Consider the following 56,504-nt stretch of genomic DNA (forward strand, 5'->3'; position numbering starts at 1 on the left):
TCGAGGTGGGGCTTGGCGGCCGTTTGGACGCGACGAACATCATCCCCGCCCCCGTGGTGTGCGGGATCGCACAACTGGGTGTCGATCATCAGGCATTTCTGGGCGAAACCGAGGTAGAGATCGCGGGCGAGAAAGCCGGCATCGCCAAGCCCGGCGTCCCGCTCGTCACCATGGCCTATAGCGCGCCGCTGACCGAACGGATCGCTGAAGTAGCGGACAGCGCCGGCGCCCCGGTGTTTCGCCGTGGCCTGACCTGGGACGCGACGATCTACGCAAACCGGCTGCATTACCGCGACGACAAGGGCAAGTTCGATGCTCCCCTCCCGCGTCTGCCCGGCGAACATCAGGTTACCAATGCCGGGCTCGCCTTTGCAATGCTGCGCCATCAGAACGCCGTCGCGATCCCCGAAACCGCGCTGAAGGCGGCAACCGGCTGGGCGCAGTGGCCTGCGCGTCTCCACCATCTTTCGCCAGGCCCACTGACCGCGCTGCTGCCCGAGGGCACCGAATTGTGGCTCGACGGAGGGCACAACCCGGCGGCGGGTGAATCGATCTCCGGCTATTTCCGCGAGCATCTGAAGGGGCGGACGCTCCACATCGTGCTCGGCATGCTGGAGAATAAGGACCCGATGGGGCTGCTCGCCCATTTCGGGGGGCTTGCCGCAACGGTGCACAGCGTGCCCGTGCCGGATCATGCGCACCACAACCCCGAAACACTGGCTGCGATGGCCGCGCGGATCGGGGCGCAGGGGATTGCCGCGCGCGATGTGCGCGATGCTCTGATGCAGATTTCCGAGCAGTTGGACCCGATCGAGCCGGCAGCCGTGCTGATCCTCGGATCTCTCTATTTGGCGGGTGAAGTCCTGACCGCCAACGACCAGTTGCCCGAATAACCCGACTTTACGGAAAGCTGGTCCGCACGCGCGGATTCATCCGGCCTACCCAGGCCCAGAACGCATCGCTGAGAATCGCCAGCATGTCCGCAACCGCCGGTGAATGGATCGACAGGCGGATATCGGCGACCTTGCGCAGGAACAGCTTCGCGCTCGCCGCCGTGACAGGCAACCGCGGCATTGCACTTTCACGCACCTGATACAGGTAGATGTTGGGCGATGCGCCCAGCGCCTCCGTACAGCGCCGACGGTACAGGGCACGCAGTTCGCCTTCGGGGTCGATGCGATTAATCTGCCGGTTCAATATCCAGCGTGAAAGCCAGCGATCCGGCTCGGTCGTCGTTGCGTTGACGATGCCGACATGAACGGACCAGAGCACGAACGCCGCGCATTCGCGCTGAAGCGACGGCGTCGGGGCAATGCCGTGGGCATCAAGGCACGCAGCAACCCTGCCCTGCAATTGCGCCATGCTGCCCGGGATCAGCGGCGCATAGTGCCGGCCGCTCCGGCTGAGGTCGAACCAGCCCATGGCAAGCCCGCTCAGAAACGCGGCAGGCCGGCCACGTCGTCGGTTTTGGCGAGCTTGTAATATCCCCGCCGGGACCAAAGCCCCGCACCGACCGTGAAGCGCCCGCTTGCCGCCTCGAGCATCACGAATTCGCCCGGGCGGCCAAAGGCATCGGCAATGGCTTCACGCGCGGCGCGCACCGCGCCCTCCATGTCGGGCGCTTCGAGCGCAACCGATTCATTCGGGTCGTTTTCTTGCATGCGGATGTCGAGACGAAAGACGGTCAAGTCATGCTCCGAAAAAGGAAGCTGGCGGAATTTAATCAACAATTGTTGATTAATCATCCCCCCTGTGGCAGTCAACGGGCCAATGAAAGTCTGGCCATGAAAAATTCGGACGATCCGGGCCGCCGCAAAAGAGGGCGTCCGAAGCGTGAGCTGGCACCACCGCCAGGCGCTATCCTGAACGCCGCCCTGCGCGCCTTCGCACATGACGGTTTCGAGGGATCGAGCCTGAGGAGCATAGCCGCCGACGCAGGAGTCGACGTGGCGCTCGCCTCCCGCCAATTTGGCTCCAAGCTCGACCTTTGGAAAGCGACGGTCGACGCACTTTCGGAACGCATGGTCGATACCCAGGCCGAAATCGCCGCCCTCCACCGCGACGGTGCACCGATTGCTGAGCGCCTGCGCTCCGCACTCAGGCATTTCATCGCCTTCAGCATGGCGGTGCCCGAACTCGGCAAGTTCTTCATCGACGAGACCGCCAAGGCCGGCGAACGTCGCGATTATGTGCTGGCGCGGATCTGGCAGCCGCACCTTGACGTGATGCGGCCCCTGCTCGAGGAGGGCTTGCGCGCCGGGATCGTGCGCGGGCGCGATGCCGAGCTGCTGCTGCTCATGCTGATCGGCGCCGTGGCGATGCCGCTGCTGATGACCGACCTAGTGCCGCACGGCAGCGAAAGCGAGATGATGGAGGCATTGCAGGCGCATGTCACGGCGCTGTTTCTGATCGACTGAACGCACCCATTCATTATTGATATTGACTTGCAATAGTGATGCAAGCCACCATCACCTTCCAAGCCGAAGGGATGACTCATGCACGACAGCGCCGAACAGATTTTCGCGGATATCGCGGCTCACCCCACGCACCAGAACGGCCGTCTGCTTGTCTTTGCAATCCGGCGCATGGCCGTGGGCGGCCTGCACGATGCGCACGCGACGCATGCGGTGCTGGCGCATTTCGGGCTTGGATATAGGCGACCGCTCATCCTGATGCGCGCCATGATGGCGGAGATCGCGCGCGCATCGCAGCAGACGATCAAGATCGCGCCGTGCTGCTGCCTGCGCATGACCGGCGACGAAGCCGCCCTGCTGCAGGTGGTCGAGCAGGCATGCGGCAACCCGCACGGCGCGCACGCCATGCTTCAGAAGCTGATGGGCACCGATGCCTGCCTTGGCGTGCTCACCACCGCACAGGCGGTGGCGCAGGCCTTTCACGACTTGGGCCGCCCGCTTGCGCTGTTCGGCGCGCGCAACGTCTGACGCACATCAGGCGGAGGCTTTTTCGCCCTCGCCTTCAGCGTCACCATTCACCTTGCCCGCGCTGCCGATCGAACTGTCGATCAGGCCGCTGCGCATCATCAGCCAGAAGAGGAGGATACCGGGCACCGCCGCGAGCGTGGTGAGCAGATAGAAGTTCACATAGCCCATCGCCTCAATCAGCGCGCCCGCCGTCGTGCCGGTGAGGAAGCGGCCAATGATGCTCGCCGCCGCCGAGATCAGCGCATATTGCGAGGCGGTGAAGCGTAGGTCGGTGAGCGCGGAGAAATAGGCCACGACGGCGACGCCGCCGATGCCGCTGGCGAAATTCTCGAACCCGATCGCGCCCGCCATGCCCCAGTTGCTGTGGCCTGCCTGTGCGAGCAGCGCGAAGCTGAAATTGGAAACCGCCATCAGCACGAGGCTGAGCAGCACCGAACGCTTCATGCCAAGCCGCGCGTACAGGAAGCCGCCGATGAAGATGCCGATCAGATAGGCCCAGAATCCGACGCCGATGTCGTAGATCGCAATTTCATCGTTGGTGAAACCAAGATCGTCGAACAGCAGCCGAAAGGTGAGATTGGCGAGCGTATCGCCGATCTTGTGGACGAGGATGAAGAGCAGCACGAGCATCGCGCCCTGCCGCTTGAAGAATTCGACAAACGGCCCGGTGATCGATGCCGACAGTTCGGCCAGCCCCTTGCGCTGGCTGGCTTCGCGGTGGCGTTCGGGCTCCCCCATGAACAGCCCGGTCAGCATCGCCGGGAGTGCAAGCCCCGCACAGGCGAGATAGGCCGCCTCCCAGCCCATGCGTGAGGCGACGACAAGCGCCAGTGCCCCCGCCCCGGCAGATCCGATCCGCCAGCCATATTGCGACATGCCCGATCCCGCACCCAGCTGGCGCGGCTTGAGCAGTTCGATCCGGTAGCCGTCGATCACGATATCGAAGGTGGCTCCAGCCGCACCGACGAGGATCGCGGCATAGGCCGTCTGCAACAGACTTGTCTGCGGATCGACAAGCGCGAGGTTGATGACTGCGGCTATCACGAACACACCGGCAAGCAGCAGCCACGAAACGCGCTGCCCCAGCCGCCCGAGCACGGGAATGCGCACGCCGTCCACCACCCAGGCCCAGAGCCATTTGAGGTTGTAGACCAGAAAGGCGAGCGTGAAGGCGGTCACGGCCTTCTTGTCGATCCCGTCCTGCGCCAGCCGAGTCGTCAGCGTCGCGCCGATCATGGCGAACGGAAAGCCCGAGGATATGCCGAGGAAGAAGGACGCAATCGGCGCGGCTTCGGTATAGGGGCGCACCCCTTCGGGCAGGCGCGCGCGCCAACCCATGCTTTCCGTAGCGTTACTCATGCACACCCCCCGAAGACGCGAAATTTCGGAGAAACTAGCGGAAAATTGCGATATGCATAGAGGCAGTTGGCGGGTCGGTCGCGCCGAGGCGGCCGCCCGTCGCGAGAGGATGTGAAGGGCATGAACGCGCTTACCCCCACGCCCGGCCAATTGGCCCTTGCCGATGCGATTGCCCATGGCTGCCCACGCAAGGGCGAGGCGATGACCTTCGTCCCCGCCAGCGCCTATACCGACACGGCGCGCTTCGCGACCGAACAGACGCGCATCTTTGCCAGGCGCCCGCAGGTGATTGCGCCCTCGGCGCTCCTCCCCCAACCCAATATGGCGGTCCCGCATGACGGTTTCGGCAAGCCGCTGCTCATCGCGCGCGATGCGGACGGCAAGGCGCATGTCTTCCTGAATGTCTGCCGCCACCGGGGCACGCGGCTGGTGGAAGGCGATGATCCCGTCTGCGCCGCGCGGCTCGTCTGCCCCTATCATGCGTGGAGCTACAAGCTGGATGGCTCTCTGGTCGGCCTGCCCCGCCCCGAAAGCTTTCCCGGTTTCGACAAGGCGACGCACGGCCTGCGTGCGCTCCCCAGTTTCGAGGCCGGTGGCCTCATCTGGTTCTCGTTCGACGAAGCCGCCGATTTTGCCGAGGCAGAGACGCTCGCGCATGATTTCGACGCCTTTGCGCTCGGCCAGCAGCACCTCTTTGCCCGGCGCACGCATGATGTGCCCGCCAACTGGAAGCTGATCATGGACGCGTTCCTTGAAAGCTATCACGTCCAGCGGCTGCATGCGGGGACGATCGGCCCCTTTTTCCAGGACGGGGTGACGAGCGGCGACACGATCGGGCCGCACCAGCGCTCCGCCGTCGGGCGCGAGGCTACGGTGGCCGCGCTCGATGCCGCCGACTGGCAGGCGCTGCGCGCCTCGATCACCTTCGCCTATCAGCTGTTTCCCGCAACCGTGATCATCCTCAGCCCCGATTATGTGAACATCATGGTGCTGATGCCGCAGGCGGTGGACCGCGTGCTGGTGGAAGATTTCATGCTGATCCCCGAACCGCCCACCACCGACAAGGCGCGCGATCACTGGGAACGCAGCTGGAAGCTGCTCGATCAAGGCGTTTTCGCGGGCGAGGATTTCCGTGCCGCGGCCCTTGGCCAGAACGGACTTGCATCGGGCGCGCTCGATCGGATGACGCTGGGAACGCTCGAAACCGGCATTCGCCACTTTCACGACACGGTCGAAGCTGCTCTGACGCCGTAAACGCTTTGCATCCGGCGCAACTGGCGATAATGCGCTGATCAAATTCGCGCGCCGGGCGCCTTGTCGATATCGCCGCGCGCCGATCCTGTCTTACGTCGGAGATAAAGTCTTGGCACCGCCACCCAAAACGCCCTTCCGGGGGCCGAAAGCCAATGGTCCGCGCGGAACCGCTGCACGCCCCGGCCGCCCTGCCCGTCCAGCCCCCAATGGGCCGCGTGGCGCGGGCGCCAAGCCCGCCGCGCCCAAAAAGCCCGCCAATCCACGCCCCGAAAGCGAGCGTGACGGCAGCCGTATCGCCAAGCTGCTGGCCCGCGCCGGTGTCGCATCGCGGCGTGAAATCGAACGCATGATCACCGAAGGCCGCATCGCGCTCGATGGCAAGACGATCGACACGCCTGCAACAATCCTGAAATCGCTCCACGGCATCACGGTCGATGGCACGCCGGTGCAGCAGCCCGCGCCCGCCAAGCTGTTCCGTTTCCACAAGCCGCGCGGCGTCTTGTCCACCGAGCGCGATCCCAAGGGCCGCCCCACCATTTACGACCGGCTGCCTGCGGGGCTGCCGCGCCTGATGCCGGTCGGACGGCTCGATCTCAACACCGAGGGGCTGTTGCTCCTCACCAATGACGGCGAACTGAAGCGCCAGCTCGAACTGCCCAGCACCGGCGTCGTGCGCACCTACCGCGCACGCGCATTCGGGCAGGTTTCGCAGGAACAGCTCGAAGACCTGATCGAAGGTGTCGAGATCGACGGCATTCGCTATGGCTCGATCGACGCCAATCTCGAACGCCGCACGGGCGCCAATACCTGGATCGAACTCAAGCTGACCGAAGGCAAGAACCGCGAAGTCCGCCGCGTGCTCGAATATCTGGGGCTTGAGGTCTCGCGCCTGATCCGCACCAGCTACGGCCCCTTCGAGCTTGAGGACATGCCGGTGGGCGCGGTCGATGAAATTCGTCGCCACGACGTGATCACTTTCCGCAACACGCTGAAATCATGAGAATCGTTTCCGGCGAATGGCGCGGGCGCCCGTTAAAGGCGCCCGAGGGCAAGGCAACCCGTCCGACGAGCGACCGCACGCGCGAAGCACTGTTTTCGATGCTCGTAAGCCGGTTGGGGGATTTTGAGGGGCTGCAGGTCGCCGATCTCTTCGCCGGAACGGGCGCGCTGGGCCTGGAAGCGCTGTCGCGCGGCGCGGCGCACTGCACCTTTGTCGAAACCGATCGGCAGGCGGTGACCGCGCTCAACGCCAATATCGACGCGCTGAAGGCGAGCCATCGCACCAGCGTGCGAACCACCTCCGCCGCCGCCTTTACCGGCGGGCCGTTCGATCTGGTGATGATGGACCCGCCCTATGGCAAGGGGCTGGGGCAACAGGCGCTGAACCGGTTGGTCGAAAGCGGCTCGCTGGCCGCCGGCGCGCTGGTCAGCCTTGAAACCGGCGTAGGCGAAGAAATTTCGGCCCCGGCGCTGACGCTCGAGGCCGAAAAAAAATACGGCAAGGCGCGGCTCCTGCTGTTCCGCGCGGGCTGAGCCTGAGGCTCAGCCCCGTCCGCGCAGCGTGATGATCGCGATCAGGCTGACGAGCGCGGCCACGGCGAGATAGACGCCAACCCAACCAAGCCCGCCCTGATCGGCAAGCGCCTGCGCCGCCACCGGGGTCAGCGCCCCGCCGATGATGCCGCCGACATTGAAGGCGATCGACGATCCCGTATAGCGCACCCGCGCCGGGAATAGCCCCGGAAGCCAGGCGCCAAGCGGACCGTAGACAAAACCCATCACCAGAAGCGCGAACGACAGAAAGGCCCAGATCGCAAGCAGCGATCCGCTGGCGAGCGCGGGCGCGAGCAGCATCCCGGTCAGGATCGCGCCCACACAGCCCCAGCCGAGCACCCGGCCCGCGCTGGTGAGATCGGCGAACCAGCCCGACAGCGCGATGCCGAGTGCCATGAACAGGATCGCGGCGAGCTGCACGCCCAGAAACGCCTCGCGGTCATAGCCAAGCGAGGTCGTGCCATAGCCAAGCGCAAAGGCCGTGGTGAGATAGAAGATTGCAAAGCAGACGACCGCACCGAAGGTGCCACCCAGCGTTTCGCGCCAATGATCACGGAAAAGCTCCGCCATCGGCACCGAAGGCGGGGGGCCTTCTTCCATCGCCTCGGCAAAGGCGGGGGTTTCAGTGAGCTTCAGCCGCACCCAAAGGCCAAGGCCGACAAGGATGATCGAGGCGAGGAACGGCAGGCGCCAGCCCCAGGCTTCAAACTGTTCGGGCGTCAACACCATGCCAAGGATCAGGAACAGGCCGTTCGCGGCGATGAAGCCCACCGGCGCACCGAGCTGCGGTACCATGCCGAAGCGCCCACGCCAGCCCGGCGGCGCGTTTTCGACCGCGAGCAGGGCCGCCCCGCCCCATTCGCCGCCAAGGCCAAAGCCCTGGCCGAAACGCAGAACGCACAAAAGCAGCGGCGCCCACCAGCCGATCGACTGATAGGTGGGAAGGAAGGCGACAAGCAGCGTCGATCCGCCCATCAGCATCAGCGAGGCGACGAGCGTCGACTTGCGTCCGATCCGGTCGCCGAAATGGCCGAACACGCTGGCGCCGAGCGGACGCGCGATAAAGGCAACGCTGAGGCTGGCATAGGCGGCGAGCAGTTGCACCGACTTGGATTCCGCCGGGAAGAAGAGCGGGCCGAACACCAGCGCCGCCGCCGTCGCATAGATGTAAAAGTCGTAGAATTCGACCGAGGTGCCGACCAGACTGGCCAGCAGCACCCTGCGGTTCGAAGGCGCCTCAGCCCCTGCATTGATTGCACCCGTCGCCATCGTTCCTCCCTTGCTGGCCTGCCCTTAGCTCCGGCCCCGCCATTTTCGAAAGGGAATTTCTGAATTTTTGCGGCGAGCGCAATCTTGATCGCGCGTCATCAGCTCTGGGCGAACAATTTTGTGCCCACCACGCCGCAGACGATCATCGCCATGAACAGCATCTGCACCGTGCCGACACGCTCGCCGAACAGGATCGCCCCGCCGATGATGACGCCCACCGCGCCAAGCCCGGTCCAGATCGCATAAGCGGTGCCCGCCGATATGCCCTTCATCGCCAGCGACAACAGCCACATATTGACGAAGGAAAGCCCGATCGGAACGGCGGCGGCCGCAAATGTTTGCTGCACCTGCGCCCATTTCAGGCTGAGCGCCCAGATGATTTCGGTGACAACGGCAACAGCCAGGATAACCCATGCCATGGGGGAACGGCCCTTTCACGAAAACGGGCTCGTTCGATCCGGTGCAGCCGGAAACCCGAAAGAGGCGGCACCGCCAATCGCCTTAGACAGCGGTCATCGGCCGGTCAATTCGCCTTAGTCCGGCATCGCCGTCGCCTGCGCCGGGGCGATGGTGAGCGCCGCGCCGAGCGATGCTGCAATGATCGCGCCGATCGCCCCCCATTGCACCACGCTCAGCCGTTCGCCCAGAAACACCAGCCCCGAAAGCGCACCGATCGCCGGCTCCATGCTCATCAGCGTGCCGAATACGCGCGTGGGCAGACGGGTAAGCGCGATCATTTCCAGCGTATAGGGAAAGGCAGACGACAGGATGGCAACCGCCAGCCCCATCGGCAGCACCGCCGGATCAAGCAGCGCCGTACCGGCATGGGCGACGCCGATGGGCACGATCAGCACCGCCGCCACCAGTGACCCCCATGCCACCGTGCGCGTGCCATGATCCGCCCCCGCCTTTTGCCCGAAGACGATGTAGAGCGCCCAGCAGGCGCCCGCCGCCAGCGCGAACAGCGCGCCCACCGGATCGACGCCGTGCGCGCTGTCCCCGATCGGCAGCAGCAAGGCGATGCCGCCAAGCGCGAGCAATACCCAGAGGAAATCGACCGGCCGCCGCGATCCAAGAATGGCCACCGCAAGCGGCCCGGTGAATTCCAGCGCAACCGCGATGCCCAGCGGCACCGTGCGGAGCGCCATGTAGAAAAGCAGGTTCATCCCGCCAAGCGATGCGCCGTACAGGATGATCGGCCACCAGCCGCCCCGCGCAGGCATGTTGCGCCACGGCCGTGTCAGCACCAGCAGGATGGCCGCAGCAAAGAACAGGCGAAGCGCCGTCATCCCGGCCGGGCCCACCAATGGAAACATGCCCTTGGCGAACGATGCGCCGCTCTGGATCGAAACCATCGCGACGATCAGCAGCGCAATCGGGAACGCCACCTGTGCAAGCGCGCTTTTGCCCTGGTTCATGATGCGGGCGAGTCGAGGCGGAACTGGATCATGCCCGGGGCATCCGGGAGGCGTGGATTGCAGTCAAGCGCCATTGCCCTGGCGGCATTCGTTCCCTAACTGTTCACGCATGAGTCTTCCCGTCCCCTCGCCCGACCAAATGCCCTATCTTACCGGCCTCAACGATCCGCAGCGCGAAGCCGTGCTGACGAGCGAAGGGCCTGTGCTGGTGCTGGCGGGGGCCGGCACTGGCAAGACGGCGGCGCTCACCGCGCGGCTGGCGCACCTCATCTACACGCGCAAGGCATGGCCATCGGAAATTCTGGCGGTCACCTTCACCAACAAGGCCGCGCGCGAGATGAAGGAACGCGTCGGCCGGCTTGTGGGCGACGCGGTTGAAGGCATGCCGTGGCTCGGCACCTTTCACGCGATCGGCGCCAAGATGCTGCGGCGGCATGCCGAACTGGTCGGGCTGCAGACCAATTTCACCATTCTCGACACCGACGATCAGTTGCGCGTGATGAAGCAGCTGATCGCCGCGGCCGACCTCGATGAAAAGCGCTGGCCCGCCCGGCAGCTGGCCGGGCTGATCGATAGCTGGAAGAACAAGGGGCTGACGCCCGCCGATATCGATGCGGGCGACAGCGAGATGTTCGCCAATGGCCGCGGGCGCGAACTTTATGCGCTGTATCAGGAACGGCTGCGCGCGCTCAACGCATGCGACTTCGGCGATCTGTTGCTCCATATGCTCACCATCCTGAAGCGCGACCGCCAAGTGCTCGAGCAGTATCAGGAACGGTTCAAATATATCCTGGTCGACGAATATCAGGACACCAACGCCGTCCAATATCTCTGGCTCCGCCTGCTGGCGCAGCGGCGCAAGAACATCTGCTGCGTGGGTGACGACGATCAGTCGATCTATTCCTGGCGCGGCGCGCAGGTGGAAAACATCCTTAAGTTCGAAAAGGATTTCCCCGGCGCCGCGATCATCCGGCTCGAACAGAATTACCGCTCCACCCCGCACATCCTTGGCGCGGCATCGGGCCTCATCGCCCATAATGGCGGCCGGCTGGGCAAGCAGCTGTGGACCGAAACCGACGCGGGCGAGAAGATTTCGGTTCTGGGTGTGTGGGATGGCCCCGAAGAGGCGCGCCGCGTGGGCGACGAGATCGAGGCGCATCAGCGCCGCGGCGGCTCGCTCGACGATATCGCCATCCTCGTCCGCGCCCAGCATCAGACGCGCGAATTCGAAGACCGGTTCATCTCGATCGGCATGCCCTACCGCATCGTCGGCGGCTTCCGCTTCTATGAGCGGCAGGAAATCCGCGATGCGCTTGCCTATTTGCGGCTGGTCAACCAGCCGGCGGACGATCTGGCGTTCGAACGGATCGTCAACGTCCCCAAGCGCGGGCTGGGCGACAAGGCACTGGCCAAAATCCATATGCTGGCGCGAATGGAGGAAATTCCGCTCGCGCTGGCGGCAACGCGCATCCTCGACACCGACGAGCTCACCCCGCAGGCGCGGCGCGCTCTCGGCGGTTTCATTGGGGATGTCATGCGCTGGCGCGACATGGCGAACGACCTGCCCCATGCCGAACTGGCCCGCCAGATCCTCGATGAATCGGGCTATACCGCGATGTGGCAGGCCGAAAAATCGAGCGACGCGGCCGGGCGGCTTGAAAACCTCACCGAACTTGTCCGCGCGATGGAAGAATATGAAACGTTGGGCGCGTTCCTCGAACATGTCAGCCTGGTGATGGACAATGACGCCGCCGCCGAGGACACCAAGGTGACGGTGATGACGATCCACGCCGCCAAGGGGCTTGAGTTCGACACCACCTTCCTTGTCGGGTGGGAAGAGGGCATTTTCCCGTCGCAGCGCTCGCTCGATGAAGGCGGCAATGCCAGCCTCGAGGAAGAACGCCGCCTCGCCTATGTCGCAATCACCCGCGCACGGCGCAAATGCGTGATCATCCACGCCGCCAACCGGCGCATCTATGGCCAATGGACCAGTTCGATCCCCTCGCGCTTTGTTGCCGAACTGCCGCCCGAACATGTCGAGGCGGAAAGCTCGCTTTCGGGCGGCGAAAGCCTGTGGCGCGCCAATTGGTCCGAACACAGCGATCCCTTTTCCAACCTGGCACGCGGCGGCGGTCGCGGGCCCGGCTGGCAGCGCGCTGCTGCAGGCGGCCAGTTCTCGACGCATCCGCAGCGCGCGGCCGAAGCACGCGCCAGCGCGGTGAGCTTTGGCAACAAGGGGCGCAGCGACATGACGCTGGGCCTGCGCGTGTTCCACCAGAAATTCGGTTACGGCATCATCGCAGAAATCGAAGGCAACAAGCTGGAAATCGATTTCGATACCTCGGGCCGCAAGCGCGTGATGGACAGTTTCGTCACGATTGCGTGACGAAACCCGGCATCGCCTGTTTCGCGGAGGATGCTTCGCGGTATAGCTAGGCGATGTCCTTGAGCCTTTCCGAAGCCGAATCCCTTGTCCGCGACGGGATCGCCGATCTGCGCGGCGGCCGCCTGACCGACGCGAAGGCGCGTTTCGAGCGTGTGATCGCCGCCGATACGAGCCTGCCCAAACCCTGGTTGCTGCTCGCACAGGCCTGCCATCATCTGGGCGACGCCAGCGGCGAGGAAGACGCGCTTGACAAGTTGCTCTTGACCGACATGCGCAACCTTGCCGGGTTGCTGATGAAAGCCGATCTGCGTGCCCGCGCCGGGGACGACCGGGCGGCATCCAGCTTTTACCGCACCGCGCTCAACGTCGCCGGGATCACGGACAATGTGCCGCAAATGCTGGTGCCCATGCTCCAGCGCGCCGAGGCCTATCTGAACAGCGCCAGCGCACGGTTCGAGGCCCATCTGGTCAATCGGCTCGGCAGCGCGGCCGTGCAGCAGTCTGGACTTGGCGGGCGCGTACGCCAGTCGGTCGATCTGCTGCTCGGCAAATCCACGCTTTATCTGCAGCAGCCGTCCTCCTTCTACTTTCCTGGCCTGCCCCAACGCCAATTTTACGAGCGCGACGAATTTCCCTGGCTCGCCGAGATCGAGGCGGCGGTTCCCGCGATGCAGGAGGAACTGCGCGCGGTACTGGCCGAAGGGCATGAGTTCACACCCTATGTCGAGGGCTCACCCGATCGCCCGCGCCCGAACAACCACCTGCTTGGCGATCCAAGCTGGGGGGCGTTCTATTTCTGGAGGAATGGCGCGCGCGTGGCCGAAAACGCCGCGCGCTGCCCACGCACTATGGCTGCGCTCGACCATGCCCCCCAGCCCATCATCACCGCGCGTTCACCCATGGCGCTCTATTCGGTGCTCAAGCCCGGCACCCATATCGCGCCGCATCATGGCATGCTCAACACGCGGCTGATCTGCCATATCCCGCTCATGGTTCCCGGCGACTGTGCGCTGCGCGTCGGCAACGAGACGCGGGCGTGGGAGGAAGGCAAGGCGCTGATCTTCGATGATTCGATCGAGCATGAGGCATGGAACCGCAGCGACAGCACCCGCGTGATCCTGTTGTTCGAGGTCTGGCGCCCGGAAATCTCGGCAGACGAGCGCGCCGAACTCGCCGCCATCTTCTCCGCGATCGACGAATATCAGGGCGTGCCCGAAGAGGCGATCTGATCACCCGGCCCGCGATATGCGGCGGCTGGCCGAGCGAATATCCATTTGCTTCTGGATATTTGCCCATGCCCCCTGCATAGCGCGCCGATGCAGCAGTTCGTCGCTCTCTATGCCCAGTTCAAGACCAGCACCGCTCAGTGGATCGGCATCACGAACGCCGAATGCCATATCCATGCGGGGCTGCTCATCTATCTGGCGTCCTCGGTCATCCTCCGAAAGCCGCTGCGCTCGCCCGTCCCGCTCCTCATCGTGATCGCGGCCGAGGCAGCCAACGAATATTTCGATCGCCTGTCGACCGGCTCGTGGCGCTGGGACGACACGGTCCACGACATATTGTTCACACTGCTCTGGCCGGCGATCCTCTTCACGCTCGCCCGGCTGCGCAAGCTGAAGTCGGGCTGATCCCCCGTCTGGCCGATCAAGCGGCTGCCCCCTTTTGCCGCTACAACGCGGAACGCTATCGCGCGGCCATGATGGGTACCGCTCCGCTCATCGCGTTTCGCTGATTTATGTCGGTCATCACAAGAATGACATCGGGCATTTCAAAATTCACGCGGTATCTGCCTCTCTTTTCAAAGCGCGGGAGGCTTCGAAACTGAGGTCGCGCCAAGCCGGTAAAGCTATATATACTGTCCGCACCAACGGCCCAGACCGTGTCTCCCGATCGCGCCAAGCCAAAGAATGGCACCGTGTTCAATATATCATCTTCCTCGCTCGCCTTCTGGACAGCCGGCTGAGGCCCCAGCGGCTTAAAATACAGCCGCCGAACATTCGTGCCGCACACCTCTACAATGCGGCCATGGGACGATATGTGAACCAACCCAATCGCCGCGACCACGCAACCTGGCTTCGACGGCGACGCGACAAGTGCATTTACCGGATCACATTCGGTATTGAGTGGACCACCGCAAAGCGCACCAGAATGATTGCTTTCGATAATTTGGACCGTCCCGTCACTGCGGCTTATACGCCTCAGCCCACCGCCCCATTCACCGTCGTTGAAACCCACCCAGATTGAATCATCGGCAATCAGAGCCGTTCCGAAAGAGAATAGCGATTTCAATTCCGGCTTCAGCCTGACTTCCCGAATCCGCTCGCCCTCCATTTCAAGCAAACGGCGATTGGTGATGAGGGAGACGCCTCCCCTATCAGACGAACAGGCAAGCGCCTCCAGCCGCTCATTTTCAACCGCGACCGACGCCATGATTTTCCACGTCGATTGCAATCGACGCTGCACCGACCATGCGCCCTTCCCCGTTTCAACCAACGTGACCAGTTGTCCATCGGATCGGCAAATTTCCAATGCCTTACCACCAAGCTCCACACGCTTTGGCAGAGCCTCATTGGGTTTCAGGGAAACAAGCGTCCCATCACTGTGCAACACCCAAAGTTGACCGTCCGCAAATACGGCGCGGCTAATATCGATCCGTTCGCCCGTGCCGCCATCCGTGTAAGCCGCCTGACGGGACAGGAAATAAGCGGCGACGGCAATGCACCCGACAACAGCAACCGCTGTTCCCAAAGCAAGCCAGGGACGGCGCAACAAACTCGGCATCCCTAAAACACCGCCCGCCCATCGCCGCCGAGCATCATCTGCCGAACGAGCGGAATGGGCGGCCCGCCATAGCCAAGGAAGCGATTGTGGAATTCCTTCCATGCCTTGCGGCCTCCATTTTGCGTGGTCCAATCGTCGCGCAGCTTGCGGATCATGAGCTTGCCGAGCGTGTAGTTCAGATAGGCCGGATCATAGGTGCCGCGCGCCGCCTGCTGGCGGGCATTGCCCTCATCCTGATAGCATTGCTCGATGAAAAGCTTGCGCGCGCCCTCCTGGCTGAGCGTGCCCGAATGCAGCCCGATCGCCGAAACGAAGCGGCAATTGCGCAGAAGCGCATTGGAGAGTTGGCCGACATGGGTTTCAGCATCGCCTTCTCCCAGCCCCGCATCCCACATCATCTCCTCGGTATAATGCGCCCAGCCCTCGGCATAGGCATAGCCAACGAACACCTTGCCAAAGAGCGACTTTGCCCGGTTGGCATGGAGGAAATTGAGGAAATGGCCCGGCCACACCTCGTGCACCGAGGTGAACAGCAGATCCTTTTCCCCCGGAATATAGGCCTGTTGCACGGCCGGGCTCCATGCCGGATCGGGCGGCGAGATATAGAAAACCGAGGGCAGGCCTTTCTCATAGGGCCCGGGAATATCGATATAGGCCGAATTCTGCCGGTTATAGGGCGGTGATTCCTCGACCAGCGCCTCTTCGGCGCCTGGGATCGAGACGATATCCTTGTCGATCAGGAACTGTTTGAGCATCGGCAACTGCCGGCGCGCGCCGGCAACCGGGCCGCCCTCGGGCTTGTCGGCATTCAGCTTTACCATGCAGTCGGCAATGCTGGCGCCGGGCGCGAATGTGTCGCACGCCGATTTCAACGCGGCCTGATTACGGCGCAGATCAGCCCAGCCGATGCGTTCAAGTTCAGCAACCGGGGTATCGACCCGCTCGGTCGCGTATAGCATCCGCTGGAACCGGTCCTTGCCCAGCGCGAAATCCTGCGTCGCGTCCTTGCGGCCGCTTTCCAGCCAGACCGCCAGTTCCTGCATCGCCTTCGATGCAGCCCCCGCTGCCGTGTCGAATTCGCGCTGCAGTTCAGCGTTCTTGACCGATGCGAACGCCGCCTTGGCATCACCGACATAATAGCCCGCCAGCCCCTCAAAACCCGCCTTGCCGTAATCGATGAAGCTCAATGGCATCGGGGTGCGCAGATTGGCGCGGATCTGTGCCGCCGCGGCGGGCACGTTGCGTGCAAAGGCGATGAACGCCCTCATCCGCGTTTCGGCATCGGCATAGGGCCGCGCAATATAGACATTGGGGTCCAACCCGGCGCCCAGATAAAAGGCGGGGTTGTGGTGCGGCTGATCGGCATCGCTGAGCCAGAAAAGCTGCCCTTCGGCCACGGCGATCAGATAATCGCGCTCGAAGCGCTGCGGTTCGGTCAGCGCCTTGGCATCGAATTTGCGCGCATCGGCGATCGAACGCTTCAGGAAATCGGCCTGAGCGGCAAGCCCTTCGGCACTCCAGTCGGGCAGCTTGCCGTCAAACTCATGGCGCCCCTGATATACGGCGAAACCGGGGTTTTGGACGAAATAACCATCGATGAAGCGCGAGACGAAAGCATCCCATTCACGCTGGTTCAGCGCTTCAGCTTCGACATCGGCCGCGTTTCTGTTTTCAGGCGCGCAGCCTGTGGCGGCAAAAAGCGCGCAGGCCGAAGCCGCCGCCAAAAGAGCCCGTCGAACCATCGCCTCAGCCTCCCCTGTCCAACCCTCTGTCTTTGCCCGATCTTTGCACCGCGAAAAGCGACATGCCATGGCCATTCGACGAACGACGTCGGCGAATTTGTTCGTTGCAAGCTTTCCTCGGTTGAAACGGCGGTTTTTGCGGGCATAGAAGACCGCGTGGAAAAACAACGTCATCCCCTCGCCTACCGCGATTTCGCCTGTTACTTCACCGCGCGTCTCACCAGCACGCTGGCGCAGATGGCCATGGTGATCGTCATCGGCTGGCAGGTGTACGACATCGCCCGTACCCAGCTTGGCATGTCCCCCAAGGAAGCCGCCTTTCAGCTTGGCTTGATCGGCGTGGCACAGTTCGTGCCATTGTTGCTGCTCACGCTCGTCGTCGGCTGGGTGGCCGACCGGATGGATCGCCGCTGGATCGCGCGCGGGGCCGTGGCGCTGGAGGCCGGCTGCGCGCTCGCGCTCGCCTGGATGACGCACAACGGCACGGTCAGCCTGCCCGCCCTGTTCACGGTCGCCGCCCTTCTGGGCGTCGCACGCGCCTTTGCCAGCCCCGCGCTGCAGGCGCTTGCTCCCAATCTGGTGCCCGCCGCCGTGCTGCCCACTGCGATCGCGATGAGCTCGATTGCGTGGCAGACCGGATCGGTGTTCGGCCCGGCAATGGGCGGCTATCTCTATGCGCATGATCATGCGCTGTCCTATTGGGTCAGCACCGCGCTGTTCGCCGTCGCCTTTGTCGCGTTGACGCTGGTGCGGCCTGTCCCGATCCCCAAGATCCAGAACACCGCCAAACCATGGCAGCAGATGATCGACGGGCTGCGCTATGTTCGCCAGAACCGGCTGGTGCTGGGCGCGATCTCGCTCGATCTCTTCGCCGTCCTGCTGGGCGGCGCGACCGCGATGCTCCCCATCTATGCGCGCGACGTGCTGCATGTCGGCGCCGAAGGGCTCGGCCATCTGCGCGCGGCCCCGGCGGTGGGTGCGGTACTGATGGCGCTGTGGTTCTCGTGGCGGCCGCTGCGCAATGATGTCGGCGTGAAGCTTCTTATTGCCGTTGCCATTTTCGGGCTTGCGACCGCGATTTTCGGCATGTCGCGCACCATGCCCCTGTCACTTGCCATGCTCGCCCTTCTGGGCGCAGCCGATATGCTTTCGGTTTATGTCCGCCAGTCGCTGATCCAGCTTTACACGCCGGATTCCATGCGCGGCCGCGTGGGTGCGGTGTCGACGCTGTTCATCTCGGGATCGAACGAACTGGGCGAAGCGCGCTCTGGATTCCTCGCGGCGCTGGCCGGCCCGGTCACCGCAACGGTTGCAGGCGGCATCGGCGCAATCGCGATTGCGGCGCTGTGGGCGCGCTGGTTCCCAGAACTGCGTCTTGCGCGTACATTCTCGCAACCTGACCATCTTGACGATTTGCCTCTGAAGGAGAACGCGAAATGAAGGCCAATTCGATCCTGGAGACGATCGGCAATACCCCCCATATCCGGGTGCAGCGGCTGTTCGGGCCGGCCGAAGTCTGGATCAAGTCGGAACGCAGCAATCCCGGCGGGTCGATCAAGGACCGTATCGCGCTTTCGATGATCGAGGCGGCAGAGGCATCGGGCGAACTGAAGCCCGGCGGCACGATCGTTGAGCCCACCTCGGGCAATACCGGCGTCGGCCTTGCAATGGTTGCGGCGGTGAAGGGCTATAAGCTCATCCTCGTCATGCCCGAAAGCATGTCGCTCGAGCGCCGCCGCCTCATGCTGGCTTATGGCGCCAGCTTCGATCTCACGCCCAAGGAAAAGGGCATGAAGGGCGCGATCGAACGCGCCAGCGAACTCGTTTCGCAGATGCCCGGCTCGTGGATGCCGCAGCAGTTCGAAAACCCCGCCAATATCGATGTGCATGTGAAAACCACAGCGCAGGAAATCCTGAAGGACTTTCAGGATGCCCCGCTCGACGCGCTCGTCACCGGGGTGGGCACCGGCGGCCATATCACCGGCACCGCCGAGGTGCTGAAAAAGGCATGGCCGAACCTCAAGGTCTTCGCGGTCGAACCGACGCTGTCGCCCGTGATCTCGGGCGGCCAGCCGGGCCCGCACCCGATTCAGGGCATCGGCGCCGGCTTCATCCCGGCCAATCTGCACACCCAGCTGATCGACGGCGTGATTCAGGTGGACCCGGCCGATGCCAAGGAAATGGCACGCCGCGCCGCACGCGAGGAAGGCATGCTCGTCGGCATTTCGTCCGGCGCGACGCTGGCCGCCATCGCCCAGAAGCTGAAAGAACTGCCCGAAGGCAGCCGTGTGCTCGGCTTCAACTACGACACCGGTGAGCGCTATCTTTCGGTGCCGGACTTCCTGCCCGAAAGCTGAAGGGTTGGACGCCGCTTCACTTTTCGGTGAAGAGCCGCCACGCGCCGATCCACTGGCAAGGGCGCTGATCCTTGCCTTTGGGATCGGCACGGTGGCGGCGGGCTGCGCGGTTGCCTGGGCCGATCCACCCGCGCCTCCCCGCCTCCACAGCACCGCGCGGGCCGCGCCGCTTCCCAAACTCAGCGCGCCGCCCCCGGTAGAACCGCTCGAAGTGCGCGACCTGACACCTGCCGAGGCCGTCGCATTCAACGCGACGATCCCCTTTTCAACCGCCCCCAACCCGGCTGCCCGCCCGTTCAAGCTGGCGGTCACCGGCGTGGAACGCGAACGCGCCACCGACTGTCTTGCCGCCGCCATGTTGTACGAGGCGGGTTCGGGCGATCCGCCCGGCCAGCGCGCCGTGGCGCAGGTCGTGCTCAATCGGCTACGTCACCCGGCTTTTCCGAAAACGGTGTGCGGGGTCGTGTTCGAGGGCGCGGAGCGGACAACGGGGTGCCAGTTCACCTTCACCTGCGACGGCGCCATGGCCCGCCTGCCCGCACCCGATATGTGGGATCGTGTCCGCACGCTGGCGGCCAAGATTCTGAACGGCGAAGTCTATCGCCCGGTCGGCCACGCAACCCATTATCACACCGACTGGGTCGTTCCCTATTGGAGCGACAGCCTCGACAAGATCACCGCCGTCGGCACGCATCTTTTCTTCCGCTGGCAAGGCTGGTGGGGAACACCCCCCGCCTTTCGCCGCCAGTATGACGGGCCGGAGCCGGAAATCGCGAAGCTCGCAGCGCTTTCACCCGCCCATGCCGGCGCCGTGCAATTGGCGGATACGGGGACGACGGGCCTGGTCCCCGCCAGCGTACCGCGTGCGATGACGATCATCGATGGCAGCTTCATCGCCACGCTTGATCAGTCCGCCTTGCCCGAAAGCTTCGAAAGCCTGGCGCGCGAAACCTGCGGCACGCGCAGCTATTGCAAGTTCATGGGGTGGACCGATTCCGCCCAGGTGCCCGGCGCGTTGCCGCTGACCAACGAGGCGATGGCCGCGATGTCGTTCAGCTATCTGCGCGATGAGAAGACGGGCTTTGAAAAGGCGCTGTGGAACTGCGCCCAGTTCAAACGCGCGGAGCCGGGCCAATGCATGAAGCCCCGCGCGCTGGGCTGATCAGACGGACAAGAATTCGCCAATCGGCCGCGGCCGGCGGTGGTTGTCGATCGCAACGAAGGTAAAGATCGCCTGCGTCACCCGGTGTTCGGAATCGCCGTGGCGATCGCGCGCCCAAGCCTCCACCGCGATCCGCATCGAGGTACGGCCCACCTTGACCAGCCGGGTATAGACCGACACCTCGTCACCAACGAAAACGGGCTGGTGAAACGCCATGCCCTCGACCGCGATCGTCACCGCGCGCCCGCGCGCCAGGCGCGACGCAACCGACGACGCAGCAAGGTCCATCTGGCTCATCAGCCAGCCGCCGAAAATATCACCATAGACATTGGCATTGGCCGGCATCGCGGTGACGCGCACCGTCGGAGCGCCCTCGGGCTTCTCGTTGCTGGAAAAACTGTTTTCTTCAGACATGGACGCAACTTTCATTAAACTGCCGCGCACAGATTGCTGCAACGCAGCATAAATACGCAAGCGCAACTTTCAGCCAAGCGCATAACTGAAACGCAAGCATGGTTCTGCGCCAGAAATAGACCGATCCAAAACGAAAAGCGGGGCCGGTATCGCTACCCGCCCCGCGTTTGCAGAATGGTTTTTCAGCGCCTCAGAATGCCTCGACCGGCAATGCCATCAGCGAATCGGCACCGCCCTCAATCTTGCGGCGCAGCGCACCTGCATCGGGCAACATCCGCTCGCCATAGAAACGCGCCGTCACCAGCTTTGCTTCGTAATAGCCCTTGTCAGCGGGATCGCCTGCCAGCGCGGCGGATGCGGCCTTCGCCATACGCAGCCACATCAGCCCGACCGAAACGATGCCCAGAATATGCATATAGGGCACCGCTGCGGCCCCGGCATTATTGGGGTTCGCCATCGCGTTCTGGAGCAACCACATCGTCGCCGCCTGCAACTCGCCATTGGCCTTTTCCAGCCGCTGCGCGAAATCGGCCAGCTTCTCGTCGGCCTTGGCGGCGGCGACTTCCTCGCCCACGAGCTTGAAAAATGCCTGGACCGCGCGGCCGCCGTTCATCGCAAGCTTGCGTCCAACAAGGTCCATCGCCTGGACGCCGTTGGTGCCTTCATAGATCATCGCGATCCGGGCATCGCGGACATATTGCTCCATGCCCCATTCGCGAATGTAGCCATGGCCGCCATAAACCTGCTGGCTGTTGGTGGCGACGTCATAGCCCTTGTCGGTGCCATAGCCCTTGATCACCGGGGTCAGCAGCGAGATCAGGTCGTCGGCCGCCTGCCGCTCTTCCTCGGTCTGGGCGTTGTGGCTGAGATCGACGAGCAGCGCGCCCCAGAGGAAGAGCGCACGCAGCCCCTCGGTCAGCGCCTTGCCCTCCATCAGCATGCGGCGGACATCGGGGTGGACGAACAGCATATCGGCCTTTTCCGCCGGATCGGCGGGGCCGGTCAGCGCCCGCCCCTGCCGGCGGTCCTTCGCATATTGCACCGCGTTCTGATGGGCGACCTCGGCCTGCGCCAGTCCCTGCAGACCGACTCCCAGCCGCGCGGCGTTCATCATGATGAACATCGCCGCCAGCCCCTTATTCTCCTCACCGACGAGGAAACCGGTCGCCCCGTCATAGTTCATGACGCAGGTGGCATTGCCGTGGATGCCCATTTTTTCCTCGATCGAGCCGCAGCTGACCGCGTTGCGCGCGCCCAGCGAGCCATCGTCGTTCACCATGAACTTGGGCACGATGAAGAGCGAGATGCCCTTCACCGTGTCCGGCGCCCCCGCAACCTTGGCGAGGACCAGATGGATGATGTTGTCGGTCAGGTCGTGCTCGCCCGCCGAAATGAAGATCTTGGTGCCGGTGATCTTGTAGCTGCCATCACCCTGCGGTTCGGCGCGGGTGCGGATCATCCCCAGATCGGTACCGGCATGGGGCTCGGTCAGGTTCATCGTCCCGCCCCATTCGCCCGCGATCATCCTGGGCGTATATTTCTCTTTCTGCTCCTGCGATCCCTTGGCCAGGATCGCCGAAACCGCGCCGAGGGTCAGTCCCTGATACATGGCAAAGGCCATGTTCGAACTGATCAGATATTCCTCGAACGCGGTGGAGACGACATGCGGCAGGTTCTGGCCACCAAATTCCTCGGGCATGCTCAGCGTCATCCAGCCGCCCTCGGCGAACTGGCGATAAGCCTCCTTGAAGCCCGCGGGCGTCGTCACGCTGCCATCGGCATGGCGCGTGCAGCCTTCCGCATCCCCGCTCTGGTTGAGCGGGAACAACACTTCGGCCACGAACCGCCCGCCCTCGTTCAGCACGGCGTCGACGGTTTCGGGCGTCACATTCTCGAAACCGGGCAGATTGGCATAGCGATCCAGCCCGATCACCTCGTCGAGGATGAAGCGCGTATCGCGAACGGGCGCGGTGTAAATCGGCATGGTCTCTCTCCGAAGGGAATGTCTTTTTCTGAAGGGGCTCAGCGGTCTGCGCTGATATCGGCGTCTTCCACCGTCACCACGAAACGCGCGAGTTCGTCGATCGCGGCGTCGATATCGACGCGCTGGCGCTTGAGCAGATCGATCCGCGCCCGGCATTTCTCGATTGTCACACGGCGCTGTTCCTGCCGACCGTCGCCCAGATCATAGAGATCTATCATCTCGCGAATATCAGACAGGCTGAATCCGACCCGCTTGGCGCGGAGGATCCAGGCAAGCCGCGCGCGATCGCGCTTGGTATATATCCGCGTCGTCCCGCGGCGAACGGGGGAAATCAGCCCCTCATCCTCATAAAAGCGCAGCGCGCGGGGCGTAATTTCGAATTCCTCGGACAGGTCCGAAATCGAGTAGATATGCCGGTCCCGCACATCCGGCATATCGATCGTTGCATGAGTCGATGTCTGGGTCATGCCGGGCAGGCTATTTAACGCTCACGTTAACGTCAATATGTTGACGCTGCGTCAATCGACGCGAACAAGCCCCTCGCCCTCGATCCGGCGATAAAAGCAGCTGCGCTCGCCGGTATGGCATGCAGGGCCAGCCGCATCGGCGATCACCCAGATCGCATCCTGATCGCAGTCGATGCGCATTTTAACGACGCGCAGAACATTGCCCGATGTCTCGCCCTTCATCCACAGCGATTGCCGGCTGCGCGACCAGAAATGCGCGATCCCCGTTTCCTGCGTCCTGGCCAGTGCCTCGGCATTCATATGCGCCAGCATCAGCACCTGCCCGTCGCCAGAATCGGTGACGACGGCGGTCACCAGCCCGTTGGCGTCATATTTGGGATTGAGCGTTGCGCCCGTTTCACGATCGTCTGCCATGGCCTTGCGCATAATCGATCCACCGCCGCCGGGCACCCGATTTTTCGCGCAATCGTCATGAAAATATGAGAGATTACACAGGGCCGCTGCGCAATTGCATGTCAAGAGGGCGACAAAGCCGAACGCACTGCCTATATGCGCCCCGAACGCTGCTGAGCGACAGGCGAATCACATGCTTACCACCAATCCTTTCGACGACGACAAACTCCGCGAGGAGTGCGGTATTTTCGGCATTTCCGGTGCGGATACCGCCTCTGCCGTGGTGGCCCTTGGCCTCCATGCGCTGCAACATCGCGGGCAGGAAGCCGCTGGCATCACCAGTTTTGACGGCAACCATTTCCACACCCACCGGGCCATGGGCCATGTTGCTGGCAATTTCGACCGCGACGAAGTGATCCGTGGCCTTCCCGGCCGTGTCGCGTGCGGCCATGTCCGCTATTCCACGACCGGAGAAACCTCGCTGCGCAACGTGCAGCCACTGTTCGCCGATCTTGCCTCGGGCGGCTTTGCGATCGCACATAACGGCAATATCTCGAATGCGATGAAGCTGCGCCGCGATCTCGTGCGTCGTGGTTCAATCTTCCAGTCGACCTCCGACACCGAAACGATCATCCACCTGGTCGCCACGTCGGCGTACCGCACGCTGCTCGACAAGTTCATCGATGCGCTGAAGCAGGTCGAAGGCGCCTATTCGCTCATCGTCATGACCCCGGAAGGCATGATTGCCTGCCGCGATCCGCTGGGCATCCGCCCGCTGGTGATGGGCAAGCTCGACAAGGCCTATATCTTCGCGTCGGAAACCGTGGCGCTCGACGTTGTCGGCGCTGAATATGTCCGCAGCGTCGAGCCCGGTGAAATGGTCGTGGTGCGCGACGGTGAAATCCAGTCGATGCACCCGTTCGACAAGGTCGGTGCCCGTCCCTGCATCTTCGAACATGTCTATTTCTCGCGTCCCGATTCGATCGTCGACGGCTCGTCGGTCTATTCGGTCCGCAAGGCGATCGGCGCCGAACTCGCGATCGAAGGGCCGGTCGATGCCGATCTCGTCATCCCCGTTCCGGATTCGGGCGTTCCCGCCGCGATCGGCTACGCCCAGCAATCGGGCATCCCGTTCGAACTGGGCATCATCCGCTCGCACTATGTCGGCCGCACCTTCATCCAGCCGGGTGACAAGGTTCGCCACCTCGGCGTGAAGCTGAAGCACAACGCCAATCGTGCGCTCATCGCTGGGCAGCGCGTCGTGCTGATCGACGATTCGATCGTACGCGGCACCACGTCGCTCAAGATCGTGCAGATGATGCGCGAAGCCGGCGCGAAGGAAGTGCATATGCGCATCGCCAGCCCGCCGACCAAGCATAGCTGCTTCTACGGCGTCGACACGCCCGAACGCGCAAAGCTGCTCGCCGCGCGGATGGATCTTGAGGCAATGCGCCAGTTCATCCAGGCCGACAGCCTGTCCTTCATCTCGATCGAGGGGCTGTACCGGGCACTGGGCGAAAATAACCGCGCTTCCGGCAGCCCGCAATATTGCGATGCCTGCTTCACCGGCGATTATCCCACGACGCTGACCGATCAGGACGATCTGGGCCCTGACGACCAGTTCTCGCTGATCGCGGAGCGCGTAAACTAAACACTTCCTTCCACTTGTGCGGGCCGGGCGAAAATGATCGTCCGGCCCGCCAGCGTTTCATGGATTACAGGCATGTCGGCAAAACCGCTCGAGGGTAAACTTGCACTTGTCACCGGCGCCAGCCGCGGCATCGGCGCGGCGACGGCGGAGGCGCTGGCCGCTGCCGGCGCGCATGTGATCTTGACGGCGCGTACGACCGGTGGGCTTGAAGAGGTTGAGGAACGCATCCACAGCGCGGGCGGCCACGCCACCATCGCGCCGCTCGACCTGACCGAAGGCGACAGCATCGCACGCCTCGCCACGGCGATCTCGGGTCGCTGGGACGCGCTTGACGTCCTCGTGCTCAACGCCGCGATGCTCGGCACGCTCACCCCGGTGACGGCTATCGACGCCAAGGAATTCAACAAGATCCTCACGCTCAACCTGTTGTCGCAACAGGCGATGCTGACCGCGTTCGATCCCATGCTGCGCAAAAGCTCCAATGCCCGCGTCTTCGCGGTCACGTCCAGCGTCGGAGCCGCACCGCGCGCCTATTGGGGGGCTTATGGCGCCTCGAAGGCCGCACTCGAAACGCTGGTTCTCGCTTATGGCGAAGAGGTGAAGAACATCTCCAACATCCGCACCGCGATCATCGATCCCGGCGCCACCGCCACCGCCATGCGCGCCAAGGCGTTTCCGGGTGAGGATGTCAGCACGATCAAGCAGCCCGGCGCCGTGGGCAGCCGAATCGCCGCCCTCGCCGCACAGGATCTGGAAACCGGATACCGCGAGCGCGTCGAAGCCTGACGCACGCCTGAAGCAGCCCCGTTGCCCGCGCTATTCGGTCCGGGGCTCCTTCTCGACCATCCAGGTTTGCCCCTTGCTCAGCAGTTTTTGAAGATCGGCCGCCTTGCCGGTGGACGCCTCGGCATTTTGCGCGGCAACCGCCGTTTCGAAGGTGGGGCGTGGATCGTCATAGATCACGCCCAAGGCCATCGGGAAGCTGCCAAAGGGCAGTTCCACCAGCATGTGCGCCACCGATCGGTTGACGACGTCGTGCACCTGAACCCCGGCACTTTCCCAGTCACCGTCCGTTACCTCGACCACGTCAAGGTGCAGACGATCGAGGTTGAGCTTCAATCCGCGCGTGCCATTGGCGAAAAGCATCGGCTGCCCATGCTCAAGCCATAGCTGCGCTTCGGGCGCATTCGCCTTGTCTGTGAAGGGTGCGAAGACATCGTCGTTATAGACGATACAGTTCTGGAATATCTCGACAAAGGCGGCGCCTTTATGCGCGTGCGCGGCCTTCAGCACATCGGGCAGCTTCTTGTGCACGTCGATCCCGCGCGCCACAAAACGCGCCCCTGCCCCCAGCGCAAAGGCGCACGGACTCGCGGGCCGGTCGACCGATCCGAAGGGCGTCGAGGGGGAACGCGTGCCAAGCCGTGACGTGGGCGAATATTGCCCCTTGGTCAGCCCGTAAATCTCGTTGTTGAACAACAGGATCTGGCAGTCGAGATTGCGACGCAGCAGGTGCATGGTGTGATTGCCGCCGATCGACAGCGCATCACCATCCCCCGTGATGATCCAGACATCGAGCGCCGGATTGGCGAGCTTCACCCCCGTCGCAATCGCCGGCGCGCGGCCATGGATGGTGTGGAAGCCATAGGTTTCCATATAATAGGGAAAGCGGCTGGAACAGCCGATGCCCGAGATGAACACCGTGTCCTCCGGGCGCACGCCGAGTTCAGGCATGGTCCGCTGCACGGCCTTCAATATTGCATAATCGCCGCAGCCGGGGCACCAGCGAACCTCCTGATCCGTTTCCCAATCCTTGGGCGTGCCGATCTTCGTCATCTCGTTCATGCCAGCGCCTCCTCAATGGCGGCCTCGATTTCGGCGATGCGGAAGGGCTGCCCGCTGACCTTGCTGAGCGAGCGGGCATCGACGAGGAACTGATCGCGCAACAGCGTCTTCAACTGGCCGCTGTTCATCTCGGGCACGATAATCCGATCGAACCCGCGCAGCAGATCGCCCAGATTGTGCGGCAGCGGCCAGATATGGCGGAGATGGATATGGCTGACATCCTGCCCCTTGGCGCGTTGTCGGCGCACCGCCTGATGGATCGGGCCAAAGGTCGATCCCCACCCCACCATCGCCAGCCTGCCCTGCGCCTCGCCCAAACAGACCTGCTGGTCGCCGATGCTGTCCGCGATGCCGAGGATCTTGTTGCGGCGGATATCGGTCATCGCCTGGTGATTGGCCGGCGAATAATCGATATGCCCCGTCCCCACCGCCTTTTCGATGCCGCCGATACGGTGCATCAGTTCGGGCGTCCCGGGCCGCACCCAGGGGCGTTTCAGCCTTTCATCGCGGGCATAGGCCTGAAACCCGCCTTCGGGCGCATGATCGAGGAACTGGACCGGAAACGGCGCATAACCGTCCATATCGGGCACTTTCCACGGCTCAGCCGCATTGGCGATATAGCCGTCGGTCAACAGCATCACCGGCGTCATATATTGCGTGGCAATCCGGCACGCCTCGATCGCGCAGTCGAACGCATCCGCCGGGGAGCGCGCTGCGATCACCGCGAGCGGGGCATCCCCGTTGCGGCCATAGACCGCCTGGTACAGATCGGATTGCTCGGTCTTGGTGGGCAGCCCGGTCGACGGCCCGCCGCGCTGCGAATTGACGATCACCAGCGGCAGCTCGGTCATGATCGCAAGCCCAATCGCCTCGGTCTTCAGGGCGATGCCCGGCCCCGAGGACGATGTCACCCCCAATGACCCGGCATAGGATGCGCCGATGGCCGAGGCGATGGCCGCAATCTCGTCCTCCGCCTGAAAGGTGGTGACCCCGAATTCCTTCAACCGCGACAAATGATGCAGGATCGCCGACGCCGGCGTGATCGGATAACCGCCGAAGAACATCGGCAATCCCGCGAGCCTGGCGCCTGCCACCAGCCCCAGCGAAACCGATTCCGCGCCGGTGACCGTGCGGTACAGCCCCGGCTCGACGGGGGCCGGCGCAATATGATGCTGGCGAAATCCGGCATCGGCGAAATCGCCGCCGATCTCCGCCGTTTCGCCATAGGCATGCCCCGCATTGAGCGCGGCGATATTCGCCTCGGCCAGTTCGGGTGCCTTGGCGAACTTGGCATGGAGCCAGTCGATGATCGGCTTGCGGTCCCGCCCGAACATCCACAGCGCCAGGCCCAGCGTCCACATATTCTTGCAGCGCAACGCTTCCTTGTTGCCCAGCCCGAACGGCTTGACGGCCTCGAGCGTCAGCTGCGAAATATTGAACCGGATGAGGTTCCAGCGCGCGAGCGAACCATCGTCCAGCGGATTTTCGGCATAGCCCGCCTTGGCCAGGTTACGCGCGCCGAACTCGCCCTCATCGGCGATGATCAGCCCGCCCGGCTTCAGCACGCCGACATTGGTCTTCAGCGCAGCCGGGTTCATCGCGATCAGGACATCGGGCGCGTCGCCCGCCGTCTCTACCGATGTCGATCCGAAATTGATCTGGAAGGCCGATACGCCAAAGGTGGTTCCCTGCGGGGCCCTGATCTCGGCGGGGAAATCGGGGAAGGTGGCAAGGTCGTTTCCGGCCAGTGCCGTGGACAAGGTAAACTGCCCGCCCGTAAGCTGCATGCCGTCCCCACTGTCCCCCGCAAAGCGGACGACAACGGCATCGGGTTCGGGACTTGAAGCGGCCTCTTGCGGACCTGCCTCATGGACTGCGGATGCCATATGCGATCATCCTGTCTGGTCTCTCCTAAGCGCATGCTAGGCCGGGCAGGCCTTTGCCGCAAACGAGAAAATCGCGCCCCGCCCGAACTATTGGCGGTACCGCGAAAGCCCTAGCGGAAAGCCGGAGAGCAAACAGCGCCGATGGACGAACCGATCCCTCCGCCCTACACATTGCTGCTGCGCGGATGCTTTAGGAGAGCGATGTGACCCAAGCCTATACCCGACCCGACACCAAGGCCTTTCTCACCTATCTCAACGCCATGCCGGGTCCGCGCATGCACGAATTGCCGCCTGCCGATGCGCGTCAGGCGATGCGCGCCATGCGCGATGTGGCCGACGCGCCGATCGGCGATCTGGCGGTGATGCGCGATCTCATGATCCCCGGTTCCGGCGGCCCGATCCCCGCGCGGCTGTTCGACGCGCGGGAAAGCCGCGCGCCCGGCCCGGTCATCGTTTTCTTTCACGGCGGCGGCTGGGTACTGGGCGATCTCGACACCCATGCTCCTTTCTGTGCCGAGGCTGCCCGCGTGCTCGACCTGCCCGTCGTCGCCGTCGATTACCGGCTGGCGCCCGAACATGTCTGGCCGGCCGCGCCCGACGATTGCGAGGCTGCCGCGCGCTGGGTGGCGTCCGCCCCCGAAGCGCTTGGCCGCGGCGTGACGTCGCTCGTCCTCGCCGGCGACAGTGCGGGGGGCAACCTCACCATCGTCACCGCCATGGCGCTGCGCGATCGTCCGGCGGCGGTTCCGGTGATTGTTCAGTTCCCCATCTATCCGGCAACCGATTTCTCGCGCCCTTATGACAGTCATGACGCTTTTGCGGACGGGCATCTGCTGACCGACGAGGCGATGCAGTGGTTCGGCAATCAATATGCCGCCGATCCCGGCCATGTCCGCTCGTCGCCCCTGCTCGGCGATCTTGCCGATCTCCCCCCGGCACTCGTCCTGACCGCAAGCCTCGATCCGCTGCGCGATCAGGGACGCGCCTATGCGTCGGCTTTGGTCGAGGCTGGAATTCCCGTGATTTATCGTGAGGCCAAGGGTAATATCCATGGTTTCATCAACCTTGCCCGTGGCATCCCTTCGTCGGTCGGCGACATCGCTGGCGCGCTTGCCGTGCTGAAACAGCTCGTCAACGAAGCGGAAGCCGGGCGCACCATGATGCAGGCTGCCGCTGAATGACCGAATTCGATCACCTTCCCTATCGCCCCTGTGCCGGCGTGATGCTCGTCAATCACGCCAATCTCGTCTTTGTGGGGCAACGGATCGATAATCCGGAAGATGCCTGGCAGATGCCGCAGGGCGGTATCGATCCAGGCGAAGAGGCCGAGGCGGCCGCGATCCGCGAACTGGGGGAAGAAACCGGGGTTTCCGCAGGCCTTGTCGATATCCTCGCCCGCACGCGCGAAGACCTTGTCTATGATCTGCCGCCCGAACTGGTCGGCAAGGTCTGGAAGGGCCGGTTTCGCGGCCAGCGCCAGAGCTGGTTCCTCGCCCGTTTCAATGGCGCGGACAGCGATATCGACATCCAGACCGCGCATCCCGAATTCCGCGCATGGCGCTGGGTGGAACCGGTGCAGCTTCCCAGCCTGATCGTTCCGTTCAAACGCAAGCTGTACGAAGATATCGTCACCGAATTCTCTCCCTATCTCGCCGCATAGAAAGGCCAGCCCTTGAGCCCCGAAGAAGCCGTTCGCGAAGCCAAACTTCATGAATATGGAATATTCGGGACTCCCCCTGAAAAGCCGTTCGACGACATTGCTGAGTTCGCGGCCGAATTATGCGAATGCCCGATCGCAATCGTGAACCTCGTGGGCACCGAACGCCAATGGTTCAAGGCGATCCGGGGGCTCGACGCCCGCGAGGCCCCCACCCGCAATTCGTTCTGCGCGCATGCCATGCACGAAAAAACGCTCATGACGGTCGAGGATGCGCGGCTGGACCCACGCTTCAGCGCGCACCCCTTCGTCACCGGCGCACCGCATATCCGCTTTTATGCGGGCGTGCCGCTCACCTCGCCCGAAGGCTTTCCGCTCGGCGCACTCTGCGTGATCGACACCAAGCCCCGCGCGCCGCTCAACGCGCTGCAGACGCAAGGGCTGAACGTGCTCGCGGCGCAGGTGATGAACATGCTCGAACTCCGCCGCCGCCTGCTCCGCAAGGAAGAGGAAGACCGGCATCTGGCGGAAACCGACCAGAAATTCCGCCTCATCGCAGACACGATGCCCCAGATGGTCTGGTCCACCACGGCAGAGGGACGTGTCGATTTCTACAATAGCCGCTGGTACGAATTCACTGGCGCTTCCCGGCAGGACGCCTTTGATGTCGCCGTGCCGCCCATGTTCCACCCCGATGACCGGGAACGCGTACGCCGTGCCTGGCACGCGGCCCTCGCCGAGGGCGGTTCCTATGCCATCGAATATCGGCTGCGCCATCACAGCGGCGATTATCGCTGGACGACATCGCGCGCTCTGCCCCTCCGCGATCGGGAGGGCAGCGTGACACGCTGGCTCGGCACCACGACCGATATCCACGACACAAGGCTGGCGCTCGAGGAACGCGAGTTGGTGGCGCAGGAACTGAACCACCGGATCAAGAATATTTTTGCGGTAATCGCGGGGCTGATCAACCTTTCCGCGCGCAAGCATCCAGAGTTTTCGGCGTTGGCAGAGGATCTGCGCGATCGGGTGACCGCGCTTGCCCGCGCGCATGATTATGTCCGCAAACCGCACGGTACGGCGGCCGAAGAAACGCGAACGCGAACCAGCCTGCATGGCATGCTGGGGGAATTGTTCGCGCCCTATAACGACGCACAATCCGGCCGCATTTCGATAGAGGGCGACGACACCGAGATCGACGACCGTTCCGCCACCCCCATCGCGCTTCATTTTCATGAACTTGCCACCAACGCCGCCAAATACGGCGCCTTGTCCGCCCCGGGCGGAAAGGTTCGTGTCCGGATCATCGCCGATCCCGCCAACTGCACCATCCAGTGGCAGGAAACCGGCGGCCCCCCGGTCACCACTCCGCCCACGCGCGAAGGTTTTGGGGCGCAGCTTATCCGCCTGAGCGGAGAGCATCAGCTGCGCGGCACGATCGCGCGCGACTGGCACCCTGAAGGGTTAAGGCTTGCGATTTCTATCCCGCTGGAATCGCTGTCGCGAACCTAGCCCAAAAGAACCGAAGGCCCGCATGCACACCGCAATCGAAGATCTTTTCGACCGCTATGAAAAGCACACAAATGCGGCATTGGCGGGCAGCCCGAACATGGACGCGATCCTCGATATGTATGACGCGGCGTTTATCGGATCGTCACCCATAGGCGTCATGGCGGGCACCAACGACAAGGATTTTCACAAGGCGCTTGCCGCTGGTTTCGAGCGCAATCGCCAGATCGGCGCGAGACGTATGGAGATCGAAAACCTGCGCATAGAGCAGGTCGACGCAATCCATGCGCTCGCCCATATCGATTGGCGCGCAATCTATGACAGCAAAGCATCCTCGAAAATAATCGCCTTTTCGAATGCCTATCTGGTCCGCATCGAAAATGGGCAGGCACGCATATTCGGATGGATCACCGGCGATGAAAACGCTGTGCTGCGCAAGCACGGCATCATTTGATCGTTCGCCGAACAACCCGACGATACCGCCCTAGTTCAGGGCTTAATGGAATACGGGTGGATGTTCCCCGCGCGCTTCGGTTCGCTGATCGACATAATCCATCATCGCGCCAAGGCTTTTACAGGTGAAGGGCTTGGTCATCACACCGATCGCGCCATCAAGCCCGCTCCCGATCTGCGCCGGATTGGCGGTCACGAACACCACCGCGACGCCGTAACGGCTTGCCAGTTCCCGCCCGATATCCGGGCCGGTCGCGCCGTCACGCAGATTGACGTCGACCAGCGCAAGATCTACTTTTTCTGCATAGGCGAGCGCATCCTTGCGATCCGCCGCGATCGCCACAACCTCTGCGCCCATATCGTTGAGACGCCATTCGAGATCGAGGGCGACCAATATTTCATCTTCGACGATAAGTACGCGGCGTTGCATTTCAACGACAATCCTGTTGCAGACCGATAGCGTAATGCACGACCACCCACTTTGTTTCCGATGGGGCGATATGGTTTGCCCCCACGATCAATTTTAGGAATCATGGGTTGCCTTTCGGCAACAGGACGCGAAAAATAGGGCTCCCCCTTTGCAATGCCCCCGCGATCCGAGATGATTTCAACCAACCGACTTGTCGTCCCCGCCCTGTTCCTGACCGCCCTTGCCTCCGCAACCGCGCAGGCCACCCTGCCCGATCCCGCGCGCGTGATGGTCGAGGCGGCGCTGGCCGGCGGCGATGACGCCGAGATCGCGACCGTCCAGAAATATGCGCAAAAGGCGTGGCCGGAAAATGCCGCCGAGATCGAGGCACAGGTCAATGCCTGGCGCACGGCCAAAACCGCAGCGGCGCTCGCAGTTGCCTCTCCCGAAACCAACACGACCGATGCGGGCACCACCGCCAATACGAAGACGGCCGAAGCCGACGAGAAACAGCGCGCTGAACGCAAGCCCGTCCCATGGAAGGGCAAGGGTGAGCTGGGCGGCTATCTGGCCAAGGGCAATTCGGATTATTTCGGGATCAATGCTGGAGTCTCGCTCAAGCATGAGGGCGAGATCTGGCGCCAGACGGTAAAGGCGCAGGCCGATTATCAGGAGAATGACGGGGAGGCGACACGCCAGCGGTTCGTTTTCGCGTATCAGCCCAATTTACGCGTCAACGACCGAACCTATGTCTACGGCCTCACCCAATATGAACATGACCGGTTTCTCGGCTATGACAGCCGCTATTCGCTGTCGACCGGGATTGGGTATCGAAGCCCCACCGACAAGAAGGTAAGCCTCGAACTGGAAGCAGGCCCGGCTTATCGTTTCACCAATTTCGTCGATGGCGGTTCGGAATCAACGCCTGCCGCGCGCGGATCGATAAGCCTCGAATGGAAACTGGCGCCCACGCTCACTTTTGCGCAGAACGCCGCCGCCTATCTCGACGGTCTCAATAACACGGTGAACACAACCAGCGCGCTCAATGCCAAGCTGTTCGGACCGCTTTCCGCGCGGCTCAGCTACAACGTCCAGTACGAAAGCGCCCCGCCCGATGGCAAGGAAACCACCGACACGATGAGCCGTGTCTCGCTCGTCTATGATTTCTGAGCGGGCCGTGCCTGCGGATCAGCGCTCGTAGAAATTGAACATATCGGGCGTGATCCAGCCCTGCATATAGTTCAGATAGAAAAGCGCGAAGGCAACCGCCGAAACGATCGTGGTATAGGCGATGACGCGACCGGGGCGGAAATTGGCGGGCGCGCTGTCCGCCTGCCCCGGAATTTTCGGAACGCCGGCCTCGTCATGCGTCTTCACGCCAAAGGGCAGCACCACAAAGGCGCTCATCACCCAGAACAGAAGATAAATGGCGACAACCGACGTCCATTTCATTGCGTTCAGACCCTTATAATCAAAACATCCACAACCGGCTTCTTGCCTGTCCAGTGCACCGCACGGCGGCGTACGCCCAGCCTGATCTGCTCACGCAGGCTATCTTCATCGCGCGCGCCCTTTTCAACCGCAAGCCGCGCCGCTTCGACCGCATCTTCAAGGAACGCGGCTCGATCTTCCTCGACGGGCACGCCCTGAAGCCGAATCTGCGGCGTACCGCGCAGACTGTCCTGCGCATCGAGCGCGACCGCGACCGAAATCTGGCCGTGCATCGAAATCTTGCGACGATCGTTCATCGTCGAACCGTCCGACGGCAGGATGACATCGCCGTCCAGCACAAGCCGTCCGACATGCTCGCGACCAATCCGCAGCGGGCCGTTGGGCGCAAGGCGCAGCACATCGCCATTTTTCTGAACGATGCCGCGCGGCACCCCTTCCGACAGCGCAAAGCGCGCCTGCTCCACCATGTGGCGCATTTCACCGTGGACGGGCAGGATGATTTCCGGCCGGATCCACTTGTACATCTTGGCAAGCTCGGGGCGGCCCGGATGGCCCGATACGTGCACATCGGCCTGGCGGTCGGTCACCATGATGACACCCGCCTCGGCCAGCGCGTTCTGGATGCGCCCGATGGCAATCTCGTTACCGGGGATCTGCTTCGACGAGAAGACGACCGTATCGCCTGCGCTCAGCTTGATGACATGCGATCCTTCGGCGATGCGCGACAGCGCAGCGCGCGGCTCGCCCTGCCCGCCGGTCGCCACGATCATCACTTCGCTGGGCGGCAGCCCCATAGCGGTGTCGAAATCGACGACCTCGGGGAAATCCTTGAGATAGCCGACGCTCTTGGCCACGCGCAGAATGCGGTCGAGCGACCGTCCGGCCACGCACAGCGTGCGTCCGGTATCCTTGGCGACACGACCCAGCGTCTGCAGACGCGCGGCGTTGGATGCAAATGTGGTGACGAGCACCCGTCCCTTGGCGCGCGCAATCGCCGCATCGAGCCCGGCGCGAACCGAGCCTTCGGAACCCGATGGCTCGGGATTGAACACGTTGGTGGAATCGCAAACGAGCGCCAGCACGCCCTTGTCCCCAATCGCGGTCAGTTCTTCCGGGGTCGAGGGTTCGCCAAGCTGCGGCGCATCGTCGAGCTTCCAGTCGCCGGTGTGGAAAATGCGGCCATAAGGCGTGTCGATCAGGACGGCGTTGCCTTCGGGGATCGAATGGGCGAGCGGCACATAGGTGATGCCGAACGGCCCAATCGTGAAGCTCCCCTCATTCTCGATGATGTTGAGCTCGATCTTGTCGCTGATCCCCTCTTCATCGAGTTTTCCACGGATAAGCCCGGCGGTGAACGGCGTGGCGTAAAGCGGCACGCCAAGCTCGGCCGCCATATAGGGCAGCGCGCCGATATGGTCTTCATGGCCATGCGTCAGCACGATGCCGAGAAGATCGTCGAGCCGTTCCTCGATAAACGCCAGATCGGGCAGGATCAGTTCGACACCGGGGCAGGACGGATCGGAAAAGGTAATCCCGCAATCCACCATCAGCCACTTGCCCTTGGTGCCATAGAGATTGACGTTCATGCCAATCTCGCCAGACCCGCCAAGCGCCAGAAAAAGCAGTTCGTCTCCGGGCGTCGTCACGTCGATCCATCCATTCTTCAATTCGGCGGCAGAGGCCCGGTGTCAGGCCGCTGCACCACCCTTATTTATCGTTCAGGCCGTAGCGCGCTCGTAAAGCATCGCGAGGCCACGGATCGTCAGATCCGGCTCAATACTGTCGAAAACATCGCTATGCGCTTCAAACAGCGCAGCCAGCCCACCGGTTGCAATCACGGTGACGGGGCGGCCGATTTCGGCCTTCATGCGGGCAACCAGCCCTTCCATCATCGAGACATAACCCCAGTAAATGCCGATATGCATCTGGTCTTCAGTCGTGCGGCCGATGACGCTGCGGCTTTCGGGTGCCTCGATCGCAATGCGCGGCAGCTTGGCGGCTGCCGCCACCAGCGCGTCGAGCGACAGGTTGATGCCGGGCATGATGATCCCGCCCTTATACGCACCGGTATAGTCGACGACCTCGAACGTGGTCGCCGTGCCGAAATCGATCACGATCTTGTCGCCCTTATGGGCGGCATGCGCGGCGATCGAATTGAGCACGCGGTCGGCCCCCACCGTGCGGGGCTCGACAACGTCCAGCGTCACGCCCCATTCGGCGCTCCCCTGCCCCGCGATCAGCGGTTCGACCTTGAAATATTTCTCGGACAGCACCGACAGATTGTGCAACGCGCGGGGCACCACCGTGCCGATGATGACTGCTGTCACATCGGCAAGGGCATAGCCCTCCAGATCGAGCAACTGGCGCAGCCAGACGGCATATTCGTCGGCGGTGCGGCGCGGATCGGTGGCGATGCGCCAGCGCGCGCGAATATCGCCGTCCTTGATCAGCGCAAAGACGACATTGGTGTTTCCGGCATCGATTGCGAGCAGCATGGAAAACCTCAGATCAGGAAAATATCGGCGGCGTGAATGACACGAGATGTGCCATCCGCCAAGCGCAGGATAAGCGCGCCATCGCCGTCGAGGCCGTCGAAAAGGCCGGGGACCGATTCCCCGTCAGGCAGATTGGCGACAAGCGCGGTGCCCTTGGGGTGCGCCCATTCCAGCCAGCGCGCGCGAATGGGGCCAAGCCCCTCCCCACGCCAGCGCCCCAGCCAGCGCGCGAAAGCGGCGGCCAGTTCCTCCAGGAACAACGCGGCATCAGGCGCGCCGTACGGCGCAAGGCTGGCAATGGCGCGGTCGGAGATGTCGACCGCCGTCACCAGATTGACACCGATACCGAGAATGACCGCGTCGCCCGAGCGCTCGAGCAGGATGCCCGACAGCTTGGCCCCGTCGATCATCACATCATTGGGCCATTTCACCGTCAGCGGCGCGCGCCCGGTCCAGAGCGAGACGACCTCGGCCAGCGCGATTGCCGCGACAAAGCCGAGCGTTGCCGCTGTCGGATCGCCGGGGCGCAATCGGATGATCGTGCTGGTGAAGAGATTGCCGGGGGCCGAAAGCCAGGCCCGGCCCTGTCGCCCGCGGCCGGCGGTCTGCTCGACCGCCCGGAGCCAGACTCCCTCGGGCTCGCCTTGTGCGGCGAGCCCGAGCATGTCCTCATTCGTCGACCGTGTCGACGCAACGGTTCGTATGACTGTCAGAAAAGTGCCTGCGCAGCATTCATCGTCGCGACGCCCAGCGCCGGGATGAGGAAGTAACCGAGCGGCGAAACGAACAGCGCGGAAACCGCGATAATGCCCGTTTCGACGACGCTGTCCGACGGTGCATAGGCCGAGGCCGGTTCGTCGAAGTACATCGTCTTGATGATCTTCAGATAATAGAAGGCACCAATGACCGAGGCGGCGATACCCAGCGCCGCGAGCGGCCAGAGGCCGGCGCCAACGGCGGCATCGAACACCAGGAACTTCGCCCAGAAACCGAGCAGGGGCGGAATGCCAGCGAGCGAGAACATGAAGATCGCCAGTGCCGCCGCAAGCGCCGGACGCGTACGCGACAGGCCCGAAAGGCTGGCAATGGTTTCAACATGATTGCCCTCGGCATCGCGCATCTGCAGCACGCAAAGGAAGCTGCCGATGGTCATGACGACATAGACGATCATGTACGTCATCACCGCGGCAACGCCTTCGGCGGTGCCTGCGGCAAGACCGATCAGCGCAAAGCCGACATTGTTGATCGACGAATAGGCGAGCAGGCGCTTGATGTTGCGCTGGCCAATACCGGCAACCGCACCCAGAACGATCGACGCGAGTGCCGCGAAGATGATGATCTGGCGCCATGCATCCGATGCCGGGCCCATCGCTTCGATCGCCACGCGCACCAGCAGTGCCATCGCGGCCACCTTGGGCGCGCTTGCAAAGAAGGCGGTAACCGGGGTCGGCGCGCCTTCATACACGTCGGGCGTCCACATGTGGAACGGCACCGCGCTGACCTTGAACGCCAGGCCCGCAAGAACGAACACGACGCCGAACAGTTCGCCGGTCGAGAATTCGTCGCTGATCGCAGCGGCGATGCCGTCGAACATGGTGGTGCCGGTGAAGCCGTAAAGCAGCGAGACGCCGTAGAGCATCATGCCCGAGGCGAGCGAGCCAAGGACGAAATACTTCAGGCCCGCTTCCGCCGAACGCGTGTCGCGGCGCATGAAGCTTGCGAGCACGTACGAGGCAAGGCTGTTGAGTTCGAGGCCGACATACAGCGTCAGCAGGTCGTTGGCCGAAACCATCATGCCCATGCCGACAGCGGCAAGAACGATCAGCACCGGATATTCAGCGCGAACCGCCCCGCTCTGCCGCGAGAAGAAGCCGGGCGCAACAACCACGGCAACGGCCGCCGATATATAGATGAGCACCTTGGCCAGAGCGCCGAAGGCATCGGCGCGGTACAGACCGTCAAAGGCGAGGCCGCCATTGCCGGCCGGGCCGGTGAGCGCGAAGCCCGCCGCCACGAACAACAGGACCGAGAGCCAGCTGATCGCGCGGGTCGAGCTGTCGCCGACGAAAGCGGCGACCATCAGCATGACCAGTGCGCCGAGGGACAGGATGACCTCCGGCAGCACCATCATCAGGGAGCTTGCATAATCCATTAGTGCGCTCCCTCATGCGCTTCAGTTTTCACAACGGGTTTGCCTTCCGTAACCAGGGCGTCGCCAGCGGGCTTCGCGCGCTCGATACGTTCGACGAGGATACCCACGTCCTTGCGCATCGGGGCGAGGAAGCTTTCCGGATAGACACCCATCCACATCGTCACGGCTGCGATCGGAGCGAGCAGCCAGAGTTCGCGTGCCGACAGGTCGGGCATGGCGCGGACGTCTTCCTTGTCGAGCGGACCGAAGGCGATCCGACGATAGAGGTAGAGCATATAGGCCGCACCCAGGATGATGCCGGTGGTGCAGATCAGCGCCGCCCAGCTCGACACCTGATAGACGCCGGCGAGCGAAAGGAATTCGCCGACAAAGCCGCTCGTGCCCGGAAGGCCGATCGACGCCATGGTGAAGAGAAGGAAGAACAGCGCATATTTCGGCATGTTCTCGGCAAGGCCGCCATAGCGCGAGATTTCGCGGGTATGGAGACGATCATAGATCACGCCGACGCACAGGAAGAGCGCGCCCGAGACCAGACCGTGGCTGAGCATGATGATCAGCGCACCTTCGATGCCCTGACGGTTGAAGGCGAACAGGCCGATCGTCACGATCGCCATGTGCGCGACCGACGAATAGGCGATCAGCTTCTTCATGTCTTCCTGCACCAGCGCGACGAGCGAGGTGTAGACGACGGCAACCATCGACAGGCCCAGAATGACCCAGACCAGAAGGCTGGAGGCTTCGGGGAACATCGGCAGCGAGAAGCGGAGGAAACCATATCCGCCAAGCTTCAGCAGAACGCCCGCCAGAATGACCGAACCTGCGGTCGGCGCCTGAACGTGCGCATCGGGAAGCCAGGTGTGCACCGGCCACATCGGCATCTTCACCGCGAACGAGGCGAAGAAGGCGAACCAGAGCCAGGTCTGCGCATGCACCGGGAAATCATAGTTCAGCAGATCGGGGATGTAGGTGGTGTTGGCTTCACGGGCCATCCACAGCATCGCGATCAGCATCAGCACCGAGCCGAGCAGCGTGTAGAGGAAGAATTTGTAGCTCGCGTAGATCCGGTCCGCGCCGCCCCAGATGCCGATGATCAGATACATCGGAATAAGGCCGGCTTCGAAGAAGATGTAGAACAGGAACAGGTCCTGCGCCGCGAATACGCCGATCATCAGCACTTCCATGAACAGGAAGGCCGCCATGTATTCCGGCACGCGCTTCTGGATCGCTTCCCAGCTGGAAAGGATGCAGATCGGCATGAGGAAGACAGAGAGCATGATAAGCATCAGCGAGATGCCATCGATACCGAGCGCCCAGGCGAAACGCCCAAAGATCGGCAGATGTTCGACGAACTGCCACTGCGCGGCAGTGGCGCCCTGATCGAAGTTCACCCAGAGCATAATGCCAAGGGCAAAATCGATCAGGGTTGCGCCCAGTGCGATCCGCCGGGCGTTAGCCGCGCTGGCGAAAAGACAGGCGATCGCGGCCGCCATCGGAATGGCGAGCATGATCGAGAGAATGGGAAAGCCTAGCTGGTTCATTTTGTGATCGCCCACACGGCCCAGGTCGCAGCGGCGGCAAGGCCGATCAGCATCACAAAGGCATAGCTAGCAAGGAAGCCGGACTGGAGCTTGGCGGTAAGGCCATTGCCCTTCACGACCAGGTCGGCGACGCCATTGGGGCCGAACCGATCGATCGTGCCCTGATCGCCCTTCTTCCAGAAAAGACGGCCGAACCAGAAAGCAGGCTTAACGAAGATCAGATTATACAGCTCATCAAAATACCATTTGTTGAGCAGGAAGTCATAGAGCGCGCGGAACTGGGCCACGAACTTCTCCGGAATGTCGGTGGAACGGATATAGGCGCGCCACGCGATGAACAGACCGATCAGCATCACGCCGAACGGCGTGAACTTCACCCATGTCGGCACTTCGTGCGCGGCATGCATCAGGTGCGCGTCGAACGACAGGGCACCGTTCCAGAACGCGCCACCTTCTTCAGAGCCGATGAAGCTGTGATGGAAGGCGAAACCGGCGGCAACCGCACCCACGGTGAGCACACCGAGCGGAACGAGCATGCTGAGCGGGCTTTCATGGGGATGATAGCCGCCCGTGCCTTCCTTCGGCAGTGCGTGATGCGGATCTTCGGCGTGCTCGTTGCTTTCGTGTGACGTGTCCTCATGTTCGTGGTGCAGCGCGTGCTGGATGTGCTCGGAGGCGGCCCAGCGCGGCTTGCCGAAGAAGGTGAGGAAGATCAGACGCCACGAATAGAAGCTGGTGAGCAGCGCGGCGAACGAACCGACGAAGAAGGCGATCTGGCCGTTCGAGCCCGACGCGAACGCCGCCTCGAGGACCATGTCCTTCGAATAGAAACCGGCAAAACCGATGCCAAGGAGCGGCAGACCAACGCCGGTGATGGCGAGCGTACCGGCCATCATCGCCCAGAAGGTGAGCGGGATTTCCTTACGCAGGCCGCCATAATAGCGCATGTCCTGTTCGTGGTGCATCGCGTGGATCACCGAACCCGCGCCAAGGAACAAAAGCGCCTTGAAGAATGCGTGGGTGAACAGGTGGAACATCGCCGCTCCATATGCGCCAACGCCTGCGGCGAAGAACATATAGCCCAGCTGCGAGCAGGTCGAATAGGCGATGACGCGCTTGATGTCGTTCTGCACGGTGCCGACAGTGGCTGCGAAAAGGCAGGTGGCGGCGCCGACAAAGGTGATCACGCCCAGCGCGACCGGGCTCAGTTCGAACAACGGCGAAAGACGGCAGACCATGAAGACGCCGGCGGTGACCATCGTCGCCGCGTGGATGAGCGCCGACACCGGGGTCGGGCCTTCCATCGCGTCGGGAAGCCAGGTGTGCAGGCCGAGCTGCGCCGACTTGCCCATCGCGCCGATGAACAGCAGCAGACAGATGACCGTGATCGTGTCTACGCGCAGGCCGAGGAACCCGATGGTCGACCCCGCCATGCTGGGTGCGGCTTCGAGGATCTCGGGGATCGAAAGCGTGCCGAACACCAGGAACAGGCCGAACATGCCCATCATGAAGCCAAGGTCACCGACGCGGTTGACGACGAATGCCTTGATCGCCGCGGCGTTGGCCGAGGGCTTCTTGAACCAGAAACCGATCAGCAGATACGATGCCAGACCCACGCCTTCCCAGCCGAAGAACATCTGAACCAGATTGTCGGCCGTCACGAGCATGAGCATCGCGAAGGTGAAGAGCGAGAGATAGGCGAAGAAGCGGGGCTGGTCGGGATCTTCCGACATATAGCCCCAGCTATAGAGATGGACGAGCGCCGACACCGAGGTGATGACGACCAGCATGACCGCCGTCATCGTGTCGACACGGAGCGACCAGCTGACGTTCAGGTCACCCGACTTGATGAAGTCGAGAACGGGAATAACCTGCGCCGGAACATCGCCGCCAAGATGCGCGATGAAGATCGGCCAGCTCAGAAGACACGAGAGGAACAGGGCGCCCGTGGTGACCGATTTGGCCGCCACATTGCCGAGCGCCTTGTTGCCGAAGCCCGCGATAAGCGCCGCGAGCGCCGGCAGGAATACGATTGCGTGGATGGACGACACTGGAGCGTTACCCCTTCATCCGGTTGACGTCGTCGACGGCAATGGTGCCGCGGCCACGGAAGAAGATCACCATGATCGCAAGGCCGATCGCGGCCTCGCCAGCGGCGACCGTAAGGACGAACATCGAGAAGATCTGGCCGACCATGTCACCCAGATGGGCGCTGAACGCGACGAGATTGATGTTCACCGAAAGCAGAATGAGCTCGATCGCCATCAGGATGATGATCACATTCTTGCGGTTGATGAAGATGCCGAGCACGCCCATCACGAAGAGGACCGTGCTCACCACCAGATAATGCTGGATGCCGATCACAGCTCTACCCCCTGCCCGATGGGCTGATTGATGTTGCGGATGGCGTCTTCCGGACGGCGCTTGACCTGCTCGCTGATGTTCTGCGGACGGGTGCCGCCACGCGTACGGTGCGTGAGCACGATCGCGCCGATCATCGCTACGAGAAGCACAAGGCCTGCCGCTTCGAAGACATAAAGATAACGGGTGAACAGCACGCCGCCGAACGCCTGAATGTTGGGCAGATCGCCCGCCATCGGCGCCGCGCGCTGTGCGAGCTCAATGCCGCCGGCCTTCCAGGCGCCCATCGCGAAAATCATTTCGCCGGCAAGAACCAGCGCGATCAGCACACCGAACACCGCATATTTGGCGAAACCCGCGCGGAGTTCGGCAAAGTCGATGTCGAGCATCATGACCACGAAGAGGAAGAGCACCGCGACCGCGCCGACATAAACGATGACAAGCAGCATCGCGATGAATTCGGCGCCGGCGAGCAGCATGAGGCCTGCCGCATTGAAGAAGGCCAGGATCAGCCACAGCACGGAATGCACCGGGTTGCGCGACAGGATCGTCAGCGCAGCACTGGTGACCAGTACAATGGCGAACAGGTAAAAGGCTAATATCTGTATCACGTCAGCTTCTCGTTTCCCGTTCGTTTCGAACCCCGCCTGCGGCGGCAATTTCAGATGCGCGGGCCATCAGCGGTACGGCGCATCAGCGGCGATGTTGGCAGCGATCGAACGCTCCCACTTGTCGCCATTCGCGAGCAGCTTTGCCTTGTCGTACATCAGCTCTTCGCGGGTTTCGGTTGCGAACTCGAAGTTCGGCCCTTCGACGATGGCGTCCACCGGGCAGGCTTCCTGACAGAAACCGCAATAGATGCACTTCGTCATGTCGATGTCGTAGCGCGTGGTGCGGCGGCTGCCGTCTTCGCGCGGTTCGGCCTCGATCGTGATCGCCTGTGCGGGGCAGACGGCTTCGCACAGCTTGCACGCGATGCAACGCTCTTCCCCATTGGGGTAACGGCGCAGCGCGTGCTCACCGCGGAAACGCGGGCTGAGCGGGTTCTTCTCATAGGGATAGTTGATCGTCGCCTTGGGCTTGAAGAAATACTTCAAGGTCAGGGCGTGGGCCTTCACAAACTCCCAGAGCGTGAAGGTTTTTACGATATGCGCGAGGCTCATGCTACGCCTCCATAACGGGTAAGCATCAGATATCCGGACACGAGGAAGACCCAGAACAGCGAGATCGGGAGGAAGACCTTCCAGCCAAGCCGCATGAGCTGGTCATAGCGGTAGCGGGGAACGGTGGCTTTCACCCAGGAAAAGACGAAGAAGAAGAACAGGATCTTGGCGAGGAGCCAGAAAATGCCCGGCACGGCGTACAGCGGCGCCCAGTCGATCGGCGGCAGATAGCCACCCCAGAACAGGACCGCGTTCAGCGCGCACATCAGAAGGACGTTGGCATATTCGCCAAGCCAGAAGAGCGCGAAGGACATCGACGAATATTCGGTCTGGTAACCCGCGACGAGTTCCGATTCCGCTTCGGTAAGATCGAACGGCGCGCGTGCGGTTTCAGCAAGCGCCGAAATCAGGAACATCACCGCCATCGGGAAGAGCAGCGGGTTGAAGCCGAAGGCGTTCACCACCCCGAAAATATGCCCCTTCTGTTCCTCAACGATCCCGCTCAGGTTGAAAGTGCCTGCGAAGAGAACGACCGAGATCAGGATGAAACCGATCGAGACTTCATAGGAAACCATCTGAGCAGCACCGCGCAAGGCGCTGTAAAAAGGGTATTTTGAGTTCGACGCCCAGCCCGCCATGATGATCCCGTACACCCCAAGCGACGAGGCCGCGAGAATGTAGAGCAGGCCGACATTGATATCGGCGAGAACCATGTCCTGTCCGAACGGAATGACCGCCCAGACGATCAGCGCCACCGTGAAAGTGATGATCGGCGCGAGAAGGAAGAGGCCCCGGTTCGCGGCCGACGGGATGATCGTTTCCTGAAGGAAAACCTTCAGGCCGTCCGCGAACGACTGGAGAAGACCGAGCGGACCGACCACGTTCGGGCCACGGCGCAGCGCCATAGCCGCCCAGATCTTGCGGTCGGCGTAAATGATCATCGCAACCGCCAGCATCAGCGGCAGCGCGATGAACAGGATCAGGAGGAGCGTGGCGACAAACCAGCCCAGTCCAAAACCCAGATAAGTCTGGAAGAATTCGGTCATTCCGCGGCCTCCAGGAACTGCTCGCCATGGATCAGCTCGGAAGAGCAGCGCTCCATCGTCGGGGACGCGCGGCAGATCGCATTCGTCAGGTAGAAATCCTTGATCGGATAGGCCGCCAGCGTGCCTTCCGCCTTGGTGTCGAGCGCCGGCGGCGCCCAATCATAATTCGCAAGCCCTTCGACGCCGAGCGCCGGAACTTCCGAAATCATCGCAGCGCGCAGTGCGTCGAACGTATCGAACGGCAGCGCCTGACCGATCACGCCCGAAAGCGCGCGGAAGATCGTCCAGTCGTCGCGGGCGTCGCCCGGTGCGAACACCGCGCGTTCGCCGTGCTGCACCCGGCCTTCGGTGTTCACATAGGTGCCCGGCTTTTCGGTATAGGCCGCACCCGGCAGGATGACGTCCGCCACATGAGCACCGGCATCGCCGTGATGGCCGACATAGACCTTGAAGCTGTTTTCGAACTTCGAGAAATCGACTTCGTCTGCGCCAAGGAAGAAGCTGAGCTTCGGTGCCTTGGCAACGATGTCGGCGATGCCGCCCTTCTGGGCGTAACCGAGCATCAGGCCGCCCATGCGCGCCGCTGCCATGTGCAGCACGTTGAAGCCGTTCCAGCCTTCGCGCACCAGGTTCAGCGACGAAACGAGGCCAAGCGCCGCGCCATGCGCGCCCTTGAGCGCTGCACCGCCGACGATCACGACGGGTTTTTGTGCATTTGCAAAGGCTTCTGTCACTTCCTTGGGAAGTGCGTTCAGCACTGCCAAGTCGCTGCCCAGCCATTCGGTGTGATAGGTGAGATCGATTTCGGGGCCAACCGCGAACACCTTGGCGCCGTGCTTGCGCACAGCCTTGCGGATGCGCGTGTTGATCAGCGGGGCTTCCCAACGCACGTTCGAACCGACGACCAGAATGACGTCGGCTTCTTCGAGGCGGGCGATGGTGGTGTTGAAATTGACCGCGCCGAGGTTCGACACGTCATAGGCCATGCCGGTCTGGCGGCCTTCGAGCATGTCCGAACCAAGCGAACGGACCAGCGCCTTGGCGGCGTACATCGTTTCGCAGTCGACAAGGTCGCCCGCAATCGCGGCAACGCTGCCCTGTGCGGTCTTGGCGACCGACGCGATCGCGTCGAACGCTTCTTCCCAGCTCGCGGCAACCAGCTTGCCATCCTTGCGGATGAACGGACGATCGAGACGGCGGCGGATCAGACCGTCAACGGCGTGGCGCGTCTTGTCCGACGCCCATTCCTCGTTGACCTCTTCATTGATGCGCGGCAGCGCGCGCAGAACCTGGCGCCCACGGCTGTCGAGGCGGATGTTGGTGCCAACGGCGTCCATCACGTCAATCGCGAAGGTCTTCTTCAGCTCCCACGGACGCGCTTCGAAGGCATAGGGCTTCGAGGTGAGCGCACCGACGGGGCAGAGGTCGACGACATTGCCCGAAAGCTCGCTCGTCACCGCCTTTTCAAGGTACGAGGTGATCTGCATGTTTTCGCCGCGGTACAGCGCGCCGATTTCCTCGACGCCGGCCACTTCTTCGGCGAAACGGACGCAGCGCGTGCACTGAATGCAGCGCGTCATCGTCGTCTTGACAATGGGGCCCATATATTTTTCGGTAACCGCGCGCTTGTTCTCGTCATAGCGCGACTGGCCCTTGCCGTACGCAACCGACTGGTCCTGCAGATCGCATTCGCCGCCCTGATCGCAGATCGGGCAGTCGAGCGGGTGGTTGATCAGGAGAAACTCCATCACCCCTTCGCGCGCCTTCTTGACCATCGGGCTGTCGGTACGGATTTCCTGGCCCTCGGCGGCCGGCAGCGCGCACGAAGCCTGGGGCTTCGGCGGTCCGGGCTTCACCTCGACCAGGCACATCCGGCAATTGCCGGCGATCGACAGACGTTCATGATAGCAGAAACGGGGAATTTCCTTCCCCGCGAGCTCGCAAGCCTGCAGGACGGTGGCGCCCTGCGGGACTTCGAGTTCGATGCCGTCTACTGTTACCTTAGGCATAGTTACTCTGCCGCCTCCATAACGGCTGCGCCGCCCTTGTTGTCGTTGATCCGACGTTCGATTTCCGGACGGAAATGACGGATCAGACCTTGGATCGGCCATGCGGCCGCATCGCCAAGGGCGCAGATGGTGTGGCCTTCGACCTGCTTGGTGACTTCGAACAGCATGTCGATTTCCGAGACGTCGGCCTTGCCTTCGCGCAGGCGTTCCATCACGCGCCACATCCAGCCCGTGCCTTCGCGGCACGGCGTGCACTGGCCGCAGCTCTCATGCTTGTAGAAATAGCTGATCCGGCTGATCGCGCGGACGATGTCGGTCGACTTGTCCATCACGATGACAGCGGCGGTGCCAAGGCCCGAGCCCAGACCGCGCAGACCGTCAAAATCCATCGGCGCGTCCATGATCTCGGCTGCGGGCACCAGCGGAACCGACGAACCGCCCGGGATCACCGCGAGCAGATTGTCCCAACCGCCGCGAATGCCGCCGGCATGCCGGTCGATCAGTTCACGGAAGCTGATGCCCATGCTTTCCTCGACGACGCAGGGCTTGTTCACATGCCCCGAAATCTGGAACAGCTTGGTGCCCTTGTTGTTCTCGCGCCCGATGGAGGAGAACCAGGCCGCGCCGCGACGCAGGATCGTCGGGACAACCGCGATCGACTCCACGTTGTTCACCGTGGTCGGGCAGCCGTAAAGGCCGGCACCGGCCGGGAATGGCGGCTTCAGGCGGGGCTGGCCCTTCTTGCCTTCGATGCTTTCGATCTGCGCGGTTTCCTCGCCGCAGATATAGGCCCCTGCCCCGCGATGCACGAACAGGTCGAAATCATAGCCCGAACCGGCGGCATTCTTGCCGAGCTTGCCCTTGGCATAGGCTTCGGCAACCGCCGCCATCAGCGTTTCGGCCTCGCGGATGAATTCACCGCGAATATAGATATAGGCTGCGCGCGCGCGCATCGCATAACCGGCGATCAGCGCGCCTTCGATCAGCTTGTGCGGATCGTGGCGGATGATTTCGCGGTCCTTGCACGAACCGGGCTCGGATTCGTCGGCATTGATGACGAGGAAGCTGGGACGGCCGTCCTTCGATTCCTTGGGCATGAAGCTCCACTTCATGCCGGTCGGGAAGCCTGCGCCCCCGCGCCCACGCAGACCCGAGGCCTTGATCTCCTCGATGATCGCGTCCTGGCCGCGCGCCATGAGCGTCTTGGTGTCGTCCCAGTCACCGCGCATCATCGCAGCGTCGATATTCCACGGCTGGAAACCGTAGAGATTGGTGAAAATGCGGTCCTTGTCCGCCAGAGGCGCGATGGTCACTTCCATTCCCCCCGGTAGTCGTGATTGGCCGAAGCCATTTCCTTCAGCGTCGACGGGCCACCTTCAGGGCAGCTCGTCTGACGATCGATCTGCGGGCCGGCCTTGGGGCTTTCGCCGCGCGCCAGCGCATCGAGCACCGCCGTCATAGTGTCGAAGGTAAGGTCTTCGAAATTGTCGTCGTTAATCTGAACCATCGGTGCGTTGGTGCAGGCGCCCAGACATTCAACCTCGGTCAGCGTGAACAGGCCGTCGGCGGTCGTGCCGCCCTTGACCATGCCCTTCGCCTTGCACGCCGCCATCACATCGTCCGAACCACGCAACATGCACGGCGTCGTGCCGCACACCTGAACGTGAAAACGGCCAACGGGTGCCAGATTGTACATGGTGTAGAAGCTGGCGACTTCATGGACGCGGATGAACGCCATGCCCAGCTGCCGGCCGATATATTCCATCACGGGAACGGGCAGCCAGCCCTGGGTATTGGTTTCGGCGCCCACCTGGCGCTGGGCCAGATCGAGCAGCGGCATCACCGCCGACTGCTGGCGCCCGTCCGGGTAGCGACCGATGATTTCCTTCGCCTTTTCGACGTTGGCGGGGGTCCATTCGAATTCCCCCCAGCGGGCGCGGACCTCGGCCTCGTCGGGAATTTGGGGTGCGTCAGCCATTAGCGGTCACATTCTCCGAACACCACGTCGATTGCCGAAAGCACCGCGGTGGTGTCGGCAAGCATGTGGCCCTTCATCATGAAGTCCATCGCCTGAAGGTGCGAAAAGGCCGTCGGGCGGATCTTGCAGCGATAAGGCTTATTGCTGCCGTCAGACACCAGATAGACGCCGAATTCGCCCTTGGGGCTTTCGGTCGCGACATAGACCGAACCCGCAGGCACGTGGAAACCTTCGGTATAGAGCTTGAAGTGGTGGATGAGCGCTTCCATCGAACGCTTCATCTCGCCGCGCTTGGGCGGAACCACCTTGCGGTCGAGGCTGGCGATCGGCCCTTCGGGCATCTGCGCCAGACACTGTTTCATGATCCGGGCCGACTGGCGAACCTCTTCGATACGGACCATGATGCGGTCATAGCAATCGCCGCGCGTGCCGACCGGAATGTCGAATTCCATGCGGTCGTACACGTCATAGGGCTGCGCCTTGCGGAGATCCCAGGGGATGCCCGCCGCACGGATCATTGGGCCCGAAAAGCCCCATTTCAGCGCATCTTCCTTGCTCACCGTGCCGATATCGACATTGCGCTGCTTGAAGATGCGGTTGTCCGCGAACAGCGAAACCGCGTCCTCGAACAGCTTGGGCATGCGGTTGTCCAGCCAGTCGCCGATATCGGCGAGCAGTTCCAGCGGTGCATCCTGGTGGACACCGCCGGGACGGAAATAGGCCGAGTGCATGCGCGCGCCGCTGACGCGTTCGAAGAAGTTGAGGCAATCCTCGCGGATTTCGAACAGCCACAGGTTCGGCGTCATCGCGCCCACGTCCATGACGTGCGCGCCGATGTTGAGCATGTGGTTACAGATGCGCGTCAGTTCGGCGAAGAACACGCGCAGATACTGCGCCCGCAGCGGCACTTCGATGTCGAGCAGCTTTTCGATCGCGAGCACATAGCTGTGCTCCATGCCCAGCGGCGAGCAGTAATCGAGGCGGTCGAAATAGGGCAGCGCCTGCAGATAGGTCTTGTACTCGATCAGCTTTTCGGTGCCGCGGTGCAGCAGGCCGACATGCGGATCGACGCGTTCGACGATTTCACCGTCAAGCTCCATCACCATGCGCAGCACGCCGTGCGCGGCGGGATGCTGGGGACCGAAGTTGATGGTGTAGTTCTGGATCTCGACTTCGCCGGAAGTCGTCGGTGCGGCTTCGAGTTGCTCAGCCATTATTCCTTGCCTCCCGCGGCCTTTTCATCGCCGGGCAGCACATATTCTGCGCCTTCCCAGGGCGACATGAAGTCGAACGAGCGGAAATCCTGTGCCAGCTTGACCGGCTCATAGACCACGCGCTTGGCTTCTTCCGAATAGCGCAGCTCGACATAGCCCGTGAGCGGGAAGTCCTTGCGCTGCGGATGCCCGCGAAAACCGTAATCGGTCAGAATACGACGAAGATCGGCGTTGCCGGTGAACAGCACGCCGTACATGTCGTACACTTCGCGCTCCAGCCAGCCCGCAACGGGCCAGATGCCGGTGACGCTCGGCACCGGCTTGTCCTCGTCGGTCCAGACATGAACGCGGATACGATGGTTCTTCGTCACCGACAAAAGGCAGTAGACGACCTCGAAGCGCTCAGGATTTTCCGGCCAGTCGACGCCGGCGATTTCCATCAGCTGCTGATAGCCGCAGGTTTCGCGCAGCGCGTCCATCGCCGCCACCAGCGCATCGCGCTGGACGGTGATGGCCACTTCGCCATTCGCCTCGACGCCGTCGACAAATGCCGACCCGATTGCGGCGCGAACCGCGTCGATCACGCCTTCGTTGCTGGCATATTTTGGTGCACAATTTGCCATATCAGCGCTCAATCGTCCCCGAACGGCGGATCTTCCGCTGCAACTGCATCACGCCGTACAGCAGCGCCTCCGCAGTCGGCGGGCAGCCGGGGACATAGATGTCGACCGGAACGACGCGATCACAACCGCGCACCACCGAATAGCTATAGTGATAATAGCCGCCACCATTGGCGCAGCTACCCATGGAAATGACGTATTTGGGCTCCGACATCTGGTCGTAGACGCGGCGGAGCGCGGGCGCCATCTTGTTGCAGAGCGTGCCCGCAACGATCATCACGTCCGACTGGCGCGGCGAGGCGCGCGGCGCGGCGCCGAAGCGCTCAAGGTCGTAACGCGGCATGTTGACGTGGATCATTTCCACCGCGCAGCATGCCAGGCCAAAGGTCATCCACCAGAGCGATCCGGTGCGGGCCCATTGGAACAGTTCCTCGGTCGAGGTAACAAGGAAACCCTTGTCGTTCAGTTCGCCGTTAAGATCGTTGAAGAAAGCCTGATCCGGCGCCGTTCCCGGCGCGGGCATGTTGCTTGCTTCGGCGGGATTAAGGATCACTCCCATTCCAGCGCTCCCTTCTTCCACGCATAAACAAGGCCGAGCGCAAGCTCGCCCAGGAATATCATCATGGCGGCCCAGCCGGCCCAGCCAATTTCACCCAGCGAAACTGCCCAGGGGAACAGGAACGCCGCTTCGAGATCGAAGATGATGAAAAGGATCGCCACCAGATAGAAGCGCACGTCGAACTGGCTGCGCGAATCTTCGAATGCGGGGAAACCGCATTCATATTCGGCAAGCTTGTCGGGACTAGGCTTATGGCTTCCGGTGAGTCGGGACACCGCCATGGGCGCAAAGACGAATACGCCCGAAAGGACGATTGCCACCCCGAGAAAAAGCAGGATGGGCAGATATTGCGACAGGTCGACCAAGGGACTCTCGTTACAGTCAGAGTTTGATGGGGCGGCTTTAGGACTGCGGGCCGCGAAGGGCAAGGCTGCGGCGGCTGAGAATGATTCGCAAATAGCCGGTTTTCCAACCTTTTGTCGGTGGCAAAGTTCCGTTGACTCGCGAAATTTAGCGGAACAGGGTCGCCGCTTCACGTTACCTAAGGGGAATCCATGTCTTTGAAATATTTCGCAGCTGCAGCACTGGCCGCCTGCGCGCTGGTGCCGGGCACCGGTTTTGCCCAGATGATCTCGGCCAAGGAGCCGGCCAAGATGGTCTCGCTGCTGCAAAAGAAGGGATACCGCGCAGAGATCGAAACCGATGAAAGCGGCACGCGCATTCGCTCCGCCGACTCAGGCCGCAATTTCACGATTTTCTTCATGAGTTGCGACGATCAGGAAAAGAACTGCACCACCATCCAGTTCTATGCCGGCTTCAGCGATCTCAAGAGCACGCAGCTGTCGCAGATCAACGAGTGGAACAAAACCCGTCGCTTTGCGCGCGCCTATATCGATGGTGAGGGCGATCCGGTCATCGAGATGGACGTGGATCTCGATTTCAACGGAATTCCGGAAGAGAACTTCATGGCGAATCTCGAAATTTTCACGGATTCGCTGTCGGCCTATGTGCCGTTCCTCAAGGAATGAGGCCATGGCGCGCGCCCCGGATCACCGGGGCGCACGCAACGATCAGCGCGCCTTGAGCGCGTTTGCGACGAGCTTGTGCAGCTTCGAATGCAGCGCGTCATTCGCCGCCAGAACCTGCTTGCGCTCCATCGCGCGGTCGGCGCCGCGATAATCGGAAACAAAGCCGCCTGCCTCGCGCACGAGCAGGATGCCTGCGGCGACGTCCCAGGGCTGCAGCCCGCTTTCCCAGAAGCCGTCATACCGGCCGGCCGCCACCCAGGCGAGGTCGAGCGCGGCTGAACCAAAGCGGCGAATACCGGCAACCTCGGGCGCAACCGCCGCAAAGATGCGAGTCCATTCGTCGAAATCGCCATGACCAAGGAACGGAATCCCGGTCGAGATCAGTGCTTCGTCAAGGTGGCGGCGCGACGAGACGCGCAGGCGCTGGTCCTGCAGCCACGCGCCCCGGCCCTTTTCGGCCCAGAAGCTTTCGTCGGTGAGCGGCTGATAGATCAGCGCGCTGGTCACTTCGCGCGTGCCATTGGGGCGCGGTTCTTCCACCGCGATCGAGATCGCGAAGTGCGGAATCCCGTGCAAAAAGTTTGACGTCCCATCAAGTGGATCGACGATCCAGCGCGGCTTGGTCGGGTCACCGGCGATTTCGCCGCCTTCCTCGAGCAGGAAGCCCCAATCCGGGCGCGCCTTCAGCAATTCGTCGTACAGCGTGCGCTCGGCCCGCTGGTCGGCCATCGACACGAAGTCGGCCGGCCCCTTTTTCGAGACCTGGAGGTGCTGCACCTCGTTGAAGTCGCGTCGCAGCCGGGGCGCGGCCTTGCGGGCTGCGCGTTCCATGACGGTGAGGACGCCGGAATGGGAAACCAAGTCAATTCTCCGTTGGTGCGGGCAGGAACCCGAATTTTTCGCGCCCCTGCCCGTAACTATCAAGCCGGCCGAAAGATCAGTCGGCGCGCTTTACATATGCTTGTTCGTAAACGTCGACGATGACGCGGGTGCCCGAGGTGATGTGCGGCGGCACCATGATGCGCACGCCATTGTCGAGAAGCGCGGGCTTGTACGACGACGAGGCGGTCTGCCCCTTCACCACGGCATCGGCTTCGACGATGGTCGCTTCGATCTGATCGGGCAGCTGCACCGAGATCGGCTTTTCGTCGTACAGTTCCATGACAACGTCCATGCCGTCCTGCAGGAAGGCAGCCGCATCACCGAGCAGGTCGCGCGGCAGCGTGATCTGGTCGTAGGTATCCTTGTCCATGAAGGTCAGCTCTTCACCATCGGCGAACAGGAACTGGAAATCCTTCGTGTCGAGACGCACGCGCTCCACCGTTTCAGCCGAACGGAAGCGGACGTTGTTCTTGCGGCCGTCGATGAGATTCTTCATCTCGACCTGCATGAATGCGCCGCCCTTGCCGGGCTGGGTGTGCTGAATTTTCACGGCACGCCAGATGCCGCCTTCATACTCGATGATATTGCCGGGACGAATGTCCACGCCACTGATCTTCATGGGTGTTCTCGCATGTCAAAGAAAATTGCCGTCGCGCTCTATAGTGTGCCGAGAAATCTGGCAAGCGGGGCGCGATGATCGCCATCAAAAGTGGTATCTGGCGCCGATGAGCCCGCCAGAGAGCGCGGCGTCGAAAATAAAGCCATCGCGGCTGCGGTAATCGACGGCCAGATGACGGTATCCGACTCCCAATACCCAGTGCCGGTCGAGATGGTAGCTGACCGATCCCGCAAGCCCCAGCATCCAGTCCGAAGCGATCCCGAAACCGCCCGTGGATGCGCCGAACTCCACCGACCAGCGGGGTGCGAGCTTGGCCGCCATCTGAATCCCGACCACCGGGTCCACCCATTGCTTGCGCGCCTTGGTCTGGAGCGAGAGCGCAGGGATCGGCGATTTCAGGTCGATCTCGGTTTCCATCGACCAGGCCCGCACCCCCGCTACCGCCTGCACGGTGATCGGGCCGGGCGGGGTCAGCACATAACCCGCGCTCAACAACCCGCTAAAGGTTTCGTTGCGCACATTGACACCGGTGAACAAAGGCGACGGGATCTCTTCGCTCGTCCGGATGCGCGCATAATAGACATCGGCAAAAATGACGAGGTTTTCGCGCCGCGCCGCCACGCTGCCGATGATCCCGAAGCTCAGATCCCGAACAACGTCCTTGAACGACATGTCGACATCGACCGCTGGCAGCCCCGGCAGGGTCGCCGCCCTGCCCTTCATCCCGGCGGACCAGATATAGGGGGCAACCTCAACCCGCCAGCGGCTCCGATCCTGTGGCTGTTCGGATGCCGGCAACACCGCCGGATCGATGTCCGTCACCGGCACATCCTGAATTTCGGGCGTGCCCGGAATGTCGCCCGATGCGTGCGCCGCAATGCTCATCGACATCGCGGCCAGCACGACCATGGCGGTGCAACACCGCTTGAAAATCAGAGGGGATAGCCCCCTCAGCTGAGAACTCCCGCGAATTTCTTGATTGCGGCGGCGGGCCCATCGGGATCGTTCCAGACAGCACCCGATACGGCGAGGAAATCGGCCCCGGCCTCAACCAACGGACGCGCATTGTCCGGCGTGATGCCGCCAATGGCGACGCAGGGCAGTTCGAACAGCGTGACCCACCAGCTCAGGATTGCGGGTTCGGGCCGGTGTTCGGTTTCCTTGGTCGTGGTCGGGTAGAATGCGCCGAAGGCGACATAATCGGCGCCGGTTTCGCCGGCCTCCATCGCCAGATGGCGGCTGTCGTGGCACGTCACGCCAATCTGCGCATCACGCCCAAGCGCCTCGCGCGCTTCACGCGGATCGCCATCACCCTGCCCCAGATGCACGCCGTCCGCGCCCAGTCGCTTGGCGAGCGAGATGCTGTCGTTGACGATGAACGCCACTTCATGTGCGTTGCAGATTTTCTGCAGCGGCTCGGCAATGCGGACGATCGCATGTTCGTTGAGGAGCGGATCCTTGATCCGCAGCTGAAAGGCCGCGACGGGCCCGGCCGACAATGCGGCCTCAAGCTGCTCTGCAAAGCCTTCATCGATCTTGGGCGGAGAGATCAGGTACAGCTGGCAGGCGGGGCGCCGGGGATCGCGTTCGAAGCGGCCGGCAAAATTCGGGTCCAGGCGAAGGTCGTCATCGTCAATCATGATGACGCCCTAGCGCAAAATGCCACCCCCGCGAAAGCGGGGATGGCAATTTGAACGAAAGGCTTATTCTTCGCCCTTGTAGATGCGGACGAGCTTGTCGAGCATCGCCAGCGCTTCACCACGTTCGCGCTGGAACGTGTTGCGGCCGATGATCGAGCCGTTCCCGCCGCCGTCGCGGATGTCGATCGCGTCCTGATAGACTGCGTCGGCGCCCTTGGCCGCGCCGCCCGAGAAAACGACGATGCGACGGCCGTTGAAGCATGCCTTCACGACGTGCTTCACGCGGTCCGACTGCTTCGACCAGTCAGTGCCGGCATAGGCCTTCTTGGCGTCTTCCTGTTCGATGTGATCGCTGGGCAGCTTCACCTTGATGATGTGCGCGCCGAGCAGCGCCGCCATGTGCGCGGCATAGGCACCGACGTCGAGCGCCAGTTCACCCGACTTGGGCAGATTGCCGCCACGCGGGTACGACCACAGCACGGTGGCAATGCCGACCGACTTTGCTTCGGCGGACAGTTCCTTGATTTCTTCCATCATGTCGAAGCAGTCTTCGCTGCCCGGATAGATGGTGAAACCGATGGCCGAGCAGCCGAGACGCAGCGCGTCTTCGACGCTGCCGGTGAGCGCCTGGTTCGCGCCGCCGGCCCAGCTGTTCGAGCTGTTGAGCTTCAGGATGGTCGGGATCTGGCCGGCAAAGGTGTCGGCGCCCGCTTCGAGCATGCCGAGCGGGGCGGCATAGGCCGAAAGGCCTGCGTCGATCGCCATCTGGTAATGGTAGTGCGGGTCGTAAGCCGGTTCGTTGACCGCAAAGCTGCGCGCCGGGCCATGTTCGAAGCCCTGATCGACCGGCAGG

General features: G+C 62.7%; 57 protein-coding genes and 1 pseudogene (2 of these 58 only partly in view). 20 read left to right on the forward strand and 38 right to left on the reverse strand.

Annotation, left to right across the window (positions count from 1 at the left end; all coding sequences use genetic code 11):
- Positions 1-893 carry the 3' portion of a folylpolyglutamate synthase/dihydrofolate synthase family protein gene (locus QYC26_RS02710; RefSeq protein ID WP_317513865.1) on the forward strand. Its footprint begins 433 nt before the window's first position, so only the last 893 of its 1,326 coding nucleotides appear in the window; its start codon lies off the left edge, out of view; the stop codon is at positions 891-893.
- 7 nt (positions 894-900) lie between these two features.
- On the opposite strand, the gene QYC26_RS02715 is transcribed toward QYC26_RS02710, so the two are convergent.
- Positions 901-1,422: a hypothetical protein gene (locus tag QYC26_RS02715; protein WP_317513866.1), complete on the reverse strand. Its 522-nt coding sequence runs from the start codon at positions 1,420-1,422 to the stop codon at positions 901-903.
- 11 nt (positions 1,423-1,433) lie between these two features.
- Positions 1,434-1,967 (reverse strand): hypothetical protein, encoded by a 534-nt coding sequence (locus QYC26_RS02720; protein WP_317513867.1) that lies wholly within the window; start codon positions 1,965-1,967, stop codon positions 1,434-1,436.
- On the opposite strand from QYC26_RS02720, the gene QYC26_RS02725 reads away from it, so the two are divergent.
- Together QYC26_RS02725 and QYC26_RS02730 are read left to right on the forward strand one after the other, a co-directional pair.
- On the forward strand, positions 1,914-2,417 hold the full coding sequence (locus tag QYC26_RS02725) for a TetR/AcrR family transcriptional regulator (RefSeq protein ID WP_411197641.1): 504 nt from the start codon (positions 1,914-1,916) through the stop codon (positions 2,415-2,417). The two genes, QYC26_RS02720 and QYC26_RS02725, sit on opposite strands and share 54 nt — an antisense overlap.
- Before the next feature lie 78 nt (positions 2,418-2,495).
- Positions 2,496-2,942: a DUF6628 family protein gene (locus QYC26_RS02730; RefSeq protein WP_317513869.1), complete on the forward strand. Its 447-nt coding sequence runs from the start codon at positions 2,496-2,498 to the stop codon at positions 2,940-2,942.
- Between the two features lie 6 nt (positions 2,943-2,948).
- Here QYC26_RS02730 and QYC26_RS02735 read toward each other — a convergent pair whose 3' ends face one another.
- Positions 2,949-4,280, reverse strand: a complete 1,332-nt coding sequence (locus QYC26_RS02735) for an AmpG family muropeptide MFS transporter (protein WP_411197642.1) — start codon at positions 4,278-4,280, stop codon at positions 2,949-2,951.
- A 141-nt stretch (positions 4,281-4,421) separates the two neighbouring features.
- Here QYC26_RS02735 and QYC26_RS02740 point away from each other — a divergent pair, with 141 nt between their 5' ends.
- The 3 genes from QYC26_RS02740 to rsmD all read left to right on the forward strand — a co-directional run bounded on the left by QYC26_RS02740 (position 4,422) and on the right by rsmD (position 7,088).
- Positions 4,422-5,555, forward strand: coding sequence for an aromatic ring-hydroxylating dioxygenase subunit alpha (locus tag QYC26_RS02740; RefSeq protein ID WP_317513871.1), 1,134 nt, complete (start codon positions 4,422-4,424; stop codon positions 5,553-5,555).
- Positions 5,556-5,664: 109 nt separating this feature from the next.
- A complete protein-coding gene (locus QYC26_RS02745) occupies positions 5,665-6,555 on the forward strand; it encodes a pseudouridine synthase (protein ID WP_317513872.1) in 891 nt (296 codons plus the stop codon).
- The gene (rsmD, locus tag QYC26_RS02750; protein ID WP_317513873.1) at positions 6,552-7,088 is read left to right on the forward strand and encodes a 16S rRNA (guanine(966)-N(2))-methyltransferase RsmD; all 537 of its coding nucleotides are present in this window, start codon (positions 6,552-6,554) and stop codon (positions 7,086-7,088) included. Before QYC26_RS02745 ends, rsmD begins: the two co-directional genes overlap by 4 nt.
- A gap of 9 nt (positions 7,089-7,097) precedes the next feature.
- On the opposite strand, the gene QYC26_RS02755 is transcribed toward rsmD, so the two are convergent.
- The 3 genes from QYC26_RS02755 to rhtA form a co-directional block, all read right to left on the reverse strand.
- Positions 7,098-8,378 carry an MFS transporter gene (locus tag QYC26_RS02755; RefSeq protein WP_317513874.1) on the reverse strand — a complete coding sequence of 427 codons (1,281 nt, stop codon included), beginning with the start codon at positions 8,376-8,378 and terminating at the stop codon, positions 7,098-7,100.
- Between the two features lie 98 nt (positions 8,379-8,476).
- Positions 8,477-8,797 (reverse strand): multidrug efflux SMR transporter, encoded by a 321-nt coding sequence (locus QYC26_RS02760; RefSeq protein ID WP_317513875.1) that lies wholly within the window; start codon positions 8,795-8,797, stop codon positions 8,477-8,479.
- Between the two features lie 114 nt (positions 8,798-8,911).
- Positions 8,912-9,796, reverse strand: coding sequence for a threonine/homoserine exporter RhtA (rhtA, locus tag QYC26_RS02765; RefSeq protein ID WP_317513876.1), 885 nt, complete (start codon positions 9,794-9,796; stop codon positions 8,912-8,914).
- Between the two features lie 109 nt (positions 9,797-9,905).
- Between rhtA and QYC26_RS02770 the strand changes: the two genes are divergently transcribed.
- The 3 genes from QYC26_RS02770 to QYC26_RS02780 all read left to right on the forward strand — a co-directional run bounded on the left by QYC26_RS02770 (position 9,906) and on the right by QYC26_RS02780 (position 13,813).
- Positions 9,906-12,182, forward strand: a complete 2,277-nt coding sequence (locus QYC26_RS02770) for an ATP-dependent helicase (RefSeq protein WP_317513877.1) — start codon at positions 9,906-9,908, stop codon at positions 12,180-12,182.
- Between the two features lie 59 nt (positions 12,183-12,241).
- Positions 12,242-13,411 (forward strand): aspartyl/asparaginyl beta-hydroxylase domain-containing protein, encoded by a 1,170-nt coding sequence (locus QYC26_RS02775; protein WP_317513878.1) that lies wholly within the window; start codon positions 12,242-12,244, stop codon positions 13,409-13,411.
- An 87-nt stretch (positions 13,412-13,498) separates the two neighbouring features.
- The gene (locus QYC26_RS02780; RefSeq protein ID WP_317513879.1) at positions 13,499-13,813 is read left to right on the forward strand and encodes a hypothetical protein; all 315 of its coding nucleotides are present in this window, start codon (positions 13,499-13,501) and stop codon (positions 13,811-13,813) included.
- 55 nt (positions 13,814-13,868) lie between these two features.
- Here QYC26_RS02780 and QYC26_RS02785 read toward each other — a convergent pair whose 3' ends face one another.
- Both QYC26_RS02785 and QYC26_RS02790 read right to left on the reverse strand, forming a co-directional pair.
- Positions 13,869-14,957: a hypothetical protein gene (locus QYC26_RS02785; protein WP_317513880.1), complete on the reverse strand. Its 1,089-nt coding sequence runs from the start codon at positions 14,955-14,957 to the stop codon at positions 13,869-13,871.
- An 11-nt stretch (positions 14,958-14,968) separates the two neighbouring features.
- Positions 14,969-16,708 (reverse strand): DUF885 domain-containing protein, encoded by a 1,740-nt coding sequence (locus tag QYC26_RS02790; protein ID WP_317513881.1) that lies wholly within the window; start codon positions 16,706-16,708, stop codon positions 14,969-14,971.
- Between the two features lie 156 nt (positions 16,709-16,864).
- Here QYC26_RS02790 and QYC26_RS02795 point away from each other — a divergent pair, with 156 nt between their 5' ends.
- The 3 genes from QYC26_RS02795 to QYC26_RS02805 are packed head-to-tail and all read left to right on the forward strand — an operon-like array spanning position 16,865 to position 20,227.
- Positions 16,865-18,148 (forward strand): MFS transporter, encoded by a 1,284-nt coding sequence (locus QYC26_RS02795; protein ID WP_317513882.1) that lies wholly within the window; start codon positions 16,865-16,867, stop codon positions 18,146-18,148.
- Complete coding sequence (cysK, locus tag QYC26_RS02800; protein ID WP_317513883.1) at positions 18,145-19,065, forward strand: cysteine synthase A; 921 nt, start codon at positions 18,145-18,147, stop codon at positions 19,063-19,065. The genes QYC26_RS02795 and cysK overlap by 4 nt, the downstream gene beginning before the upstream one ends.
- Before the next feature lie 4 nt (positions 19,066-19,069).
- Entirely contained in the window at positions 19,070-20,227 is a 1,158-nt protein-coding gene (locus QYC26_RS02805) for a cell wall hydrolase (RefSeq protein WP_317513884.1), read from the forward strand.
- On the opposite strand, the gene QYC26_RS02810 is transcribed toward QYC26_RS02805, so the two are convergent.
- The 4 genes from QYC26_RS02810 to hisI form a co-directional block, all read right to left on the reverse strand.
- Entirely contained in the window at positions 20,228-20,641 is a 414-nt protein-coding gene (locus QYC26_RS02810; protein ID WP_317513885.1) for an acyl-CoA thioesterase, read from the reverse strand.
- 190 nt (positions 20,642-20,831) lie between these two features.
- The gene (locus tag QYC26_RS02815; protein ID WP_317513886.1) at positions 20,832-22,625 is read right to left on the reverse strand and encodes an acyl-CoA dehydrogenase C-terminal domain-containing protein; all 1,794 of its coding nucleotides are present in this window, start codon (positions 22,623-22,625) and stop codon (positions 20,832-20,834) included.
- Between the two features lie 38 nt (positions 22,626-22,663).
- On the reverse strand, positions 22,664-23,092 hold the full coding sequence (locus QYC26_RS02820) for a MerR family DNA-binding transcriptional regulator (RefSeq protein ID WP_317513887.1): 429 nt from the start codon (positions 23,090-23,092) through the stop codon (positions 22,664-22,666).
- Positions 23,093-23,143: 51 nt separating this feature from the next.
- The gene (gene hisI, locus QYC26_RS02825) at positions 23,144-23,506 is read right to left on the reverse strand and encodes a phosphoribosyl-AMP cyclohydrolase (protein WP_317513888.1); all 363 of its coding nucleotides are present in this window, start codon (positions 23,504-23,506) and stop codon (positions 23,144-23,146) included.
- 172 nt (positions 23,507-23,678) lie between these two features.
- Here hisI and purF point away from each other — a divergent pair, with 172 nt between their 5' ends.
- Complete coding sequence (purF, locus tag QYC26_RS02830) at positions 23,679-25,136, forward strand: amidophosphoribosyltransferase (RefSeq protein WP_317513889.1); 1,458 nt, start codon at positions 23,679-23,681, stop codon at positions 25,134-25,136.
- 72 nt (positions 25,137-25,208) lie between these two features.
- Positions 25,209-25,922: an SDR family NAD(P)-dependent oxidoreductase gene (locus tag QYC26_RS02835; protein WP_317513890.1), complete on the forward strand. Its 714-nt coding sequence runs from the start codon at positions 25,209-25,211 to the stop codon at positions 25,920-25,922.
- 30 nt (positions 25,923-25,952) lie between these two features.
- Here the strand turns inward: QYC26_RS02835 and QYC26_RS02840 are convergent, their stop codons facing one another.
- Positions 25,953-26,981: a 2-oxoacid:ferredoxin oxidoreductase subunit beta gene (locus QYC26_RS02840; RefSeq protein WP_317513891.1), complete on the reverse strand. Its 1,029-nt coding sequence runs from the start codon at positions 26,979-26,981 to the stop codon at positions 25,953-25,955.
- On the reverse strand, positions 26,978-28,867 hold the full coding sequence (locus QYC26_RS02845) for a 2-oxoacid:acceptor oxidoreductase subunit alpha (protein WP_317513892.1): 1,890 nt from the start codon (positions 28,865-28,867) through the stop codon (positions 26,978-26,980). Before QYC26_RS02845 ends, QYC26_RS02840 begins: the two co-directional genes overlap by 4 nt.
- Positions 28,868-29,070: 203 nt before the next feature.
- On the opposite strand from QYC26_RS02845, the gene QYC26_RS02850 reads away from it, so the two are divergent.
- From QYC26_RS02850 to QYC26_RS02865, 4 genes are read left to right on the forward strand one after another with little or no spacing between them, the layout of a single operon-like run.
- Positions 29,071-30,048 (forward strand): alpha/beta hydrolase, encoded by a 978-nt coding sequence (locus tag QYC26_RS02850; RefSeq protein ID WP_317513893.1) that lies wholly within the window; start codon positions 29,071-29,073, stop codon positions 30,046-30,048.
- Positions 30,045-30,527, forward strand: coding sequence for an RNA pyrophosphohydrolase (locus QYC26_RS02855; RefSeq protein WP_317513894.1), 483 nt, complete (start codon positions 30,045-30,047; stop codon positions 30,525-30,527). Before QYC26_RS02850 ends, QYC26_RS02855 begins: the two co-directional genes overlap by 4 nt.
- A gap of 12 nt (positions 30,528-30,539) precedes the next feature.
- Positions 30,540-32,036, forward strand: a complete 1,497-nt coding sequence (locus QYC26_RS02860) for a PAS domain-containing protein (protein WP_317513895.1) — start codon at positions 30,540-30,542, stop codon at positions 32,034-32,036.
- 22 nt (positions 32,037-32,058) lie between these two features.
- The gene (locus tag QYC26_RS02865; protein ID WP_317513896.1) at positions 32,059-32,487 is read left to right on the forward strand and encodes a nuclear transport factor 2 family protein; all 429 of its coding nucleotides are present in this window, start codon (positions 32,059-32,061) and stop codon (positions 32,485-32,487) included.
- A 42-nt stretch (positions 32,488-32,529) separates the two neighbouring features.
- Here QYC26_RS02865 and QYC26_RS02870 read toward each other — a convergent pair whose 3' ends face one another.
- On the reverse strand, positions 32,530-32,916 hold the full coding sequence (locus QYC26_RS02870; RefSeq protein ID WP_317513897.1) for a response regulator: 387 nt from the start codon (positions 32,914-32,916) through the stop codon (positions 32,530-32,532).
- A 171-nt stretch (positions 32,917-33,087) separates the two neighbouring features.
- Between QYC26_RS02870 and QYC26_RS02875 the strand changes: the two genes are divergently transcribed.
- A complete protein-coding gene (locus QYC26_RS02875) occupies positions 33,088-34,065 on the forward strand; it encodes a DUF481 domain-containing protein (protein ID WP_317513898.1) in 978 nt (325 codons plus the stop codon).
- Positions 34,066-34,083: 18 nt separating this feature from the next.
- On the opposite strand, the gene QYC26_RS02880 is transcribed toward QYC26_RS02875, so the two are convergent.
- From QYC26_RS02880 to QYC26_RS02965, 18 genes and pseudogenes are all read right to left on the reverse strand, one after another.
- Positions 34,084-34,347: a DUF1467 family protein gene (locus QYC26_RS02880; RefSeq protein ID WP_317513899.1), complete on the reverse strand. Its 264-nt coding sequence runs from the start codon at positions 34,345-34,347 to the stop codon at positions 34,084-34,086.
- Between the two features lie 5 nt (positions 34,348-34,352).
- Entirely contained in the window at positions 34,353-35,933 is a 1,581-nt protein-coding gene (locus QYC26_RS02885; protein ID WP_317514984.1) for a ribonuclease J, read from the reverse strand.
- Positions 35,934-36,065: 132 nt separating this feature from the next.
- Complete coding sequence (locus QYC26_RS02890) at positions 36,066-36,842, reverse strand: type III pantothenate kinase (protein WP_317513900.1); 777 nt, start codon at positions 36,840-36,842, stop codon at positions 36,066-36,068.
- A gap of 8 nt (positions 36,843-36,850) precedes the next feature.
- Positions 36,851-37,555: a biotin--[acetyl-CoA-carboxylase] ligase gene (locus QYC26_RS02895; RefSeq protein ID WP_317514985.1), complete on the reverse strand. Its 705-nt coding sequence runs from the start codon at positions 37,553-37,555 to the stop codon at positions 36,851-36,853.
- Positions 37,552-38,994, reverse strand: a complete 1,443-nt coding sequence (gene nuoN / locus QYC26_RS02900; protein ID WP_317513901.1) for an NADH-quinone oxidoreductase subunit NuoN — start codon at positions 38,992-38,994, stop codon at positions 37,552-37,554. Before nuoN ends, QYC26_RS02895 begins: the two co-directional genes overlap by 4 nt.
- The gene (locus QYC26_RS02905) at positions 38,994-40,532 is read right to left on the reverse strand and encodes an NADH-quinone oxidoreductase subunit M (RefSeq protein WP_317513902.1); all 1,539 of its coding nucleotides are present in this window, start codon (positions 40,530-40,532) and stop codon (positions 38,994-38,996) included. The genes nuoN and QYC26_RS02905 overlap by 1 nt, the downstream gene beginning before the upstream one ends.
- Positions 40,529-42,583 (reverse strand): NADH-quinone oxidoreductase subunit L, encoded by a 2,055-nt coding sequence (nuoL, locus tag QYC26_RS02910; protein WP_317513903.1) that lies wholly within the window; start codon positions 42,581-42,583, stop codon positions 40,529-40,531. The genes QYC26_RS02905 and nuoL overlap by 4 nt, the downstream gene beginning before the upstream one ends.
- 7 nt (positions 42,584-42,590) lie before the next feature.
- Entirely contained in the window at positions 42,591-42,896 is a 306-nt protein-coding gene (nuoK, locus tag QYC26_RS02915; RefSeq protein WP_317513904.1) for an NADH-quinone oxidoreductase subunit NuoK, read from the reverse strand.
- A complete protein-coding gene (locus QYC26_RS02920; protein WP_317513905.1) occupies positions 42,893-43,504 on the reverse strand; it encodes an NADH-quinone oxidoreductase subunit J in 612 nt (203 codons plus the stop codon). The genes nuoK and QYC26_RS02920 overlap by 4 nt, the downstream gene beginning before the upstream one ends.
- 66 nt (positions 43,505-43,570) lie before the next feature.
- Positions 43,571-44,056 carry an NADH-quinone oxidoreductase subunit NuoI gene (nuoI, locus tag QYC26_RS02925; protein ID WP_317513906.1) on the reverse strand — a complete coding sequence of 162 codons (486 nt, stop codon included), beginning with the start codon at positions 44,054-44,056 and terminating at the stop codon, positions 43,571-43,573.
- Positions 44,053-45,102 carry an NADH-quinone oxidoreductase subunit NuoH gene (gene nuoH, locus QYC26_RS02930; RefSeq protein WP_317513907.1) on the reverse strand — a complete coding sequence of 350 codons (1,050 nt, stop codon included), beginning with the start codon at positions 45,100-45,102 and terminating at the stop codon, positions 44,053-44,055. Before nuoH ends, nuoI begins: the two co-directional genes overlap by 4 nt.
- Positions 45,099-47,111, reverse strand: coding sequence for an NADH-quinone oxidoreductase subunit NuoG (gene nuoG, locus QYC26_RS02935; RefSeq protein WP_317513908.1), 2,013 nt, complete (start codon positions 47,109-47,111; stop codon positions 45,099-45,101). Before nuoG ends, nuoH begins: the two co-directional genes overlap by 4 nt.
- A gap of 2 nt (positions 47,112-47,113) precedes the next feature.
- On the reverse strand, positions 47,114-48,430 hold the full coding sequence (gene nuoF / locus QYC26_RS02940) for an NADH-quinone oxidoreductase subunit NuoF (protein ID WP_317513909.1): 1,317 nt from the start codon (positions 48,428-48,430) through the stop codon (positions 47,114-47,116).
- Positions 48,421-49,089 carry an NAD(P)H-dependent oxidoreductase subunit E gene (locus QYC26_RS02945; RefSeq protein ID WP_317513910.1) on the reverse strand — a complete coding sequence of 223 codons (669 nt, stop codon included), beginning with the start codon at positions 49,087-49,089 and terminating at the stop codon, positions 48,421-48,423. The genes nuoF and QYC26_RS02945 overlap by 10 nt, the downstream gene beginning before the upstream one ends.
- A complete protein-coding gene (locus tag QYC26_RS02950; RefSeq protein ID WP_317513911.1) occupies positions 49,089-50,303 on the reverse strand; it encodes an NADH-quinone oxidoreductase subunit D in 1,215 nt (404 codons plus the stop codon). The genes QYC26_RS02945 and QYC26_RS02950 overlap by 1 nt, the downstream gene beginning before the upstream one ends.
- A 17-nt stretch (positions 50,304-50,320) precedes the next feature.
- Positions 50,321-50,926, reverse strand: a pseudogene (locus tag QYC26_RS02955) (NADH-quinone oxidoreductase subunit C); the annotation flags it as partial.
- A 1-nt stretch (position 50,927) separates the two neighbouring features.
- Entirely contained in the window at positions 50,928-51,482 is a 555-nt protein-coding gene (locus QYC26_RS02960) for an NADH-quinone oxidoreductase subunit B family protein (protein ID WP_317513912.1), read from the reverse strand.
- On the reverse strand, positions 51,473-51,847 hold the full coding sequence (locus tag QYC26_RS02965; RefSeq protein ID WP_317513913.1) for an NADH-quinone oxidoreductase subunit A: 375 nt from the start codon (positions 51,845-51,847) through the stop codon (positions 51,473-51,475). Before QYC26_RS02965 ends, QYC26_RS02960 begins: the two co-directional genes overlap by 10 nt.
- A gap of 189 nt (positions 51,848-52,036) precedes the next feature.
- Between QYC26_RS02965 and QYC26_RS02970 the strand changes: the two genes are divergently transcribed.
- Positions 52,037-52,510 (forward strand): YbjN domain-containing protein, encoded by a 474-nt coding sequence (locus QYC26_RS02970; RefSeq protein ID WP_317513914.1) that lies wholly within the window; start codon positions 52,037-52,039, stop codon positions 52,508-52,510.
- 42 nt (positions 52,511-52,552) lie between these two features.
- On the opposite strand, the gene QYC26_RS02975 is transcribed toward QYC26_RS02970, so the two are convergent.
- The 5 genes from QYC26_RS02975 to QYC26_RS02995 form a co-directional block, all read right to left on the reverse strand.
- A complete protein-coding gene (locus QYC26_RS02975) occupies positions 52,553-53,371 on the reverse strand; it encodes an inositol monophosphatase family protein (RefSeq protein ID WP_317513915.1) in 819 nt (272 codons plus the stop codon).
- A gap of 76 nt (positions 53,372-53,447) precedes the next feature.
- Complete coding sequence (gene efp / locus QYC26_RS02980; RefSeq protein ID WP_317513916.1) at positions 53,448-54,011, reverse strand: elongation factor P; 564 nt, start codon at positions 54,009-54,011, stop codon at positions 53,448-53,450.
- 84 nt (positions 54,012-54,095) lie between these two features.
- Positions 54,096-54,920, reverse strand: a complete 825-nt coding sequence (locus QYC26_RS02985; protein ID WP_317513917.1) for a hypothetical protein — start codon at positions 54,918-54,920, stop codon at positions 54,096-54,098.
- 41 nt (positions 54,921-54,961) lie between these two features.
- Positions 54,962-55,651 (reverse strand): thiamine phosphate synthase, encoded by a 690-nt coding sequence (thiE, locus tag QYC26_RS02990; protein WP_317513918.1) that lies wholly within the window; start codon positions 55,649-55,651, stop codon positions 54,962-54,964.
- Positions 55,652-55,714: 63 nt separating this feature from the next.
- Positions 55,715-56,504 carry the 3' portion of a class I fructose-bisphosphate aldolase gene (locus QYC26_RS02995; protein WP_317513919.1) on the reverse strand. It continues 125 nt past the right edge of the window, so the window shows 790 of its 915 coding nt (coding positions 126-915); the start codon falls outside the window, past its right edge — the gene reads right to left on this strand; it ends in the stop codon at positions 55,715-55,717.

Source organism: Sphingomonas sp. C3-2 (assembly GCF_033025475.1).
GTDB lineage: Bacteria > Pseudomonadota > Alphaproteobacteria > Sphingomonadales > Sphingomonadaceae > Sphingobium_A.

Excerpts from the sequence above, each read along its gene's own strand:
- QYC26_RS02885 (WP_317514984.1), bottom strand. The coding sequence starts at position 35,933 with ATGAACGTCAATCTCTATGGCACCAAGGGCAAGTGGCTGATGGTGGAT.
- nuoI (WP_317513906.1), bottom strand. The coding sequence starts at position 44,056 with ATGAGCCTCGCGCATATCGTAAAAACCTTCACGCTCTGGGAGTTTGTG.
- cysK (WP_317513883.1), top strand. The coding sequence starts at position 18,145 with ATGAAGGCCAATTCGATCCTGGAGACGATCGGCAATACCCCCCATATC.
- QYC26_RS02985 (WP_317513917.1), bottom strand. The coding sequence starts at position 54,920 with ATGGTCGTGCTGGCCGCGATGTCGATGAGCATTGCGGCGCACGCATCG.
- efp (WP_317513916.1), bottom strand. The coding sequence starts at position 54,011 with ATGAAGATCAGTGGCGTGGACATTCGTCCCGGCAATATCATCGAGTAT.
- purF (WP_317513889.1), top strand. The coding sequence starts at position 23,679 with ATGCTTACCACCAATCCTTTCGACGACGACAAACTCCGCGAGGAGTGC.
- QYC26_RS02735 (WP_411197642.1), bottom strand. The coding sequence starts at position 4,280 with ATGGGTTGGCGCGCGCGCCTGCCCGAAGGGGTGCGCCCCTATACCGAA.
- QYC26_RS02740 (WP_317513871.1), top strand. The coding sequence starts at position 4,422 with ATGAACGCGCTTACCCCCACGCCCGGCCAATTGGCCCTTGCCGATGCG.
- hisI (WP_317513888.1), bottom strand. The coding sequence starts at position 23,506 with ATGGCAGACGATCGTGAAACGGGCGCAACGCTCAATCCCAAATATGAC.
- QYC26_RS02905 (WP_317513902.1), bottom strand. The coding sequence starts at position 40,532 with ATGAACCAGCTAGGCTTTCCCATTCTCTCGATCATGCTCGCCATTCCG.
- QYC26_RS02730 (WP_317513869.1), top strand. The coding sequence starts at position 2,496 with ATGCACGACAGCGCCGAACAGATTTTCGCGGATATCGCGGCTCACCCC.
- QYC26_RS02960 (WP_317513912.1), bottom strand. The coding sequence starts at position 51,482 with ATGGGAGTGATCCTTAATCCCGCCGAAGCAAGCAACATGCCCGCGCCG.
- QYC26_RS02755 (WP_317513874.1), bottom strand. The coding sequence starts at position 8,378 with ATGGCGACGGGTGCAATCAATGCAGGGGCTGAGGCGCCTTCGAACCGC.
- QYC26_RS02845 (WP_317513892.1), bottom strand. The coding sequence starts at position 28,867 with ATGGCATCCGCAGTCCATGAGGCAGGTCCGCAAGAGGCCGCTTCAAGT.
- QYC26_RS02790 (WP_317513881.1), bottom strand. The coding sequence starts at position 16,708 with ATGGTTCGACGGGCTCTTTTGGCGGCGGCTTCGGCCTGCGCGCTTTTT.
- QYC26_RS02970 (WP_317513914.1), top strand. The coding sequence starts at position 52,037 with ATGTCTTTGAAATATTTCGCAGCTGCAGCACTGGCCGCCTGCGCGCTG.
- QYC26_RS02865 (WP_317513896.1), top strand. The coding sequence starts at position 32,059 with ATGCACACCGCAATCGAAGATCTTTTCGACCGCTATGAAAAGCACACA.
- QYC26_RS02945 (WP_317513910.1), bottom strand. The coding sequence starts at position 49,089 with ATGGCTGACGCACCCCAAATTCCCGACGAGGCCGAGGTCCGCGCCCGC.
- QYC26_RS02715 (WP_317513866.1), bottom strand. The coding sequence starts at position 1,422 with ATGGGCTGGTTCGACCTCAGCCGGAGCGGCCGGCACTATGCGCCGCTG.
- QYC26_RS02815 (WP_317513886.1), bottom strand. The coding sequence starts at position 22,625 with ATGCCGATTTACACCGCGCCCGTTCGCGATACGCGCTTCATCCTCGAC.
- QYC26_RS02820 (WP_317513887.1), bottom strand. The coding sequence starts at position 23,092 with ATGACCCAGACATCGACTCATGCAACGATCGATATGCCGGATGTGCGG.
- QYC26_RS02875 (WP_317513898.1), top strand. The coding sequence starts at position 33,088 with ATGATTTCAACCAACCGACTTGTCGTCCCCGCCCTGTTCCTGACCGCC.
- nuoN (WP_317513901.1), bottom strand. The coding sequence starts at position 38,994 with ATGGATTATGCAAGCTCCCTGATGATGGTGCTGCCGGAGGTCATCCTG.
- nuoF (WP_317513909.1), bottom strand. The coding sequence starts at position 48,430 with ATGGAAGTGACCATCGCGCCTCTGGCGGACAAGGACCGCATTTTCACC.
- nuoH (WP_317513907.1), bottom strand. The coding sequence starts at position 45,102 with ATGACCGAATTCTTCCAGACTTATCTGGGTTTTGGACTGGGCTGGTTT.
- QYC26_RS02870 (WP_317513897.1), bottom strand. The coding sequence starts at position 32,916 with ATGCAACGCCGCGTACTTATCGTCGAAGATGAAATATTGGTCGCCCTC.
- QYC26_RS02840 (WP_317513891.1), bottom strand. The coding sequence starts at position 26,981 with ATGAACGAGATGACGAAGATCGGCACGCCCAAGGATTGGGAAACGGAT.
- QYC26_RS02880 (WP_317513899.1), bottom strand. The coding sequence starts at position 34,347 with ATGAAATGGACGTCGGTTGTCGCCATTTATCTTCTGTTCTGGGTGATG.
- QYC26_RS02835 (WP_317513890.1), top strand. The coding sequence starts at position 25,209 with ATGTCGGCAAAACCGCTCGAGGGTAAACTTGCACTTGTCACCGGCGCC.
- rsmD (WP_317513873.1), top strand. The coding sequence starts at position 6,552 with ATGAGAATCGTTTCCGGCGAATGGCGCGGGCGCCCGTTAAAGGCGCCC.
- nuoG (WP_317513908.1), bottom strand. The coding sequence starts at position 47,111 with ATGCCTAAGGTAACAGTAGACGGCATCGAACTCGAAGTCCCGCAGGGC.
- rhtA (WP_317513876.1), bottom strand. The coding sequence starts at position 9,796 with ATGAACCAGGGCAAAAGCGCGCTTGCACAGGTGGCGTTCCCGATTGCG.
- QYC26_RS02780 (WP_317513879.1), top strand. The coding sequence starts at position 13,499 with ATGCAGCAGTTCGTCGCTCTCTATGCCCAGTTCAAGACCAGCACCGCT.
- QYC26_RS02950 (WP_317513911.1), bottom strand. The coding sequence starts at position 50,303 with ATGGCTGAGCAACTCGAAGCCGCACCGACGACTTCCGGCGAAGTCGAG.
- QYC26_RS02890 (WP_317513900.1), bottom strand. The coding sequence starts at position 36,842 with ATGCTGCTCGCAATCGATGCCGGAAACACCAATGTCGTCTTTGCGCTG.
- QYC26_RS02770 (WP_317513877.1), top strand. The coding sequence starts at position 9,906 with ATGAGTCTTCCCGTCCCCTCGCCCGACCAAATGCCCTATCTTACCGGC.
- QYC26_RS02810 (WP_317513885.1), bottom strand. The coding sequence starts at position 20,641 with ATGTCTGAAGAAAACAGTTTTTCCAGCAACGAGAAGCCCGAGGGCGCT.
- QYC26_RS02855 (WP_317513894.1), top strand. The coding sequence starts at position 30,045 with ATGACCGAATTCGATCACCTTCCCTATCGCCCCTGTGCCGGCGTGATG.
- thiE (WP_317513918.1), bottom strand. The coding sequence starts at position 55,651 with ATGATTGACGATGACGACCTTCGCCTGGACCCGAATTTTGCCGGCCGC.
- QYC26_RS02760 (WP_317513875.1), bottom strand. The coding sequence starts at position 8,797 with ATGGCATGGGTTATCCTGGCTGTTGCCGTTGTCACCGAAATCATCTGG.